General features: G+C 63.2%; 51 protein-coding genes (1 of these 51 only partly in view). 28 read left to right on the forward strand and 23 right to left on the reverse strand.

Annotation, left to right across the window (positions count from 1 at the left end; translation table 11 throughout):
* On the forward strand, positions 1-1,350 hold the full coding sequence (locus C2L66_RS16450) for a replication initiation protein (protein WP_054933219.1): 1,350 nt from the start codon (positions 1-3) through the stop codon (positions 1,348-1,350).
* A 55-nt stretch (positions 1,351-1,405) separates the two neighbouring features.
* Here C2L66_RS16450 and C2L66_RS16455 read toward each other — a convergent pair whose 3' ends face one another.
* Positions 1,406-2,470, reverse strand: a complete 1,065-nt coding sequence (locus C2L66_RS16455) for a ParB/RepB/Spo0J family partition protein (protein WP_060604562.1) — start codon at positions 2,468-2,470, stop codon at positions 1,406-1,408.
* Positions 2,471-2,494: 24 nt separating this feature from the next.
* Entirely contained in the window at positions 2,495-3,157 is a 663-nt protein-coding gene (parA, locus tag C2L66_RS16460) for a ParA family partition ATPase (protein ID WP_035998763.1), read from the reverse strand.
* 651 nt (positions 3,158-3,808) lie between these two features.
* Here parA and arsC point away from each other — a divergent pair.
* Positions 3,809-4,180, forward strand: coding sequence for an arsenate reductase (glutaredoxin) (arsC, locus tag C2L66_RS16465; protein WP_054933260.1), 372 nt, complete (start codon positions 3,809-3,811; stop codon positions 4,178-4,180).
* A 78-nt stretch (positions 4,181-4,258) separates the two neighbouring features.
* On the opposite strand, the gene C2L66_RS16470 is transcribed toward arsC, so the two are convergent.
* On the reverse strand, positions 4,259-5,224 hold the full coding sequence (locus C2L66_RS16470; RefSeq protein WP_054933217.1) for a sulfonate ABC transporter substrate-binding protein: 966 nt from the start codon (positions 5,222-5,224) through the stop codon (positions 4,259-4,261).
* Positions 5,225-5,482: 258 nt separating this feature from the next.
* On the opposite strand from C2L66_RS16470, the gene C2L66_RS16475 reads away from it, so the two are divergent.
* Positions 5,483-5,773, forward strand: a complete 291-nt coding sequence (locus C2L66_RS16475; protein ID WP_060604558.1) for a DUF1272 domain-containing protein — start codon at positions 5,483-5,485, stop codon at positions 5,771-5,773.
* 171 nt (positions 5,774-5,944) lie between these two features.
* Here C2L66_RS16475 and C2L66_RS41660 read toward each other — a convergent pair whose 3' ends face one another.
* A complete protein-coding gene (locus C2L66_RS41660) occupies positions 5,945-6,151 on the reverse strand; it encodes a hypothetical protein (protein WP_054933259.1) in 207 nt (68 codons plus the stop codon).
* Positions 6,152-6,504: 353 nt separating this feature from the next.
* Between C2L66_RS41660 and C2L66_RS16485 the strand changes: the two genes are divergently transcribed.
* Positions 6,505-7,056 (forward strand): NADPH-dependent FMN reductase, encoded by a 552-nt coding sequence (locus C2L66_RS16485; protein WP_054933215.1) that lies wholly within the window; start codon positions 6,505-6,507, stop codon positions 7,054-7,056.
* Between the two features lie 81 nt (positions 7,057-7,137).
* On the opposite strand, the gene C2L66_RS16490 is transcribed toward C2L66_RS16485, so the two are convergent.
* Both C2L66_RS16490 and C2L66_RS16495 read right to left on the reverse strand, forming a co-directional pair.
* Positions 7,138-8,226: a hypothetical protein gene (locus tag C2L66_RS16490; protein WP_054933214.1), complete on the reverse strand. Its 1,089-nt coding sequence runs from the start codon at positions 8,224-8,226 to the stop codon at positions 7,138-7,140.
* 219 nt (positions 8,227-8,445) lie between these two features.
* Positions 8,446-10,728, reverse strand: coding sequence for a hybrid sensor histidine kinase/response regulator (locus C2L66_RS16495; RefSeq protein WP_060604555.1), 2,283 nt, complete (start codon positions 10,726-10,728; stop codon positions 8,446-8,448).
* A 724-nt stretch (positions 10,729-11,452) separates the two neighbouring features.
* Between C2L66_RS16495 and C2L66_RS16505 the strand changes: the two genes are divergently transcribed.
* The 3 genes from C2L66_RS16505 to C2L66_RS16515 are packed head-to-tail and all read left to right on the forward strand — an operon-like array spanning position 11,453 to position 13,372.
* Positions 11,453-11,821, forward strand: coding sequence for a response regulator (locus tag C2L66_RS16505; protein ID WP_054933211.1), 369 nt, complete (start codon positions 11,453-11,455; stop codon positions 11,819-11,821).
* A complete protein-coding gene (locus tag C2L66_RS16510; RefSeq protein WP_035998741.1) occupies positions 11,814-12,437 on the forward strand; it encodes a chemotaxis protein CheC in 624 nt (207 codons plus the stop codon). Before C2L66_RS16505 ends, C2L66_RS16510 begins: the two co-directional genes overlap by 8 nt.
* Positions 12,434-13,372, forward strand: coding sequence for a GGDEF domain-containing protein (locus C2L66_RS16515; RefSeq protein WP_060604549.1), 939 nt, complete (start codon positions 12,434-12,436; stop codon positions 13,370-13,372). The genes C2L66_RS16510 and C2L66_RS16515 overlap by 4 nt, the downstream gene beginning before the upstream one ends.
* A 55-nt stretch (positions 13,373-13,427) precedes the next feature.
* Here C2L66_RS16515 and C2L66_RS16520 read toward each other — a convergent pair whose 3' ends face one another.
* Complete coding sequence (locus tag C2L66_RS16520; protein ID WP_054933209.1) at positions 13,428-13,850, reverse strand: nuclear transport factor 2 family protein; 423 nt, start codon at positions 13,848-13,850, stop codon at positions 13,428-13,430.
* Positions 13,851-14,372: 522 nt separating this feature from the next.
* Between C2L66_RS16520 and hpnD the strand changes: the two genes are divergently transcribed.
* From hpnD to C2L66_RS16545, 5 genes are all read left to right on the forward strand, one after another.
* The gene (hpnD, locus tag C2L66_RS16525; RefSeq protein ID WP_035998735.1) at positions 14,373-15,221 is read left to right on the forward strand and encodes a presqualene diphosphate synthase HpnD; all 849 of its coding nucleotides are present in this window, start codon (positions 14,373-14,375) and stop codon (positions 15,219-15,221) included.
* Complete coding sequence (hpnE, locus tag C2L66_RS16530; protein WP_060604546.1) at positions 15,221-16,519, forward strand: hydroxysqualene dehydroxylase HpnE; 1,299 nt, start codon at positions 15,221-15,223, stop codon at positions 16,517-16,519. The genes hpnD and hpnE overlap by 1 nt, the downstream gene beginning before the upstream one ends.
* Positions 16,516-18,549 carry a squalene--hopene cyclase gene (shc, locus tag C2L66_RS16535; protein ID WP_060604543.1) on the forward strand — a complete coding sequence of 678 codons (2,034 nt, stop codon included), beginning with the start codon at positions 16,516-16,518 and terminating at the stop codon, positions 18,547-18,549. Before hpnE ends, shc begins: the two co-directional genes overlap by 4 nt.
* Positions 18,549-19,262 carry a phosphorylase gene (locus tag C2L66_RS16540; protein WP_060604540.1) on the forward strand — a complete coding sequence of 238 codons (714 nt, stop codon included), beginning with the start codon at positions 18,549-18,551 and terminating at the stop codon, positions 19,260-19,262. The genes shc and C2L66_RS16540 overlap by 1 nt, the downstream gene beginning before the upstream one ends.
* Before the next feature lie 145 nt (positions 19,263-19,407).
* Positions 19,408-19,890, forward strand: a complete 483-nt coding sequence (locus C2L66_RS16545) for an acyl-CoA thioesterase (RefSeq protein ID WP_060604537.1) — start codon at positions 19,408-19,410, stop codon at positions 19,888-19,890.
* A gap of 92 nt (positions 19,891-19,982) precedes the next feature.
* On the opposite strand, the gene C2L66_RS16550 is transcribed toward C2L66_RS16545, so the two are convergent.
* Both C2L66_RS16550 and hpnN read right to left on the reverse strand, forming a co-directional pair.
* Entirely contained in the window at positions 19,983-20,936 is a 954-nt protein-coding gene (locus C2L66_RS16550; RefSeq protein WP_054933163.1) for an MlaA family lipoprotein, read from the reverse strand.
* A gap of 10 nt (positions 20,937-20,946) precedes the next feature.
* Positions 20,947-23,559 carry a hopanoid transporter HpnN gene (hpnN, locus tag C2L66_RS16555; protein ID WP_054933162.1) on the reverse strand — a complete coding sequence of 871 codons (2,613 nt, stop codon included), beginning with the start codon at positions 23,557-23,559 and terminating at the stop codon, positions 20,947-20,949.
* 191 nt (positions 23,560-23,750) lie between these two features.
* Here hpnN and C2L66_RS16560 point away from each other — a divergent pair, with 191 nt between their 5' ends.
* On the forward strand, positions 23,751-24,356 hold the full coding sequence (locus tag C2L66_RS16560; protein ID WP_035998713.1) for an MlaC/ttg2D family ABC transporter substrate-binding protein: 606 nt from the start codon (positions 23,751-23,753) through the stop codon (positions 24,354-24,356).
* 108 nt (positions 24,357-24,464) lie between these two features.
* On the opposite strand, the gene hpnH is transcribed toward C2L66_RS16560, so the two are convergent.
* Together hpnH and ispH are read right to left on the reverse strand one after the other, a co-directional pair.
* On the reverse strand, positions 24,465-25,622 hold the full coding sequence (gene hpnH / locus C2L66_RS16565) for an adenosyl-hopene transferase HpnH (RefSeq protein WP_054933161.1): 1,158 nt from the start codon (positions 25,620-25,622) through the stop codon (positions 24,465-24,467).
* A 10-nt stretch (positions 25,623-25,632) separates the two neighbouring features.
* Complete coding sequence (ispH, locus tag C2L66_RS16570) at positions 25,633-26,577, reverse strand: 4-hydroxy-3-methylbut-2-enyl diphosphate reductase (RefSeq protein WP_035998709.1); 945 nt, start codon at positions 26,575-26,577, stop codon at positions 25,633-25,635.
* A 480-nt stretch (positions 26,578-27,057) separates the two neighbouring features.
* Here ispH and C2L66_RS16575 point away from each other — a divergent pair, with 480 nt between their 5' ends.
* Together C2L66_RS16575 and C2L66_RS16580 are read left to right on the forward strand one after the other, a co-directional pair.
* Entirely contained in the window at positions 27,058-28,236 is a 1,179-nt protein-coding gene (locus C2L66_RS16575; protein ID WP_054933160.1) for a glycosyltransferase, read from the forward strand.
* The gene (locus C2L66_RS16580; RefSeq protein WP_054933159.1) at positions 28,233-28,904 is read left to right on the forward strand and encodes a lytic transglycosylase domain-containing protein; all 672 of its coding nucleotides are present in this window, start codon (positions 28,233-28,235) and stop codon (positions 28,902-28,904) included. The genes C2L66_RS16575 and C2L66_RS16580 overlap by 4 nt, the downstream gene beginning before the upstream one ends.
* Positions 28,905-28,935: 31 nt before the next feature.
* Here the strand turns inward: C2L66_RS16580 and C2L66_RS16585 are convergent, their stop codons facing one another.
* Positions 28,936-29,451, reverse strand: coding sequence for a hypothetical protein (locus C2L66_RS16585; RefSeq protein WP_060604534.1), 516 nt, complete (start codon positions 29,449-29,451; stop codon positions 28,936-28,938).
* A gap of 142 nt (positions 29,452-29,593) precedes the next feature.
* The gene (gene hpnA, locus C2L66_RS16590; RefSeq protein WP_054933157.1) at positions 29,594-30,604 is read right to left on the reverse strand and encodes a hopanoid-associated sugar epimerase; all 1,011 of its coding nucleotides are present in this window, start codon (positions 30,602-30,604) and stop codon (positions 29,594-29,596) included.
* Between the two features lie 166 nt (positions 30,605-30,770).
* Between hpnA and C2L66_RS16595 the strand changes: the two genes are divergently transcribed.
* Positions 30,771-31,067: an acylphosphatase gene (locus tag C2L66_RS16595; RefSeq protein WP_060604531.1), complete on the forward strand. Its 297-nt coding sequence runs from the start codon at positions 30,771-30,773 to the stop codon at positions 31,065-31,067.
* Positions 31,068-31,146: 79 nt separating this feature from the next.
* Here C2L66_RS16595 and egtD read toward each other — a convergent pair whose 3' ends face one another.
* Positions 31,147-32,127, reverse strand: a complete 981-nt coding sequence (gene egtD / locus C2L66_RS16600; RefSeq protein ID WP_060604528.1) for an L-histidine N(alpha)-methyltransferase — start codon at positions 32,125-32,127, stop codon at positions 31,147-31,149.
* A gap of 470 nt (positions 32,128-32,597) precedes the next feature.
* Between egtD and rarD the strand changes: the two genes are divergently transcribed.
* Complete coding sequence (gene rarD / locus C2L66_RS16605; protein ID WP_054933154.1) at positions 32,598-33,488, forward strand: EamA family transporter RarD; 891 nt, start codon at positions 32,598-32,600, stop codon at positions 33,486-33,488.
* A gap of 40 nt (positions 33,489-33,528) precedes the next feature.
* On the opposite strand, the gene C2L66_RS16610 is transcribed toward rarD, so the two are convergent.
* Positions 33,529-34,074 carry an Mpo1 family 2-hydroxy fatty acid dioxygenase gene (locus C2L66_RS16610; RefSeq protein ID WP_060604525.1) on the reverse strand — a complete coding sequence of 182 codons (546 nt, stop codon included), beginning with the start codon at positions 34,072-34,074 and terminating at the stop codon, positions 33,529-33,531.
* 99 nt (positions 34,075-34,173) lie between these two features.
* Between C2L66_RS16610 and C2L66_RS16615 the strand changes: the two genes are divergently transcribed.
* Positions 34,174-34,887 carry a Crp/Fnr family transcriptional regulator gene (locus C2L66_RS16615; RefSeq protein ID WP_060604522.1) on the forward strand — a complete coding sequence of 238 codons (714 nt, stop codon included), beginning with the start codon at positions 34,174-34,176 and terminating at the stop codon, positions 34,885-34,887.
* 183 nt (positions 34,888-35,070) lie between these two features.
* Positions 35,071-36,792, forward strand: a complete 1,722-nt coding sequence (locus C2L66_RS16620; protein WP_060604519.1) for a tetratricopeptide repeat protein — start codon at positions 35,071-35,073, stop codon at positions 36,790-36,792.
* 16 nt (positions 36,793-36,808) lie between these two features.
* Here the strand turns inward: C2L66_RS16620 and C2L66_RS16625 are convergent, their stop codons facing one another.
* From C2L66_RS16625 to C2L66_RS16635, 3 genes are all read right to left on the reverse strand, one after another.
* Positions 36,809-37,066: a hypothetical protein gene (locus C2L66_RS16625; protein ID WP_054933150.1), complete on the reverse strand. Its 258-nt coding sequence runs from the start codon at positions 37,064-37,066 to the stop codon at positions 36,809-36,811.
* Positions 37,059-37,817, reverse strand: a complete 759-nt coding sequence (locus C2L66_RS16630) for a DNA/RNA non-specific endonuclease (RefSeq protein ID WP_060604516.1) — start codon at positions 37,815-37,817, stop codon at positions 37,059-37,061. The genes C2L66_RS16625 and C2L66_RS16630 overlap by 8 nt, the downstream gene beginning before the upstream one ends.
* Positions 37,818-38,045: 228 nt before the next feature.
* Entirely contained in the window at positions 38,046-38,405 is a 360-nt protein-coding gene (locus C2L66_RS16635) for a DUF3564 domain-containing protein (RefSeq protein ID WP_054933148.1), read from the reverse strand.
* 221 nt (positions 38,406-38,626) lie between these two features.
* On the opposite strand from C2L66_RS16635, the gene C2L66_RS16640 reads away from it, so the two are divergent.
* The 3 genes from C2L66_RS16640 to C2L66_RS16650 all read left to right on the forward strand — a co-directional run bounded on the left by C2L66_RS16640 (position 38,627) and on the right by C2L66_RS16650 (position 41,244).
* Positions 38,627-39,049, forward strand: a complete 423-nt coding sequence (locus C2L66_RS16640; RefSeq protein WP_035998670.1) for a rubrerythrin family protein — start codon at positions 38,627-38,629, stop codon at positions 39,047-39,049.
* Positions 39,050-39,302: 253 nt separating this feature from the next.
* On the forward strand, positions 39,303-40,640 hold the full coding sequence (locus C2L66_RS16645) for a heterodisulfide reductase-related iron-sulfur binding cluster (RefSeq protein WP_054933167.1): 1,338 nt from the start codon (positions 39,303-39,305) through the stop codon (positions 40,638-40,640).
* Positions 40,641-40,662: 22 nt separating this feature from the next.
* On the forward strand, positions 40,663-41,244 hold the full coding sequence (locus tag C2L66_RS16650; RefSeq protein ID WP_060607007.1) for a DUF3501 family protein: 582 nt from the start codon (positions 40,663-40,665) through the stop codon (positions 41,242-41,244).
* Here the strand turns inward: C2L66_RS16650 and C2L66_RS16655 are convergent.
* A complete protein-coding gene (locus C2L66_RS16655) occupies positions 41,241-41,705 on the reverse strand; it encodes a GNAT family N-acetyltransferase (protein ID WP_054933147.1) in 465 nt (154 codons plus the stop codon). The genes C2L66_RS16650 and C2L66_RS16655 overlap by 4 nt on opposite strands.
* 102 nt (positions 41,706-41,807) lie before the next feature.
* On the opposite strand from C2L66_RS16655, the gene pdxR reads away from it, so the two are divergent.
* From pdxR to C2L66_RS16685, 6 genes are all read left to right on the forward strand, one after another.
* Entirely contained in the window at positions 41,808-43,277 is a 1,470-nt protein-coding gene (gene pdxR / locus C2L66_RS16660) for a MocR-like pyridoxine biosynthesis transcription factor PdxR (RefSeq protein ID WP_060604513.1), read from the forward strand.
* 51 nt (positions 43,278-43,328) lie between these two features.
* Positions 43,329-43,661 (forward strand): ArsR/SmtB family transcription factor, encoded by a 333-nt coding sequence (locus C2L66_RS16665; RefSeq protein ID WP_054933145.1) that lies wholly within the window; start codon positions 43,329-43,331, stop codon positions 43,659-43,661.
* Entirely contained in the window at positions 43,658-44,194 is a 537-nt protein-coding gene (locus tag C2L66_RS16670; RefSeq protein WP_060604510.1) for an SRPBCC family protein, read from the forward strand. Before C2L66_RS16665 ends, C2L66_RS16670 begins: the two co-directional genes overlap by 4 nt.
* A gap of 83 nt (positions 44,195-44,277) precedes the next feature.
* Positions 44,278-45,366, forward strand: coding sequence for an alpha/beta fold hydrolase (locus C2L66_RS16675; protein ID WP_060604507.1), 1,089 nt, complete (start codon positions 44,278-44,280; stop codon positions 45,364-45,366).
* A gap of 85 nt (positions 45,367-45,451) precedes the next feature.
* A complete protein-coding gene (locus C2L66_RS16680; protein WP_054933142.1) occupies positions 45,452-46,582 on the forward strand; it encodes a 3-deoxy-7-phosphoheptulonate synthase in 1,131 nt (376 codons plus the stop codon).
* 79 nt (positions 46,583-46,661) lie between these two features.
* Positions 46,662-46,985 (forward strand): thioredoxin family protein, encoded by a 324-nt coding sequence (locus C2L66_RS16685; RefSeq protein ID WP_054933141.1) that lies wholly within the window; start codon positions 46,662-46,664, stop codon positions 46,983-46,985.
* Between the two features lie 553 nt (positions 46,986-47,538).
* Here the strand turns inward: C2L66_RS16685 and C2L66_RS16690 are convergent.
* The 4 genes in view from C2L66_RS16690 to C2L66_RS16705 are tightly spaced (at most 53 nt apart) and all read right to left on the reverse strand, a layout consistent with a single transcriptional unit that may run on beyond the window.
* Positions 47,539-48,492, reverse strand: a complete 954-nt coding sequence (locus tag C2L66_RS16690) for a hypothetical protein (RefSeq protein WP_063787011.1) — start codon at positions 48,490-48,492, stop codon at positions 47,539-47,541.
* A 53-nt stretch (positions 48,493-48,545) separates the two neighbouring features.
* Positions 48,546-50,327 carry a ShlB/FhaC/HecB family hemolysin secretion/activation protein gene (locus tag C2L66_RS16695; RefSeq protein ID WP_060604504.1) on the reverse strand — a complete coding sequence of 594 codons (1,782 nt, stop codon included), beginning with the start codon at positions 50,325-50,327 and terminating at the stop codon, positions 48,546-48,548.
* A gap of 18 nt (positions 50,328-50,345) precedes the next feature.
* On the reverse strand, positions 50,346-50,696 hold the full coding sequence (locus C2L66_RS16700) for a hypothetical protein (protein ID WP_060604501.1): 351 nt from the start codon (positions 50,694-50,696) through the stop codon (positions 50,346-50,348).
* Positions 50,693-56,931 carry the 3' portion of a hemagglutinin repeat-containing protein gene (locus tag C2L66_RS16705; RefSeq protein WP_082670411.1) on the reverse strand. 2,908 nt of this gene lie beyond the right edge of the window, so 6,239 of the gene's 9,147 nt are visible here — the last part of the coding sequence; its start codon lies beyond the right edge, outside the window; it ends in the stop codon at positions 50,693-50,695. Before C2L66_RS16705 ends, C2L66_RS16700 begins: the two co-directional genes overlap by 4 nt.

Raw genomic sequence — 56,931 nt, forward strand, 5'->3', positions numbered from 1 at the left:
ATGGCCACGAAGCGCGCGAAAAAAACCGATGTGGTGAGCCCAAGCTCCGCCGAATTGCGCAAAGCCGTCGAGGCGATTGCCATTCAGCCCAAGAGCGGCAAGATCACGCTTCTCACACGCAAACTGTTCAACGTGTTGCTCACGGTTGCTCAGCAAGCGGACGAATCGGGCGACACCTATCGGGCACTGCTGTCGGACATCGTCGCAAACTCGGCTTTTGACTCGAACGACACGGCCCTCGTCAAGGAGCACTTGCGTCGGATGGTCTCCGTGCAGGTCGAATGGAGCCAAGGAACGTCGAGCCAGAAGCCCGGCCGCAAATGGGGCATCTCGACGCTCATCGCCGACGCCGAAATTCTCGAAGATCCGACGACGCGTCGCGTGTGGGTCGAGTTCTCGTTCGCGCCCAAGATCAAAAAGAAACTTCTCGATCCCGTGCAATACGCGCGGTTGAGCTTGCAATTCCAAAGCCAGTTGCGCAGCAGCGCGGGTCTCGCGCTCTATGAAATCTGCGTGCGTTATCTGACCAATCCGAGCCATCTGACGATGCGTGAGGCGTGGGAATGGTGGCGGCCGATCTTGTCGGGCACGCCCGACACCGAAGCGGGCGATGAAGCCAAGCGCGAGTACAAGTATTTCAAGCGCGACTACTTGCGTCCGGCGATCGCGGAAGTGAATGCGGTTACCAATATCTTTGTCGAACTCATCGAGCATCGCGAAGGCCGCCGCGTCGCTGAAATCCAGTTTCGGGTCACCGAGCGCAAGCAGCCGATGCTTGCACTCGACGAACATCCGAATGTTTTCGACAGCACGCTCGTCGATCGGATGGTGAAGATCGGCATTCCGCTCAAAGAGGCGCAAACGCTGTACGCCGATAGCGAGGAGAACCGCATTCGCGCGGCGCTGCAAATGACCGAGCAGCGGATGCGCAGCACCACGCTACCGCCCGTGCGCAGCGCGCCGGCGCTGTTCAAGGACGCGCTGAAGAAGGGCTATGCGCCGCCTGTCGATGCGTTGCCGTCAGGGACGGCTGGCAAAGGTTCGGCGGGCACGCCTGCCGACGATCCGAAGGCAAGGCTGCTGGACGAGTACATGGCCCATCGGCGCAAGGAAGCGCAGGCGCTGTACCAGGAACAGGGTGAAGCGGAACGCGAACTGGCTCGCCGTTCGTTCGAAGAGGATGAATTGCCGGGCCTCGGTGGCCACATGCGTGACGATTGGCGACGACGCGGCCTCGAGTCGAAGCTGACGGAAACCGCATTCTTTGACTGGCTCGCGCGCAAAACCTGGGGTGAGCCGACGGATGGCGATTTGCTCTCGTTCACGTTGAGCCAATCGCGGGCCGCCTGATTCCTGATTGATTCTAAAAAGCGCGCCCTGTTGGCGCGCTATTCCTTTACGTAACTTATTTCTGTTCCGACAGCATCTGTTCGATCTGTCGGAGAATTTCATCGCGCTTATCACGCGTCAAGCCGCGCAACTTCAGTTCGAGCCGGTCTTCTCCATATGACTTCAGGTCGCCGACCGAAACCCCCGCTAATTTGATATCAAGCCGCTGAGCGTAACGCTGGCGTCCTGCCGGCTTCGCGCTTTCCTGTGCCGTCGCCCTTCCCTTCACGATGTCGGCGACCTGGCGCGTGCTGAGATCGTCGGAAAGGATCTTGTTGATCAGTCGCAGCGTCGAATCCGTGCCGCGCGCAGAGTGATACCGACCGACCTGATACGCCATATTCGAGCCGAAGCGATCCGGTCGCGCGACCATCTCCTGCATCACCGTCTCTGGCAATTTCGCAATGGAGAGTGCCACCGCGATCGTCGATTCATCGAGACCAAGATGTTCAGCAAGTTCTTTCTGACTTTGAAAGTGTTTCTCGTCCAGAAAGCGTCGCCATACGATCGCGTTGTCGAACACTGTCTGTGAGTCTCGCTGGACGTTGAGGTCGTAGCCGAGTTTGTAGCTTTGAATGCCGATCGGAAGATCGATGACGATCGCCTTCACCGTCTCCTTGTTCGCTTCTTTCAATGCCCGCACACGTCGGCCGCCATCGCTGACGAAATAGCTTCCGGGATTGTCGTAGTCGGGAATGACGTGAATCGCCTGCTGCTGCCCTTGCTTCGCGAGGTTGACCGCGAGCTCGGCAATCGACGACTTCAGGTAGAAATACCGCGGATTGAATGGACTCGGCTTGATCGCCTTCAGCGGAAGCTCGACGATCTGTCCGGCACGATAGTTATGTTCGGCTCGCCACGCGCGGTACTCGACTGATTCATTCGCAGTGTCACTCGGCTCCGCTTCGCTCGGCGAAGTTGGCGCTACAACGGGGCTCTTGAATGCGGCAACGTTCGTGTTCTTCGCTGCGTTTTGCACCAGCCCGTCGATCGCATTCAGTCGATCGAGCGCGGTGCGCTTTTCGCTGCTGGTCGTATCGGGACGTGCCTGGAAGCCTTTGGCGAATTGGGACGGTTTCATTCAAGTACCTTTATGCGCATAAATTCAGGGGAGCAGGGTGGCGATCTCGTCAGCAAAGGCGCGAACTTCGAGAGCCGCGAGCTTCGCGCCACGATCGTTCATCTGCAAGACTGTCTGACCAAGTGCCATTGCCTGTTTATAGGCTTCGCGCGTGGGGATCTGGGTGCGCAGAAGCGGGAAGCCGAGTTCTTCCAACGCTCGCTTCAACTCACGCGTCAGCATTCGCTTCTCTTCGGTCTTATTGAGTAGAAAGACGGCACGGAGGTCTTCGTTCATGACCTGTGCCTGCTGCACCAGCTTGACGAGACCCACGCTCGACCAGTAATCAGCCGGCGATGAGGACGTCGGCATGACGGCGACCGTTGCTGCGAGAAGGACAACGCCTGAGACCTTTTCCGTAATCGACGGCGGGCAGTCGACGACGATCAGGTCGTAGTCCGCAACGAACTTCTTGATCTCGCGGTGGATCTGCGAGCCGGCCTCGGAGAGATTGACAACGGGGAATGGAATGCCGGACTCGCTATCCGAAGATGCGCTCGCCCAGTGGATGAGGGTGTTTTGACCATCGGCGTCTACGACGAGGACGCGCTTGCCTCTCTCATGGAAGGCGGCGCCCAGGTGCATCGCAATCGTACTTTTACCGACTCCGCCTTTCTGCTGTGTCACTGCGATGATTTCTGCTGCCAATGTTCACCTCCTCTTTTTGGACGCCGCTGAATTTTACCTTGGCGTTTTTCTAATTCAAACATTTTTGGTTACGTGCAACAGTTATAAGCCGTTTGACGTGGCTTTATGCGCATAAACCGAAACACGGGACGGTGAACCCGGAGGCGTTCTGGAAGCTATGTGGCGGCGCTTGCCGATGGAGGGTCCTCGCGGATCCGGCCGGATTCGAAGGAAGCGTCGCGCAGTCGACCGATGATGAGTCTTCTGCAGATCGTGGGCCGCTGGCTACAATGGGCAACAGCGCGCCCGAAACGACTGTGGTTTATGCGCATAAACCTCGTCAGCATTAACACCCCACCGCCTGATATCACGCGCCGTTACCTCGATACGCTGCAGAGGCGTCGACGTTATGCGCATAAACTCGACCGGCCGACACCGATCCGCACGTCCATCGGCATTACCCCCACCGCGGCCATATCCATGAAGGCCGCCAATGGCGAAGATCAAACCCCTTTGACGCATCAACGCACGCAAGCGGCGCAATGCCTCAAATCAGTCCTCAAGCACAAGCCGCGATCATTCTTCGGCCGGCAGTTGAGCGACGACCGCAACGCCAGACAACCGCAGCAGCTAAAATTCTTAGCCTCACCCGCTCACTCTCCGCATAAGCCCATGATTACCGTCTATCACAACCCGCGCTGCTCGAAATCCCGTGGCGCATGCGAACTCATTAGCGACGTCTACAACCCGTCGAACGAACCTGTCGAGGTGGTCGAGTACCTTCGTACGCCACTGTCCGTGGCGCAGTTGAAGGAACTGAATGGAATGCTGGGGTGCCCCGTTCGTGAGATGCTCCGAGACTCAGAAGCCATCTATAAAGAACTGGGTCTGGCTGATGCCTCGTTGACCGACGATCAGTTATACGAAGCGATCGCTGCGAACCCGATCCTGCTTCAACGTCCTATCGTCGTTCGCAATGGACGTGCCGTAATCGGTCGGCCGCCGGAGAACGTCAAAGCGCTGTTTCACGATCTGTCGGAGTAGCGTGACGCGCGCGATGACGGGAGTGCGCATCGCGCGCGGCGATTAGACGTGCACTGAGACGTGCACTGAGACGTGCGCTTACGCCTTCACGCCGAGTACGGCTTCCTTCGTAACGATCTTCGTCGGGATGATGCGAAGCTCAGTGAACGCATCGGCGATTCTCTGCTGCTCGGCGAGCACGCCTGCATCGATCGGCTTATAGACGTGCGCATAGTGTCGCAAGCTCGCTTCGACCACGCTGGCGTCGAGTCCCTGAATCGGTGCGAGTTGTGCAGCCGCTTCGGCGTAGTGATCGCGGACCCAGACGCCCTCTTTGCCAACCTCGGCAACTACGGCATCAATCAGTTCAGCGTTTTGCTGCGCAAACGGGCGCGCGCTGAGGAAGAACTGATGGTGGCTGACGATCCCCGCGCCGTCGGTCAACAGTCTGGCATTCGATTGGCGTTTTGCAGCTTCGAGAAAGGGGTCCCAGACAGCCCACGCATCGATTGCGCCGCGCTCGAATGCGGCGCGCGCGTCAGCGGGCGGCAAGAACACAGTTTGGATATCGGTGTATTTCACACCTGCTTTCTGAAGCGCGGCGACCAGGAACCAGTGCACGTCTGAGCCCTTGTTCAACGCCACCCGCTTTCCCTTCAGATCCGCAACGGATTGGATCGGTGCATCGCGATGGACGAGAATGCCTTCGGCTTGCGGCGTCGGAATCTCATACGCGGTGTACACGAAGTTGGCGCCAGCAGCCTGTGCGATGACAGGCGGCGCCTCTCCGACATAGCCGAAATCGATGGAACCGACATTGAGTCCTTCGAGCAATTGCGGGCCTGCCGGAAATTCTGTCCATTTCACTCCCACACCCAGCGGCGCGAAGCGCTTTTCCAGCGTTCCATGTGCTTTCAGCAACACCAGCGTGCTTGCGGCCTTTTGATAACCGATACGGATTTCTTTTGCGTGCGTCTGCGCAAATGCGGGCAAAGCGGCCGATGCAAGGAGTGCGCCGGCTCCTGCCAGGAATGCGCGGCGTGTGAACGTGGAATGTTGAGACATAGACGGATTCGATGTAGCTAGTACGGTCGCAACAGGGACCGATTGCGCTCAACGATAAGCCGACGACCGATCTTCGCGAACCGATAAATTCGCATAAGCAAATCACACCGGGTCGATGCGTACCCGGGTGCGTCCCGCGTGGCAGCAATTGATGCCGCGCTGACATGTTCGCCCAATCCGGCTTTCATAAACTTCAACCATTGACTGTCCCCGCCGCGGGAACAAAACGCCAAATTTCGTCGATTGTGGAGACCGGGAATGCTCGAACTAAGACCATCATGCGAAGGCTGTGGCAAGGCACTGCCACCCGACTCGAGAGATGCAATGATCTGCAGTTTCGAATGCACGTTTTGTGAAGTCTGCGCGCTGACCGCGTTGCGCAATGTGTGTCCGAACTGTGGGGGAAATTTCCAGCATCGGCCGGTTCGTCCCGCGGCGATGCTGCAGAAGCATCCCGCGTCGTCCGCTTCCCATCCTGTCGGCGTCGACGAGGTCGCACACGGTGCTTACCTGGCGCGTTATCGCGAGATCCCTCCGTCGGAGCGGTAATCGGCCGGAAACGTCATCGGGATGCCGGTGCCACCGGGGTCGTGCACGCGGATAACAACGGACGTGCGAAGGTCTCGCGTCGTATTGCAACGTGTTTTTCGGCAACTAAGTCGTCAGTCACAAAGTAAAGGGCGCTCCAGAGCGCCCTTTCTTATATGCGGCCCGCGCAAATCAGACCTTTCCGCCTCCATCGAGTCCGCTGCCCGTCCGCCAGACCTGCTTTCCGCGCTCGGAAAGTTCGCCGCAGCTGTGCGTTTCATCCGCCTCTGTGCCTTCCACGGCCATTTCGCCGCCCGGCTGTTCGAGCGCGCGAGGCTTGTGCTCCTTTCGTGCAGCGACTGCTTCATCGTGAGATTTGCCAGAGTGATGCAAGGTCATGATCTATCCCTCCCGGTTGATCCTCAAAGGTGTGATAGCGCAAGCACCGCGCCCGCACCCTGAATCGCTGCCCCCGACGCGAAGCTGTAGCGGCAGGTGAGCTTGCACGCCGTTTGTTGCGTATTGCGACAGGCCGACGACGCGCTTGATTGATAAGGCAAACATTCGACCTATCCACAGGGTTATCCAGAAAATCTGTGGATAACTTTTGCGTACCGCGGTTTATCCACTGCGGGTAACAAAAGCGTCATAACAAGGGCGATAAGGCTAGGTTTCGGGATGCCCTATCGACCGTTATGATTGACGGGCTGCATCCCCTTTTGCGCGTTTCGCGCCAACCGAGGAACGAACACATGGCCTATCACATTGCAGTGGTCGTCGGCAGCTTGCGCCGCGACTCGACCAATCGGCAGCTGGCGAAGGCGTTGATCTCCCTTGCGCCTTCAGACTTTTCCTTCGAGTTTCTCGACATCGGTGCTCTACCGCTCTACAGCCAGGACTACGACGATGACTTCCCAGAAGTCGCGCGTCATTTTAAGCAGCAGATCCAGGCTGCCAACGGCCTGCTCTTCGTCACACCTGAATACAACCGCTCGATGCCCGGCGTACTGAAGAACGCGCTCGACTGGGGTTCACGCCCTTGGGGCCATAGCGTCTGGGGCGGCAAGCCGGCCGCCGTGATCGGCACGTCGCCGGGGGCGACGGGCACGGCGCTCGCGCAACAGCATCTGCGCAACGTGCTGGCGTACCTCGACGTGCAGACACTTGCCCAACCGGAGATGTTCATCAAGCATACGGCTGGCCAGATCGACGAGAACGGCAACATCGCCAACGACGACACGCGCAAGTTCCTGCAGAAGTTCGTCGATCGATACGCTGACTGGGTGAAGCGGCACGCGGGTTGAACGCGCCCCGCCTTCACACGACGCGGCGCCCGATCAGGGGCGCCGCGTTATTTTGTTGCTTTGCCAGTCGAAGCAAGAAGACTATCGGTGGTGGTGACCCGTCACGCGATCCCACCCATGCCGCACGGCAGACTTGAAGCGCTCCCAGCTGCCTACCGCTTTGTCGCGCTCCCAATCCTCCCGCACGTCCGGCTCGACCTCGTCCCACGACTTATCCTGATAGCGGATCTCGCGGGCCATCGTCGCGCCGTAGTGATACGCCGGAACATACTCGTCATAGCGCAAGCCTTCGTGCGCGTACTCCGCGTCATAGTGGGTGCGGAAATCCTCTTCATACTCGAGGAATTCATCCGGCACCTGTTGAGGCATGGCTCGCGCCGGCTCGGCGGTGTCGGGCGTCATCACGGCGCCTGAGCCGGCGATGCCCGCCGACGCAATCGCCGCAGCCGCTGGCGTATCGCCCTGAGGCGCGGCCGGCCGGCTGGCGGACGTGGGCACGCCGTAATCGGGATGCTGAACCGGCTCGTCGGGGAACGTCGTCAAGGGTTCCGGCGGCGGCATATCCGGCCGCATCACGGCACCCGCGCCCGGCGCACTCGCGGCCGCGAGGGCCTGGGCGGATGCTTCGTCGGCGGGAGGCACGCCGTGCAGCGCATCCATGCGCGCGCGGTTGCGCGCGTCTTCCTCGGCGCGCAGCACATCGCTCGACGGCTGCGCCGCTGTCGGCGTCGCGGCCAGACTGCCACTACCCCCGATACCCAACTCGTCGAGCACCGAGTGCTCGCGTCTCGCCTCGGGCGTGGGCATCCTGGCATCGGGCGCCCGCTCGCTCACTTCGATCGCCCCGAGCTTGCTCAACGAGTTGCGCGCGAGCTCCGCATGCGATTCGCTCGCGGCGTTCACGGCCACGAGCACTGCGCCGCGCCGCACCGCATCGGTGTAGCGCTCGGCTTCGGGGGCGGTCGGGCCGGAGCTCGAGAACAGGCTCGACAGGAACCGTTCGATATTGGCAATCACGCCGGGAGAGGCATCGGCGGCTGCGTCGGCAGGCGTTTCGGGGTTCGCTTGCAGATCGATGTCGGTGGACGCGAAGCCCGTTTGCACGAGCATGTTGCGCGCACTTTCGGCCTGCGCGTAGGTGGCGAAAAGACCAATCACGGTGTGTCGCATGTCTGTCTCCGTCAGCTTTCTGGGTGGATACGGCAATGCACCACCGCATCCGCTGTGACGGTATACGCGCAACGTTCATGCCGGGCTTCGCGAGCGCGGCGCTACGGGAACTATCGGACAGACAGGCGCCAGCGGGGGCCGTTGCCCACGCAAGCGCGCCCGTCGCATGGCGCGCTTTTTTACAAATGTAGTCGGTAATCCCCGGGGCGAAACGCCCGCTCAACTGGCAGGGTGAGTCGGCGTATGCGCGAGATCGCGCTGTAGCGTCTGCAGGAATTTGTCGAGCAGCGCGATATCGAACGGCTTCGACAGCACGCGCACGTCGACGTGACGCGCGCGCTCCAGCTCCTCCGCATAGCCGGTGACGAGAATCACCGGCAGCTTCGTCTCGAAAGCCTGCACGCGTTCGGCGAGATCGATGCCGTTCAGCGTGCCGGGCATATGGATGTCGGAGATCACGAGGTCGAACGGCAAGGGCTCGCCCGTCTGCTTTTGCCTCGCGTGCGCGGCGTCGAAGCGTTCCATCGCCGCGTCGGCGTTGAACACGCAGGTCACGTCGTGGCCCATCATCTGCAGCAACGCTTCCGTGCCCGCCGCGACTTCGTCGTTGTCCTCGACGAGCAGAATGCGCAGGCCATGCGGCGCACCCATCTCTTCCGCGACGGGCTCGGCAGGCCGCTCGACTTCGGGCGCCTGGGTCGCGCGCGGCAAATACAGGCGCACCGACGTGCCCGCGCCGATCGCGCTGTCGATCGCGGCCAGCCCGCCCGAGCGCTCGCAGAACGCGAACACCTGAGGCAGGCCGAGACCTGTGCCCATGCCTTTCGGCTTGGTGGTGAAAAGCGGCTCGAACGCGCGCGACAGGATCTCCGGCGGCATCCCGACGCCCGTATCTTCCAGCGACAACTGCACGAACGCGCCCGTGATCGGAAAGCCGTCCTCGCGACGGAAGGTCACGTTGTTCGCGCGCACCGTAAAGCGTCCGCCGTTCGGCATCGCATCGCGGGCATTGACGGCGACGTTGATCAGCGCGAGTTCGAGTTCGGCGACGTCGACCTGCATCGGCCACACGCCTGTGCCCACGTCCATTACCAGCGCGACCTTCGCGCCGAGCGAAGCGCGCAGCAGATCGCGGCAGCCCGGCAGCCAGCGTTCGACGTCGAGCGTCTCGCTGCGCAAGGGCTGCTTGCGCGCCACGCCGAGCAATTGCCGCGTAAGCGACTGGCCGCTTTTGAGCGCGCGCTCGACGGCGGACAACTCGCGGTCGAACGCCGCCGCGCCGCGCCGCCGCACGATCTGCACATTGGCCGAGACGATCATCAGCAGGTTGTTGAAGTCGTGCGCGACGCTGCCGACGAGATTGCCGAGCGCTTCCATCTTGCGCGACTGCCGGTAGGCCGATTCGATCGAGCGGCGCATCGACGCTTCCGCCTGCCAGCGCTCCCACGCTTCCTCTTCTGCGCCGAGGCGCCTGAGCGACAGCCAGATCACGCACCACAGCACGACGGACGGCACGAACGTCGACAGGATGAGCACGCTCAGATGGCGATACCAGGCGGCCCAGATCGCCGACGTCCGGTAGCCGACTGTCACATACACGGGATATGAGCCGACGCGGCGAAACGCGACGATCAGCTTGTCGCCGTCGGGCGCCGAGCGTACTCGCACGACGCCCGCGCGCCGCCCTTCGGCGAGCGCGTCGGTGTAGGCGTTGTGGCGGACGGGCTCTTCCGCCTTCGACGGCATGCCGACGGGATAGCGCGCGAGCACGGCTGCGTCGGAGCGCGTCAGCGCCATCGTCATCGGCGAGTCGTTGCCGCCGAGCAACTCGCGGTAGAACGCCGCGAAGTAGCTGGGCCGCAGCGCCACCGACACGACGCCCGCGAACCCGCCGTCCTCGCCGCGCCGCGCGACGCCCGTGTTGAACACGATCTCGCCCGCGACATGCCCGACCATCACCTTCGACACATGTTCGAGCACCTGACCGTCGCGAATGCCGACGAAATCCTCGCGATGATCGATCGATACGGGCGGCGCCGGATAAAAACGGCTGCTCGCGAGCAGCGTGCCGTCACGGCCGAAGATCGAAACGGCCGCGACCTGCGGATAGCCGCCGCCCATGGTCTGCAGCTTCTCGTGGATCGCGCCTTCGCGTTCGCGTATGCCGTCGTCGTCCAGTCCTTGCACCAGATCGACGACGCGCGCGTCCAGCGCCTCGTTCATGTCGAACACTTTCAGCGCGTGTTCTTCCGCGACGCGCACGGTGCGCAGCGTGAGATCGGTGGCGTCGGCCTCGCGGGTGCGCAGGTCGCTGAACGCCATCGCCGCCACGAACACGCACGGCACCACGACGGCCGCCACCAGCAGCGCGATCAGCGTCAGGCGGCGGACCGCAAAGTTCTGCTCGGGTACGGCGGGAAAAAGCGCTTCGTCGGGCCGTGTGCCGATGGCACGTTCGTCGGGGGCATTCGTGTCGGCGGAATCGGGCCGGTCAGCAGTCATGGCGCAAGCCGCGCGCGCGGCCGGTTGAAGAGGTGTGTGTTCTCATCATAGGTTTAGTGGACCATCCGCTCGCGCGCAATGCAACAAAGCAGACGCCGAGGCCGCGCCTGCGGTGGCCGGACGCTTTAGTCATACAAGTTCGTGAATCAGCGACGAATCCGGAAGCGCAAACGTACACAAAAGTATAAAGACGATCTTTTATCTGACAAATGCTTACGTTTCGACTCGAATCCGAGCCAAACGAGTTAAATTCGTTCGTCGAAAGCATTCTGACGAGTTGCCTTTTCGCCAATTTGATTCGAAAATCGCGCTCAGACAAATAATCAGCCCGCCATGATCGGGCGAATTTCGTGCGGGGGACCGGGCATTGCATGCCATGCAAGACCGGACAGACCCTCGCGCCGACCAGCGGGGCACCACGGAGCCATGAACGCCGTCTTGCCGCCGCAGCACTATCTACGGGGTAGGCTTCGAAAATGCCGGTCATTGCCGTTGTCCATTGCGTGCACGCTGCAGCGGCTGCGCGCCGCGCGCGCAGCACCAGCCGCCGGGTGCGCCCGTCGCCGCGCCAGATGGGGTCAGCATTGTTCGTGCCGACCGTTTCGGGTTCCCGCTTCGCCGCTGCTGGAGAGGCTGCGGCGCGCGACCGCGCGAGCGGCGACTCAAGTTCGCGCGCGCAGCGCCGTTAACACGCAAGAACCCACTCCGTTTCCAGCCCGCCGCCATGTCTTTGCCCATTGTGATCGCCGACGATTCGCTGCTTGCCCGCAAGGTGCTCACGAAAGCATTGCCGGAAGGCTGGGATGTCGACATTACCTACGCGTCCAACGGACGCGAAGCGCTCGAGCATTATCGCAAGGGGCGCGCATCGGTGATGTTTCTGGACCTGACGATGCCCGACATGACGGGCTATCAGGTTCTGGAGGCCCTGCAGCACGAGGACCTGAACACCTTCGTGATCGTCGTGTCCGCCGATGTCCAGCCGATGGCAAGGGAACGCGTGCGCACCCTCGGCGCGGTCGCATTCATCCCCAAGCCCGTGACTACCGAGGCGGTGCTTCCCATCCTCAAGGAGTACGGGTTGTATGTCTGAGCCAGTCCTCAACGAAGATCAGCGCGACGCGCTGCAAGAGGTCGCCAATCTGGCGATGGGCCAGGCCGCGACGCGCCTCGCTCTGCTGCTGGATGCGTTCATCGAACTGTCCGTGCCGCGCGTGCGCGTGGTCGCCGTGCGCGAGGCTGCGTCGGCGCTGCGCGAGATGACGGGCATCAACGAGCCCGTGAGCGCCGTGCGACAGGGCTTCCGCTCGGACATCAAGGGCGAGGCGCTGGTGATCTGCCGTAGCGGCAGCATCGAGCAGCTGTGCTCGCTGGTGAGCGATCCGTATGCGAAGTCCGCATATGAGGCGACCACCCAGGAGGAGCTGGTGTTCGACGTCGCGAACATCCTGACGGGCGCGTGCGTGTCGTGCATTCTCGACCAGCTTGGGCGCACCCCCGTGTTCTCGCAGCCGGGCCTGCTCGGAGCGGCGATGTCGCTCGACGACGTGTTCCAGCCGAATGTGCTCGCCTGGGAAGTCGCGCTGCTCGTCGAAGTGAATTTCGCGTTAGAGGATCAGAGTTTCCGCGCCCACCTCGTGATGCTGATGGCGGAAGACTCGATCCGTCATCTCAGTTCCGCGCTGGACGCACTGCTTTCCAGCATATGAATGCCCCGCTTCCCACGTTGAGCGACCTGGTCGTCGAACGGGTCGGCTTCGGCATTTTCGTGCTCGACCGTCAGATGAACGTGCTGATGTGGAATCGCTTCATGCACGATCACAGCGGGCTGTCGGCACAACAGGTGGTCGGCAAGTCGATTTTCGCGAGCTTTCCGGAATTGCCGCGCGTGTGGCTCACACGCAAGCTCGAAAGCGTGTTCCAGCTCGGCAGCTTCGCGTTCAGTTCGTGGGAACAGCGCCCCTATCTGTTCAAGTTCGATCACGACCGGCCGATCACGGGCGGCGTGGATTTCATGCAGCAGGACTGCACGTTCATGCCGATCATGCGCGAGCGCGAGGTCGAGGCCGTTTGCGTGACGGTCTCCGACGTGACGCACGTCAGCATCATGCAGCGGGAGCGCGAGGAGGCCGTGGCGAAGCTGCAGGAATACGCGGACCGCGATGGGCTGACGGGCATCGCGAACCGGCGTTACTTCGAAGCGCGTCTGCGCGACGAATACACGCGCTGGCAGCGGTACGGCGGCGATCTATCGATCCTGCTGTTCGATCTCGACCACTTCAAGAAGATCAACGACCAGTTCGGTCACGTGGTCGGCGATACCGTGCTGCGTGATATGGCGCAGCGCGTGTCGCACGTCGTGCGCGCGCAGGATACGTTCGGGCGATTCGGCGGGGAGGAGTTTGCGCTGCTGCTGCCGTGCACGCCGCTGGAAGACGCGATGCTGGTCGCGGAGAAAATCCGCAATACGATTGGCGACAAGCCGGTCGACGTGCAAGGCGTCGACGTGCCGGTGACGGCGAGTGTCGGCGGCGCGTCCGCGCGAGCGGGCGTGCCTGCCTACGAGGCGCTCATCAACGAGGCGGATGCGGCGCTGTACAGCGCGAAGCGGCAGGGACGCAACCGGTCGGTTGCGTTTATCTGAAGGTCTCTGGGATGTTTGCCGGCCAGCGGGCGCCGGCCCGCTGCCGCGAATCGATCTACTTGCGGCTCATCCACGAGCCGATGACGCGCCACTGGCCGTCGCGGCGCGCGAAATCATCCTTGAAGGCGAACACGGCTTGCTGGCCGTCCGGCGCCATGAAGCGGTTCTCGCCCGTCACCACGGCCTGATCGCCGTCGACGCTAACTTTCATGTACTGCAGCGTTTGCGTCGAACCGGACGGTGCCGGCGATGCATTCAGCACGTCGCTCTTCGAGCGCGCCATACCGGACGGCGTGATTTCGCGATACGAGTCGTCGAGCAGCAGTTTCAGCGTGTCGCGGTCGTGATGCATGCTCGCCTGGACCCAGGCTTCTTCCATCTGGCGAATCACGGCTTCGTCGTTCTCGGCGGCGAAGGTCGGCGTCGCGAGTGCAAAAGCGGCCAAAACGGGAGCGATAAACAGCATATACAGTTTCATCTTTATTCCTTGATGCGATTTAAATCAATAATCCAATTCGGCAGTTTTTAAAACAGCAAATTAAAATCTGATCCGCGTGAATCTAAAATTTGTGTAGTGGATATTTTTATTGCGAAAAGTTAATGTGAATGGTTCAAAAGCATGCTGTGAGCGCCACACGCGGTTATCAGGCGTCCTGGTGCATTGCGTTGCGGGACTAAATGTAGTCTGTAACTAGCCAGAGGACTCTCAGACAACTCTTAATTTGAGATAGTGTTTCGAGATCTTTTGAGTGCCTGCGCGTAGGCAGACCCGCGCATTTTGTCGCCGGTACACTTCGTTCTTCGTCGAGGCAGATCGCGATGGCACGCCCAAGCGGCTTCCCGCTGTTCCTGCGTCCGCTATGAAAGGTTGGTATACTTTTGCCCGTTTTCCGGTCTTTCGGCCGGCGTTTCGCGCGTGTCCGCGCGCGCGGGCGGCTTGCCCTGCGGGTAGGCATGACTTCTTGATCGCCCCCTCGGGGGTGTCTCAGCGGAGATCGTCTTGGCCGTTTCCAATCTCGTCGTGGACGACACACAAACTGACGCAGCTGCTGCAAGCTCGGGCAGCTCGTTTTATCTCGCGATGCGCATCTTGCCGCCTGCGCAGCGCGACGCGATGTACCAGGTCTACGCGTTCTGCCGCGCCGTCGACGATATCGCCGACAGCGACCTGCCGCGCGCCGAGCGCGACGCGGGCCTCGAACGCTGGCGGGCGGACATCGACGCGTGCTACGCCGGTTCGCCGCGCGCGTCGCTGCTCGAGTTGACGCGGCACATCCACACGTTTCATCTGCAGCGGGAAGACTTCCACGCGATGATCGACGGCATGGCCATGGACGCCGCCGCCGACATCTGCGCGCCCGACGAAGCCACGCTCGACCTGTACTGCGACCGTGTCGCGAGCGCAGCCGGCCGGCTATCGGTGAGGATATTCGGGATGCAGGAGCAGCCGGGCATCGAGTTGTCGCACCATCTGGGCCGCGCGCTGCAACTGACGAACATCCTGCGCGACATCGACGAGGACGCGGAGATCAACCGCTGCTATCTGCCGTACGAGCTGCTGGCGCGCGAAGGCATCGCGGCGACGAATCCGCTCACGATCGCCGACGATCCCTCGCTGCCGCGCGTCTGCGCGACGCTTGCGGAGCGCGCGAAGCAGCACTTCGCCGCCGCCGACGCGATCATGGACGCGCAGCCGCGCGCGCAGGTCAAGGCGCCACGCATCATGTCGGGCGTGTATCGACTGCTGCTCGAACGCACGCTGGAACGCGGCTTCGACATTCCGCGCACGAAAGTCAGCAAGCCGAAATTGCGCATGCTGGCGATCGTGGCGCGCTACGCTTTCTTTTGATGCGAAAGCTGGTTCACGTGATCGGTGCGGGGCTGGCCGGTCTTGCCGCCGCCGTGCAGTTGCAACGGCGCGGCGCGCAGGTCGTGCTGTACGAGGCGGACAGGCAGGCGGGCGGCCGCTGCCGCACATACTACGATCGCACGCTGGCCGCGACCGTCGACAGCGGCAATCATCTGGTGCTGTCCGGCCAGCAGGCCACGTTGAACTACGTGCGCGCGATCGGTTCCGCCGACGAGCTCGTCGGGCCGACACAGCCCGAATACCCGTTCGTCGACCTGGCGACGAACCGGCGCTGGACCGTCCGCATGTCGTCGGGACGGTTTCCGGCGTGGATTTTCGAGGCCGGCGCGCGCGTGCCGGACACGCAATGGACGGATTACCTGTCCGTGGTGCCGCTGCTGCTGGCGAAGCCCGGCCGCACTGTCGCGCAGTCGATGCGCAGCAACGGCCCCCTGTGGGACCGCATGCTGCATCCGCTCCTGCTGGCCCTGACGAACATCGAGCCGCGTCAGGCGACGGCCGGCCTCGTGGGCGCGGTGTTGCGCGACACGCTCGCGGCGGGCGGGCCTTCCAGCCGGCCGCTCATTGCGCGCAACGGCCTGGGCTCCGCTTTCGTCGAACCGGCGCTGCGGCTTTTGCAGCATGGCGGCGCAGCGATCAGGCTGGGCGCGCGGATCGACGCGCTGGAGTTTGCCGATAACCCGGCCAGCCGCGTTGCCGCGCTGCGTCTGGACGACGGCGAACGCATCGAAATTGGCGCGAGCGAAGCCGTGGTGCTGGCCGTGACGCCCGACGTCATGCAGGCACTGGTGCCCGGCGTGCAGGCGCCGCGCCGCTTTTCGGCCATCGTGACGGCCAATTTCGCGGTGGAGCCGCCGCTCGGCCATCCGCCGCTGATGGGGCTAATCAACGCGAGCGCGAACTGGCTGATCGCGTCGGACGGACGGCTGTCGCTGACGGTCTACGACGCGGCAAGCCGTACGCCGAACCGCACGGCGAACCTTGCCGAGATGGCGCGCGACGAACTCGCGCGCAAGCTGTGGGCCGACGTCGCGCAAGTGACGGGCTTGTCGGCCGATCTGCCGCTGAAGTGGCAACTGAGCGTCGAGCCGCGCGCGACCTTTGCCGCGCAACCCGACGACGAGATGCGCCGCCCGGCCACGCGCACTCGCTGGAACAACCTGATGCTTGCGGGCGACTGGACGGCAACCGGTCTGCCGCCGGGCATCGAAGGCGCGATTCGCTCCGGCCAGAAGGCCGCCGATACGCTATTGAACGAACCGATGGAACGCCGATGAACGATTTATCCATGACCCAGACGCTGGGCGACGCACTGCCTCGAACGCTGATCGACGACCACGCTCCCGTGGCCGCCGCGCTGGCGACAGGCGCAGCGCCCGTCGACGCGCTCGACGCCGCCGTCACGCGCGCGACGGACGCCATCCTCGCCGCGCAACGGGACGACGGGCACTGGGTCTACGAACTCGAAGCCGACGCGACGATTCCCGCCGAATACGTGCTGCTCGTCCATTACCTGGGCGAGACGCCCAACGTCGAGTTGGAACAGAAGATCGCGCGCTACCTGCGCCGCATCCAGCTGGCCGACGGCGGCTGGCCGCTCTTCACCGACGGCGCGATGGACGTCAGCGCGAGCGTGAAGGCGTATTTCGCGCTGAAGATGATCGGAGACCCCGTCGATGCCGAGCATATGGTCCGCGCGCGCGAATGTATTCTCGCCCACGGCGGCGCGGAAGCGGCGAACGTGTTCACGCGCATCCTGCTCGCGCTGTTCGGCGTCGTGACGTGGTACGCGGTGCCGATGATGCCCGTCGAAATCATGCTGCTGCCGAAGTGGTTCCCGTTCCATCTGTCGAAGGTGTCGTACTGGGCGCGCACGGTGATCGTGCCGCTGCTGGTACTGAACGCGAAGCGGCCTGTCGCGCGTAATCCGCGCGGCGTGCGGATCGACGAACTGTTCCGCGGCGCGCCCGTCACGACGGGCCTGCTGCCGCGCTCGGGCCACCAGAGCAAGAGCTGGTTCGCGTTTTTCCGGGCCGTGGACGGCGTGCTGCGCGTGACGGACGGCCTGTTCCCGAAGCGCTCGCGCGAGCGCGCGATCAAGGCGGCCGTCGATTTCGTCGATGAGCGCCTGAACGGCGAGGACGGTCTCGGCGCGATTTTCCCGGCGATGGCGAACTCCGTGATGATGTACGACGTGCTCGGCTATCCCGCCGATCACCCGAAGCGCGCGATCGCCCGCCAGTCGATCGACAAGCTGCTCGTCATCCACGAAGACGAAGCGTATTGCCAGCCGTGCCTGTCGCCTGTCTGGGACACGTCGCTCGCGGCGCACGCGCTGCTCGAGACGGGCGACAGGCGCGCCGAGGAAGCCGCCGAGCGCGGCCTCGCATGGCTGCGTCCGCTGCAGATTCTCGACGTGCGCGGCGACTGGATTTCGCGCCGTCCCAATGTGCGTCCGGGCGGCTGGGCGTTCCAGTACAACAACGCGCATTACCCCGACGTCGACGATACGGCCGTGGTCGCGCTGGCAATGCATCGCTCGGCGGCGCTGACGCAATCGGACGTCGACGCCGACGCGATTGCGCGCGCCCGCGAATGGGTGGTCGGCATGCAGAGCAGCGACGGCGGCTGGGGCGCATTCGAGCCGGAAAACACCCAGTACTACCTGAACAACATCCCGTTCTCCGATCACGGCGCCTTGCTCGATCCGCCGACGGCCGACGTGTCCGGCCGCTGCCTGTCGATGCTCGCCCAACTTGGCGAAATGCCCGCGACGAGCGAGCCGGCGCGCCGCGCCTACGACTATCTGCTCAAGGAGCAGGAAGACGACGGCAGCTGGTACGGCCGCTGGGGCATGAACTACATCTACGGCACGTGGACGGCACTGTGCGCGCTGAACGCCGCGGGCATTTCGCACGACGACGCGCGCGTCAGGCGCGCCGCGCAGTGGCTCGTGTCGATCCAGAACGCCGACGGCGGCTGGGGCGAAGACGGCACCAGCTACAAGCTCGACTATCGCGGCTACGAGACGGCGCCGAGCATTCCGTCGCAGACGGCATGGGCGCTGCTCGGACTGATGGCGGTGGGCTATGTCGATCATCCCGCCGTTGCGCGCGGCATCGAGTACCTGAAGAGCGAGCAGCGCGATCACGGCCTGTGGGACGAGACGCGCTTTTCGGCAACGGGCTTCCCGCGCGTGTTCTATCTGCGCTATCACGGCTATCGCAAGTTCTTCCCGCTGTGGGCGCTCGCGCGTTACCGCAATCTGATGCGCGCGGGCCAGAAGCGCGTCGCCTTCGGTCTGTGATGGCGGCCCGGCCTGATCTGATGAACACGAAGCTGCCCGTCATCGCCGTGACGGGCATGGCGTTCGAAGCGCGTATCGCGCGTGGCAAGGGCGTCGAAGCGGTGTACGCGGCGCGAGCCGATCTGCTTGAGCGCGCGCTGAACGAGGCGGTCGCGCGGGGTTGTGCGGGGATCATCAGCTTCGGCACGGCTGGCGGACTCGCGCCCGATCTCGCGCCGGGCACCTTGATCGTCGCGAGCAGCGTGCACAGTCCGCTCGGCGTCGTCGAGACCGATCTGCGCTGGGCGGGACGTATCGCCACCGCGCTCGGCGCGGCGCCGCTGGCGTCGAAGCTGCGGCGCGGGCCGATTGCGGGCGTGGCCGCGCCGCTTGTCGGCGCAGCCGACAAGGCGGCGCTGCATGCATCGACAGGTGCGCTCGCCGTCGACATGGAATCTCACCTTGCGGGCGCGATAGCCGAGGCGAACGGCCTGCCGTTCGTCGTCTGCAGGGCAATCGTCGATCCGGCATGGCGTACGCTGCCGTCCGCCGCGACGGCAGGTCTGCGCGACGACGGCACGACAGCTATCGGCCCCATCCTGCGCGAACTGGCGCGCCAGCCGTCGCAGCTCGGCGGACTGCTGCAAGTCGCCGCCGACGCCCGCGCGGCCCGCGCTTCCCTCGTCGCCGCCCGTCAGGTGCTGGAGCGCTCGGGCGCGCTCGTCTCCACTTGAGCCGGACGCCCCGGCAATGCGGATAGCGAAATAGTGTGTTGGTCTTGATGACCTAGGGAAAACCCTTATATCTGGTATAGTGCTAGGTGTTAACCCTAGGCCGCGCGAAGAGGCGCGGCCGCGCTATTTCCAAAGAGGGACCGCAATGAATTTCCACACACGCAAATGGGTCAAGCCCGAAGATCTGAACCCCAATGGCACGCTGTTCGGCGGCAGCCTGCTGCGCTGGATCGATGAAGAAGCCGCGATCTACGCGATCTGCCAGCTCGACAACCAGCGTGTCGTGACCAAGTTCATGTCGGAGATCAACTTCGTCAGCTCGGCGCGTCAGGGCGACATCATCGAGCTGGGCATGACGGCTACGCATTTCGGCACGACGTCGATCACGCTGCGCGCGGAAGTGCGCAACAAGATCACGCGCAAGAGCATTCTGACCGTCGAAAAGATGGTGTTCGTGAATCTCGATGCGAACGGCAATCCGGCGCCGCATGGCCGCACGAAGATCCGTTATTCGGACGAAGCGTTCGAGCGCTACAGCGAGAGCCTGCGTGCGATGCAGCAGCAAACTCCCGTGCTGGCTTCGGAACGCCCGGAAGACGTGGATCAGGAAGCAGACGCAGCGCATTGACGCAACGGCGGCCTGAGAACGCCTAAAGAAAAAAGCCCCGGCTGGTCGGATGACCAGCCGGGGCTTTTGTCTGGTGCGCCGGGAACGACGTCTTACTGCGAAGCGGGAGCGGGCGCCGCCGTCGAAGGCGCGGCTCCCTCGCCTGGATCTTCGTATTTCGGCACGCTGTCGTCGTTGGTTGGCGCACGCTTCGCGCCGCCCGCGCCCGATGCACCTTCCGCCGGCTCGGCCTGGCCCGGGTCCGCGTAGTTCGGCAAGCTGAGCGGCGCCGCACCCGGTACGGTGGTCGGCGCCGTGCCCGATGCACCCGAAGGCGCCTGCGCACCCGAATCCTCGTCGTCGCCATAGTCCGGCAACGCCGAAGCCGGCGCGTTGGCGCCCCGCAACATCGACTTGCGCTGCTGGGTATAGGCGTCGCGCACGAACGAGTACTTGTCGAGGGCAGCTTGCTCCAGCAGCGTCGTCGCGCCGAGCAGATCCGAGCGCACGCTGACGAACTGTACGAAGTACAACGGATACTTGTACTCCCAACCCATGTAGGAAATCGGATTGGCGCGGAAATCGACCAGATAGCCGAGGCCGTCGCGGAACGAGCTCGGGCCGAACAGCGGCAGCACCAGATACGGACCGGACGGCACGCCCCAGCGGCCGAGCGTCAGCCCGAAGTCTTCCTTGTGCTTCGGCAGGCCGGCGGGCGTCGCGAAGTCGAGGAGGCCGCCGAGACCGAACGTCGAGTTCATGGCGAAACGCATCAGGCTTTCGGTTGCGTCCTTGATGTGCAACTGCAGCAGGCTGTTCGCGAAGTTGTCGAGATCCCCGAGGTTCGAGAAGAAGTTGCTGATTGCCTGGCGCAGCGGCTGCGGCGTGACTTTCTGATAGCCCTTCGCAATCGGCACGGCGACCGTGCGGTCGAGCGCGTCGTTGAAACCGAAAATCGCGCGGTTCATCGGTTCGAGCGGGTCTCCGGGCTTCCGGTCGGGTCCCGTTGCACACCCCGTTGCAAGACTCGCGGCGGCCAATGCCAGCGCGGCGGTACGCATCTTCATGCGGCTTTCCTTATTGTTTCTTCGATGCGCGTCGAACGCGCGGTTTGCCCATCAATACCGGTTGAAATACCACAGCGCCAATTAGCGTGCAGAGGAGGGACAGCGCCAGCAGACGCCCCATGCTCGACGTGCCCGGATGATGCGACAGCCACAGGCTGCCGAAGGCCGTAGCCGTGGTCGCCGCGCTGAACAGCACGGCATGCGTGAGGCTGGATTGCAGCAGACCCGTTTGACCTCTGCGCCACGCCATCACGAAATAAATCTTGAACGCGACGCCCACGCCGAGCATCAGCGGCAACGCGATGATATTCGCGAAGTTGAGCGGCATGTTGAAAACGACGCACAACTCCAGCGTGACGACGGCCGACACCAGCAGCGGCACGAGCGTGCGCAGCACGTCGCCGAACCGGCGCAGCGTGAGCCAGAGCAGGGCGCTGATCGACAGAATGGCCCACGCTCCCGCCTGCACGAACGACTTGATGATGACGTTCGCCGAATGGAGGATCGAGATCGGCCCGCCGATGGCACCCGGTTCCGCCGTCTTCACAGCTCGCGCGAAGTTGCGCAGCATCACGTCGTCGCCGGGATCGGTGCCGGGCGGCACCTTCGGCGAAATTTCGACGAGCGCCTGTCCTGTTTTCGATAGCCAACTGTCGGCGATGTCCTTCGGGACGTTTTCGCGGGTGATTTCCGTCGGCTGCAGCAGGGTTGCCAGCTGCTTCAACGAAATCTTCAGCGGGACCGACATCGCACGCTCGGCGCGGTCGCGCGTCGAGACATCCGCGTTCGCGAGCTTGGCCAGCGTTTCGGAGAGATGTTTGGCTTCTGCCGCGCCGGGGCCGGGGTGATCGTCGGCGGCGAGCGACAGCTGGGCCGAGGTGCGCTTGAGCGCGGCCACGCGCACGGCGTCGGAGGCGGGCGGCGCGGGCGTCTGCGTGAGCGCGGGCAGCAATTGCTGCGCCGCGGCGGCAATCAGCGCGAGCTTTTGCGGCTGGTCGGCGGGAATGAACGTGGTGAGGGTCGTCGTGCGGCCCACTTCCGGCAGTTTCGACAAACGCGCGGCGATTTTGTCCGCATCCGCCAGCGACGGCGCGAGCGCTCGCACGTTGTTGACGGCCGCCTCGGGTGCGTCGTTCAGCGAGATCAGCGTCGCCATCGACTCCGTGTTCGGGTCCTTCAGATGCAGCGGATTGAAGTCGAAGCGCAGATGCAGCAGCAACGGCGACGCGCCGATGATCAGCACCGCCGTCGCGATCAGCACCGGCGTGCGGTTGCGGTCGAGGAAATCGTCGACGGGCGCGAGGAACGTAAAGCCCGGCGATTCTTCCTCGCCCGGCGGATTGAAGACCTTGATGAGCGCGGGCAGCAGCGTCATGTTGGTCAGATACGCGACGAACATGCCGACGCCCGCGATCTCGCCCAGCTCCGAGACGCCGCGATACGCGGTAGGCAGGAACGAGAAGAAACTCTCGGCGACGGCCACGGCCGCCAGCGTCAACGGCACGCCGATGCTGTATGCCGTATGGATCAGCGCGGCGGCGAGCCGGTCGTCGCGATTGCGTTCCTCGCGGTACTTCACGCCGAACTGCACGCCGAAGTCGACGCCGAGCCCGACGAACAGCACCATGAACGCGACGGAAATCATGTTGAGCGCATCGACCATCATCAGGCCGAGCGCCGCCGTGATGGCGAGGCCGACAAACAGCGTGATGAACACGGCGACGATCAGGCGCCCCGAGCGCAGCGCGAGCCACAGGATGCCGAGCACGACGAAGAACGTGATGATGCCGTTGATCTCCGCGCCGTCCTGCACCGACGCGAATTCATCGTCCGCGAGCGGCTGCTCGCCCGTCAGACGGATGCGCGCGCCGTATTGCGAGTCGAGATCGAGCGACGCCGCCGTCTTGCGCACCTCTTCCGACGCCCGCGCGCCCGCCTGCAGCGCCGCATAGTCCAGCTTCGGCTGCACGACGATGAACGCGCGCGCGGGCACCTTCGCGGCGTCCTTGTCGACGAGCGCGCGCCACGAGAAGACGGCGGGCTCGTTGGCCAGCACGTGATCGATCACGGTTGCGCTGCGCGACAGCAGGTTGCTCATGTCGCCGAGCTTGACCTGGCCGATCTGCAACGGCAGCAGCAGGCTCGTGGTCAGCGTGCCGGCGAGGCCCGTCAGACTCGGATCATGCGCGAGCGAATTGATGAGCGGGCGCGCCTTGACCAGTTGCGAGGTAGTGGATTGCACGTCGGCGAGCGACGGGAACAGCAAGCCTTCCTTTTCGAAGAACGGCCCGCTGCCCGGCTGCATGACGGAACTGAATTCCTTCGTGTTCTTTTGCAGCTCGGTGGCCAGCGTGTTCGCGGCGGCATCCGCGTATTCGGGCGCGCCGGCCTCGACGACGACCAGCAGCGTCTGCCCGCGATCGGGAAAGGCCTTGTCGATTTGCTGTTCGAGCGCGGTCCATTTCGCATCGTTCTCGACGAGACGACTGATGTCGGTATTGATCTTGAAGTGCTGAACGACATAAATGGCGCTCAGCACGGCGAGCACGAGCGACAGCCCGATGACCTGCAGCGGACGGCGCACCGACCAGACAACGAGGCGAACGATAGATGACTTCAGCATGTACGCGAGCGGGGCCTTGTCACGATTGGCGTTATTGGTAAAGGGCACAAGTATACCGACGCAGCCGCTGCACCGCCGCGTTAGTGAACCCTGTGCAGCCCGTCAAAGTCTTAAGTCGGTATACTGGCCCGTAATCGCGCCGGATGCGGCCTGTCCAGCGCGAGTTCATTCCTAACTGTCCCGATGAGCGTATGAAACGTTATCTCTCTGCTTTTCTGGCAGCCGCCGTGGTGTCCACCGCGGCTTTCGCACAAAGCGCGCCTGATGCGATCGTGAAGAGCGCAGTCGAAGGCACCGTCAATGCAATGAAGGCGGACCCGCAGGCGCGCGGCGGCGACATGAAGAAGATCACGCAGGTGGTCGAGTCGCACTTCGTGCCCGCCACGAACTTCCAGCGCACCACGCGCATCGCCGTTGGCAAGGCTTGGGCCACGGCCACGCCGGAGCAGCAAAAGCAACTGTATGAGCAATTCACGAAGCTGCTCGTGGGCACGTATGCGGCTTCGCTGTCGCAACTTCGCGATCAGGACGTGAAGTTCAAATTCGCGCCGTCGACCGCGTCTGCGGATGCCAAAGACACCGTCGTTCAGTCGCACGTGCTGAGCAACGGCGGCGACGACGCAATCGACTATCGCCTGGAAAAAACGGCGAACGGCTGGAAGATTTACGACATCAACATGATGGGTGCGTGGCTGATTCAGGTCTATCAGACGCAATTCCAGGATCAGCTGAGCAAAGGCGGCGTGGACGGTTTGATCAAGTTCCTCACCGAGCACAACGCGCGCAGCGCGGGCTGATCGCCAACGCCGGCAACGCCGCTTCGTTCAAGCGGCAAGCTGCGGCACAAAACAAAAGAGCGCAACGGCAAAACCGTTGCGCTCTTTTTCATGCGGCTTCGATGCGTCTTAATTCAACGCGGCTGCCGACGTCTGCACCTTCTTGCCCGTGCCCGCGCGCTCGATCTGTTCGAGCTTGATCTCGACGTGGCGCGAGAACACGTATTCGGCGGGGCGCGCCTTGTCGAGCGGGATGTCCTTGACGAACGCGCCCGTCGTGCGCGCACCCTTCAGGCTGACCTTCAGTGCCTTCAGCGGATGTGCGACCGTGTCCATCACGGCCGTCGCTTCGAAGCCGCAGTGGACCATGCAGTCCGCGCACTTCTCATACTTGCCGGTCCCGTACTTGTCCCATTCGGTGGTTTCCATCAGTTCCTTGAAGGTCTTCACGTAACCTTCGCCGACCAGATAGCACGGCTTTTGCCAGCCGAACACCGTGCGCGCCGGGTTGCCCCACGGCGTGCATTCGTAGCTCTGGTTGCCGGCCAGGAAGTCGAGGAACAGGCTCGACTGGCTGAACGACCACTTCTTGCCGTTGTTGCCGCGCTTGAAGATTTCGCGGAACAGGGTCTTGGTCTTGTCGCGGTTCAGGAAGTGCTGCTGGTCCGGGGCACGCTCATACGCATAGCCGGGCGACACCGTGATGCCGTCCACGCCGATCTCGCCGACCGTGTCGAAGAACTTCGCCACGCGCTCGGGCACGGCGTCGTTGAACAGCGTGCAGTTGATGTTCACGCGGAAACCGCGGCGCTTGGCTTCCTTGATGGCCGCGACGGCCTTGTCGTACACGCCTTCCTGCGAGACCGAGTGATCGTGCGCTTCGCGGTCGCCGTCAAGGTGCACCGACCAGACGAAGTACGGGTTCGGCTCGTAATCGTCCATCTTCTTTTCCATCAGCAGCGCGTTCGTGCACAGGTACACGAACTTCTTGCGCGCCATGATGCCCTTGACGATCTCCGGCATTTCCTTGTGCAGCAGCGGCTCGCCGCCCGCGATCGAGACCACGGGCGCGCCGCACTCGTCGACGGCTTCGAGGCATTCCGCCAGCGACAGACGCTGGTTCAGGATGGGATCGGGATAGTCGATCTTGCCGCAGCCATTGCAGGCCAGGTTACAGCGGAACAGCGGCTCGAGCATCAGCGCGAGCGGGTAGCGTTTGTTGCCCTTCAGGTGGTTGCGCATGATGTAGGCGCCCACCCGGACTTTTTGTAGCATCGGAATAGACAAATTGTCCTCCTTAAACTTCGCGTGCAGCGAGTTGTTGCGTCAGTTTCGACGGCAACTTGAATTCGACTTTCTCTTCACGTCCCGCCATCGTCGTAACGTCGACGGGGCCCAGTGCGCGTAGCGCATCGATTACGTTCTCGACCATTTCTTCCGGCGCCGAAGCGCCCGCCGTGATGCCGACCGTCTTCACGTTGGCGAACCACTCCGGCTTGACTTCGGAACCGTCGGCGACCAGAAAGCTCGGCACGCCCGTTTCGCTGCCGATCTCGCGCAGGCGATTCGAGTTCGAGCTGTTCGTTGCGCCCACCACCAGCAGCACGTCGACCTGCGTACTCAGCTCGCGCACGGCCGCCTGGCGGTTTTGCGTTGCGTAGCAGATGTCGCGGGTGTCCGGGCCGACGATGTCGGGGAAGCGGCGCTTCAGCGCGTCGATGATGCCGCGCGTATCGTCCACCGACAGCGTGGTCTGCGTGACATAGGCGAGCGGCGTGTCGATGGGCAGTTCCAGCTTCGCGACTTCCGCTTCGCTCTGCACGAGCAGCACCTTGCCCGGAATCTGGCCGATCGTGCCTTCCACTTCCGGATGGCCCGCATGCCCGATCAGGATCAGCGTGCGGCCCCCGCCCACGTACTGACGACCTTGCACATGAACCTTTGTCACCAGCGGGCAGGTGGCATCGAGCACGTCGAGACCGCGCTGCTCCGCGTCGCGTTCGACGCTTTGCGCGACACCGTGGGCACTGAAAATGGCAACTGCGCCCTGCGGCACCTCGTCGAGTTCCTCGACGAAGCGCGCGCCCTTACGGCGAAGGTTATCGACCACGTGCCTGTTGTGGACGATTTCATGACGCACGTAAACCGGTGCGCCATGTTGCTGCAAAGCGCGATCGACAATCTCGATCGCCCTCACGACTCCCGCACAAAAGCCGCGGGGTTGGGCAAGGATGACTCGCATAGGCTGGCGAACTCCGACTGACGCGGGATTCCGGGCAGATCGGTAAAAACGACCTGTTCGCCGCGTCTGTATATTAGTTGATGTCTTAAATCCGACGGAAGTCGATACTCGAGACCAAACGCGCATTCTAACGCTATCGCTGTCGGTTTGCTTTTCAGGCGTCCCGTACTGTGGCGTTTGCGCGGCGGCGGGCGTGGCAAAAATGACTCGCTGCGCCCGTCGGCGGGAACCCTTAAACTATTGGGCTTTGTTGCGCCGACGCATCGCCTGCGGTTTCCGGCCTGCATCCATGGAATTTTCTGCGGCGTCTTTCGTCGGCGGCGCATTCTTGAACGTATCGAAAACGCGGTCTATCACATATTCGATGGCCGGCTAGTGCTCGATTTCCACGATTGGCGCAGCGTCGCAGGTGTTGCCGGCGCGCCGCGTCCGTCGCCGCGCCCTGGAGACGCAGCGCGCGGCTTTCATAGAGGGCTATGCATGATTGCGGCGGTTCTGTTTCTGGTGGCGTGTCTGTCGCTGTTGATCTGGTGTGTGCTGCTGTTCGCGCGCGGCGGCTTCTGGCGCGCGCAGCCTGCCGCGCCGCTCGCGCCCGAGACGCGCGACGCATGGCCGGGCGTCGCCGCCGTCGTCCCGGCGCGCAATGAAGCGGACGTGATCGCGCGCGCCGTCACGTCGCTGCTCGAGCAGGACTATCCGGGCGAATTTCACGTGATCGTCGTCGACGATCACAGCACCGACGGCACCGCCGACGCCGCCCGCGCCGCCGCGCTCGCGCTGCGGTGCCCGGACCGGCTCACGGTAATCAGCGCGAAGCCGCTGCCTGCGGGCTGGTCGGGCAAGGTCTGGGCGCAGTCGCAGGGTATCGAGGCGGCGCGCTCGCTCGGTTACGCGCCGGAATACCTGCTGCTCACCGACGCCGACATCGGCCATCCGTCCGACGCGCTGACGCAGCTCGTGATGCGCGCCGACGCCGAAAAGCGCGACCTCGTCTCGCTGATGGTGCGGCTGCGCTGCGACTCGTTCTGGGAAAAGGCGCTGATTCCCGCCTTCGTGTTCTTCTTCGCGAAGCTGTATCCGTTCGCGTGGGTCAACAACCCGCGCAATCGCACGGCGGGCGCGGCGGGCGGCTGCATGCTGGTGCGCCGTACCGCGCTGGAAGAAGCGGGCGGCATCGAATCGATCCGCGCCGAACTGATCGACGATTGCAGCCTCGCCGCCCGCATCAAGCATCGCGGCCAGGGGCGTCACCCGATCCGCCTCGATGTGGCGGCGCGCAGCGTCTCGCTGCGCCCGTACGACAGCTGGCGCGAGATCTGGAACATGATCGCGCGCACCGCGTTCACGCAGCTGCGCTACTCGGCGTGGTTGCTGGCGGGCACCTTGCTCGGCATGACCATCATCTACCTCGCGCCGCCCGTCGTCGCCATCGTGCTCGGGCCGAAAGGCTGGCCCGCGTGGCTCGCGTGGGCCGCCATGTGCTGCGCCTACGCACCGATGTTGCGCTACTACCAGCGCTCGCCGCTGTGGGCGCCGTTCCTGCCGCTCATCGCGCTGTTCTATGTCAGCGCGACGTTCGGCTCGGCCGTGCGCTACTGGCGCGGCAAGGGCGGTCAATGGAAGGCGCGCGTGCAGGCGCCCGCCGGGACCAATCAATGAAGCGGCTCGTGTGCCTGAGCGTCGTCGCACTCGGCCTGATGCAGGGCGCGTTGGCCGACGATCAGACCCGCCAGGACCGCACGTCAGACTATCTGCGCCAGAAGTTCGGCCTCGCGAAGGAGAAGGCCGAGCAGATCTCGAACGCTGTGCGCGTCGCCTCCGAGAAGTACGCGCTGCCGCCCGCGCTGATTCTCGCGATCATCTCGATCGAATCGCGCTTCAAGGAAAAGGCCAGGGGCGGCAACGGCGCGACCGGGCTGATGCAGGTCGTGCCCGGCGCGCACAAGCGCATGCTGAAAGACGTGAAGGATCTGACCGATCCGGAGACCAATATCGAGGTCGGTTCCGCGATTCTGTACGGCTACATGAAATCGGCGGGCGGCGATCTGAATGCCGCGTTGAAGAGCTATGGCGGGTCGCAGGCGTATGCGGAGAAGGTCAATGGCCGCGTGAAGACGTTTGCGGAAGTCGTCAATGCGGATGCCGGCGCGGCATCGGGCGCGGACCAGCCGCTGCCGTCGCGCGACGGCGGATGCGACGCGCGCTACACGTCGCTTTGTATCGGGCCCGTCGTCTACGTCAGTCCCATCGAACCAGCTGCGAGCAGCCCAAGCGTGTCGCAGCGCGCGACCAGTCTGCTCAATTCGTTGCTGCCGCTGTCGCATTGAACGGCGCGCGACGGCGGCGCGCCGTCGAAGATCACTTCTGCGTCAGCATCATGTACATCTGGATGACCGTCTCCGGCGAGAACTGGAACGGCACCCAGCCATGCCCCGTATGGCGCATCACGAGCAGACGGTCGCCGTTCGACTGCTTCTGCACCGCCATGGCCGGGTTCTTCGTCGATACGAAACGCCAGCCGGCGGGCAGGTTCGGCGGGACTTCGGGCTGCATCGACGCGCGCGCGTTCGACAGTTCTTCGATCAGCTGACCCAGTTGCAGCGGATGCAGCGTGACCGACTTGCCGCCAATGGTCATCGTGATTTCGTTCTGGCTCGGGCGCTCGATATGCAACGTCGGCTTTTCTGCCGCGGCTTCCTGCGTTTGCGGTTCTGCCGGCGCTGCCTCGGCGGCCGTGTCCTGCGCGGCCTCCTCTGCGCCGTTCACATGCTGATCGGTCGTGGTCGCGGCCTCGGCCTCGCGCGAAGCCGTGACAACCTGAATGAGCCGATCGACGCCCATTTCGAGTGCGCCAATCTGTTCCTTTAGATTCATGCGTAGTTCTCTGGTAAGACCCGCGATTTTACCTTCTGCACGCGGGCGGTAGCCTTCGTGCCAGCATGGCGAGTTGTAACAAAGCGTGTGCAGGTCACGCGCGAGCCGCGATCCAGTGCGCTCGCCGCCATGTGCCCGGACGTCACGCTTTCAGGTAGCCCGCTTCGCGAAACCACTCGAGTGCATCCCGCAAGCCTTCGCGGTACGGCCGAGCGCGGTAGCCGAGTTCGCGCTCCGCTTTCGCCGACGTGAAGTACATCTTGTTCTTCGACATCTTCAGGCCGTCGACGGTGACGAACGGCTCGCGCTTCGTGAACTTCGCGACGGCTTCCGCGCCCATCGCGAGCGGATACAGCGGCCAGCGCGGCAGCGCGATGGTCGGCGCCTTGCGTCCGACGATGCCGGCGATATCCGCGAGCATCTGCTGCAGCGGCAGATTCTCGCCGCCGAGAATGTAGCGCTCGCCGATCTTGCCGCGTTCGAGCGCGAGGAAGTGACCCATCGCGACGTCGTCGACGTGCACCAGGTTCAGCCCCGTATCGACGAACGCGGGAATCTTGCCGAGCGCCGCCTCGACGATGATGCGGCCCGTCGGCGTGGGCTTCACGTCGCGCGGGCCGATGGGCGTCGACGGATTGACGATCACGGCGGGCAGGCCGTCGTTCGCGATCATCCGCTCGACAGCACGCTCCGCGAGCACCTTGCTGCGCTTGTACACGCCGATCGCCTGCTGTGGCGTCATCGGCGAGGTTTCGTCGACCGACGCGCCCGAGCCCGTCACCTTCAGCGTCGCGACGCTGCTCGTGTACACGATGCGCTCGACGCCTTCCTTCAGCGCGGCGCGCATCGTCGCTTCCGTGCCTTCGAGATTCGAACGTTCGATTTCGAGCGGGTCCGGCGCCCACAGCCGGTAATCGGCGGCGACGTGCAGCAGATAGCGCACGCCGCGCAGCGCGGCGCGCATCGACGCCTCGTCGCGCATATCGCCGACCGCGATCTCGGCATCGAGCGATTCGACGTTGCGGCGCGGGCTGGTCGGACGCACGAGCACGCGCACGGCGAAGCCCTTTTGCTGCGCGATGCGCGCGACGGCCGAGCCGACGAAGCCGGATGCGCCGGTGACGAGTACGAGATCGCGAGTCTGATCGGTCATTGCTTGGCGTGCGTGGTTGAAGGGTTGCAGAGGTCGGATTGTACGTGCTGCCGATCGGGCGCGCCGTGCTCGCGGGCTTCGCGTGTCGAGGCGTGCGCGAGCAAAGCGCGCGCGGCGCGACTAGAATGCCCGCGTAAACTCATGAAGGCATAAAGGAGGGAAGAGCATGTCCGGCACGGATCTCGATTCGCGGATCGAAACGTATTACGTGCGGGTGCGCGGCATGGTGCAGGGCGTTGGCTTTCGTCACGCGACGGTCCGCCAGGCGCATGCGCTGGGAATCCGGGGATGGGTGGCGAATCTGGAAGACGGCACCGTCGAAGCGATGTTGCAAGGTCCGGCGAACCAGCTCGACCGGATGCTGTCCTGGCTGCGTCACGGTCCGCCAATGGCGCGCGTGACCGAGGTTACCCACGAAGAGCGCGCCAGCGACAAACGTTTCGAGCGCTTCGAACAGCACTGAAACAAGCGGCTTGTAAAAAGCGCGCGGGCGTGAGCCTCGCGCGCTGCTTGTTGCTCACATCGACATCACGCGACGCCCGTCAACGCGCCACCAGCAGGCTTTCGGCAAAGCCCCAGTCGCGCTCGATCCATTGATGACTGCACGTGAAGCCCGCGTCGCCGGCGATCGCATGCAGCTCTTCCGGACGATACTTGTGGCTGCTCTCCGTCCAGATCGTCTCGCCTTCCTGTAGCTCCGCGCTCAGCCTCGCCGCACGCACCTGCGCGCTGACGCGCCGCTTCGCGCGCAGATGCATTTCGACGCTGCGCACGTCCGGATTGAAGCGCGCGACGTGTTCGAACGCGTCGAGCGGAAAATCGCCGTCCAGCTCACGGTTGATCCGTGCGAGCAGATTCAGATTGAACGCAGCCGTCACGCCGATGGGATCGTCGTACGCGGCGATCAGCACGGGCACGGGCTTTTCGAGGTCGGTGCCGAGCAACAGCGCATCGCCGGGCGCCAGCATGTTGCGGATGTCGCGTAGAAAACGCGTGGCCGCGAGCCGCCCGAAATTGCCGATGGTGCTGCCGAGAAACAGCACGAGCAGTGGCTCGTCCTTCGCGCGACGCTTGCTCACTTCAGCAAGCCCCGCGAGATAGTCGCGCTCATAGCCGACGATCGAAATGCGCTCGATATCGCCCAGTTCGCGGCGACACAATTGCAATGCGGTGCGCGAAATTTCAATCGGACTGTAAGTAGTGGGGCGCTTTTTACAGAGCGCTTCGAGGATGCGGCGCGTCTTGCGGCCGCTGCCGCTGCCCAGTTCCGCGACGATCGCGTCGTGCGGCAACTGCGCGACGATATCGCCCGCGTGCCTCGCGAGCAGACGTTCTTCGGCGCGCGTGACGCCGTACTCGGGCAGCGCGGTGATCACTTCGAACAGCGCCGAACCCACTTCGTCGTAAAGATACTTCGACGGCAATTCCTTCTGTGGCTGTTTGCTGAGGCCAGCGCGAACGGCGGCGGCGAACTCCGGCGATACGTCATGCGACAGATGTTGCGATACGGCTGGCTGAGTCATGTTGGCTCCGTGTTGTCTCGTTCCAGTGATGACTTGCGGACTGCGGAAGAGCGAATGCGTTGGAGTGAGTGGACCGGCAAGCGTTCAAGCGTGAGCGCGTTCGATGACGGGCGCATGTCTGCGTACGGACGCGTGATCGCGGCAGCTGACGGAAAGCCGGGCGGGCGCGGACATGAACGGAAGCAAGAAGCAGGCTAAAAACGGCAGTCTCGTGTTTCCGCCGATAAATCGCCGACGGCATGCGGCGTGGATATGAAACTAGTTTTTATAGTGCATCGGGCGTGAATATGCACGGACGCAATGTGGCGGAAAAGGACGGACCCTTCCCGCACTACCGCTAGAATGCGCGCTTCGCGCGATGAAGCGGGCTTCATATCGGGCAACGCTTGCGGCGCGCTGTTAAAACAAGATTTAACAATGGACGACACATCTCGCGGCATCGCGCCCGCCCTCCCGCAGCGGACCGGCCGATGAACGCCTATCAACCGGGACGCGGCATCGCGTTGTCCGTGAGCGCATCGACGCTTTTTGCCTTGATGTCGGTGTACGCAAAGCTGCTCACGCCATTGACGGGGCTCGATATCTTCGCGTGGCGCGTGATCTGGACCGTGCCGGGCGCTTTCGCGCTGATCGCGCTGCGTTCGCGGCTGCCGGAACTCAAGGCGCTGTCGATGCGCGTGATCCGCGAGCCGCGCACGGCGCTGCTGCTGGCCGTCAGCGCGGCGTTGCTCGGCGCGCAACTATGGGTGTTCCTGTGGGCGCCGCTGCATGGGCGGATGCTGGAAGTATCGCTTGGCTATTTCCTGTTGCCACTGACGATGGTGCTGCTCGGCCGCTTCTACTATCACGAGCGGCTGGAGCCGTTGCAGTGGCTCGCGGTCGGGTGCGCGGCGCTCGGCGTGCTGCACGAGCTGTGGTTGACGCGCGCGTTCTCGTGGCCGACGCTGCTGGTGGCGATCGGTTATCCGCCGTATTTTGTGTTGCGCCGCAAGATCAACGCCGATTCGCTGACGGCATTCGCGCTCGAAATGTCGCTGCTGCTGCCGTTCGCGCTCGCGATGGTGCTCCATGGCGGCTCGCTGGCGCTGCTGTCGGGCCGTCTCGACATGTGGCTGCTGTTGCTGCCGGGACTCGGCGCGCTGAGCACGATCGCGCTCGCGACCTATCTGAAAGCAAGCCGTTTGCTGCCGATGGCGCTATTCGGCATTCTCGGCTACGTCGAGCCGGTGTTGCTGGTGATCGTGTCGGTGACGCTGCTCGGCGAGTCGTTGACGGCGCAGCAGCTTGGCACGTACGTGCCGATCTGGATCGCGGTGGCGCTGACCGGTTTGCACAGCGCAAGGCTGCTCGCGCCGCGTTGAAAGCCGGTGAAGCCGTCGTGCGGTGTGGACGGCAGCGGCTTCAGGACCGATGACGCGTGACCGCATGCGCCGCATCGACCCGCGTTGGGCCCGCCTCGGCTTCGATTGCCGCGCGCAGCGCAGGCCGCCAGCCGAAAACAAATAGCGCTTCGGCGAGCACGAAAAGCGGCCCGATCAGCAGGCCGATCACGTCGTCGATGAAGGCGGGCTTGCGATGCTCGTACGCGACGTGTCCCACGAACTGGAACACCCAGCCGACCACGAACAGGCCGGCGCCCGACGCAAGCCACGTCGAGGTGGGCTGCTGCGCAAGCCACGCGCCGCACGCGAGGCACAGTACCGAGACGACGGCCATCATCAAACCGAGCGGCACATCGAGCACGAAGTAGTAGATCACGCTCAGTCCGAACAGCAGCCACGCCGGCGACACCGCGAACGGCAGCGCGGCAACCGTCCACGCGGGCCGGCTCAGCAGAATGGCGAGCGCGAGCACGATCATCGGAATGCCGATGAAGTGCGTCGCGATGTTGCGGCGGTCGCGATGATAGGCGGCGTATTGCGCAAGCTGGTCAGTGAGCGTTCTCATGGATGCCGTTCCTAGTAGAAAGTCATCATAATCGCGGGCGGCGCGCCGCGACACTTTCGGCTAGCCGACAATTCAAACCGCCAAAGCGCGCTTCGAACCATGACATCGACTGAGCTTTTCAAGCTGCTCGACGGCAGCGCCTGGTTTCGCGCCGCGCCCGAAGCATTGCGCGCCCAATTGATCGGGCTCGGCCGCACGCGACGGCTGTCGGCAGGCCAGCGCCTCTTCAGCCGCGGCGATGCCGACGACGGCTTCTATTGCGTGCTCGACGGATTGATGCGGATCGGCTCGATCGCCGCGAGCGGCAGGGAAGCGCTGCTCGCAGTGATCGAGCCCGTCAACTGGTTCGGCGAGATCGCACTGTTCGATGGCCAGACGCGCACGCACGATGCCTATGCGGAGCGCGACACGCTGCTGTTTCATGTTCCACGCGCGGCGCTCGCGGCGCTGCTCGAACGCACGCCCGCGTTCTGGCATGCGTTCGGCTTGTTGCTCACGCACAAGCTGCGCCTCGCGTTCGACGCGATCGAAGAGGCCGCGCTGCTGCCCGCTGCGCAGCGCCTCGCGCGGCGCCTCCTGCTGATGGCGGGCGGATACGGCGGCGGCGCCGGCACGCTGCGGCGCGTCATCAAGGTGCCGCAGGAAGACCTCGCAATGATGCTCGCGCTGTCGCGTCAAACCACGAACCAGATTCTGCGGCAATTCGAAACGCAAGGCGCGCTCGCGCTGCGCTACGCGGAGATCGAGATCGTCGATGCAGAGAAATTGCGCGGCTTCGCGGCGTCGACGAACGACGACGCCGGGCGCGCCTGATCCCGCATAGTGCGACGTTTATCCGACGGACTTTAGAGATAGGTCATCGGCTGGCCAAGGTACCATCGCCTATACTTTTTTTGCCGCTGTAGCCCTGCATCTTCTCATTCCCGCTCGCCCGCCAGGCCAGGCCGATGCTGCGCGGCGCATCTCCAGAACTATTAAGAATTCCAAAGGATTGAAATGAATCCGTCAGTTCCCGCGCTGTCGCCCGCCGAGCGTTATCAGGCGTCGGTGTCGCTGTATTCGTCGGGGCGTCTCGCGGAGGCGCTCGCGCTGCTCGACGAGATGCTGCAGCACGATCCCGCCCATGCGGAAGCCATGGACCTCGCAGCCGTTTGCCTGAACGACCTGTATGTCGATGCAGACGCAAAAGATCTCAAGGCCATCGTCGACGACGCGCTCGATCTGGCCGAAGCGCACAACGATCTGGGCGGCTGGTTCTACGGACGCAGGCAGCTGACGCAGGCCGAGCACGCGTACCGCCGCGCACTGTCGATCAAACCCGATTTCACGAAGGCCATGAACAATCTCGGTCTCGTGCTGCGCGATCTCGGGCGAGAGGCGGAAGCCGAAGCCTCATTCCTGCACGCGCTCGCCATCGCGCCAGACTACGTGACGGCACGCAACAACCTCGGCGTGCTGCTGTGGCAGCTCAAGCGTCTGCCGGAGGCGGAGGCCGCGTATCGGGACGTCGTCAGCCGTCAGCCGGGCGACGTCAGCGCGCACAACAATCTGGGCTTGCTGCTGCTCGAACTCAACCGTGCGCCGGAAGCGGAGCAGGCCTGCCGCCAGGCGCTGGCGCTCAATGCCGATGTGCCCGAAGCGCATAACAATCTCGGCAACGTGCTGTGGCAGCAGGGCCGCATCGTGGAAGCGATTGCCGCATACCGTCAGGCGTTGGCGCTGCGGCCCGACTACGTCGGCGCGAAAGCGAACCTCGCGTTGCCGCTGCTGTGCATCGGCGATTACGTGCAAGGCTGGGCGCTTTACGAGTCGCGCTATCACGAAGCGATCGGCACGCGCAGCGTGTTTCCGCCGCCCGTGCCGTATCCGCAATGGCGGGGCGAGCCGCTGCACGGCAAATCGCTGCTCGTGTGGCCGGAGCAGGGCTTCGGCGACGGGCTGCAATTCTGCCGGTATCTGTCGATGCTGAAGGCCCGCGGCGCGGCGAAAGTGAGTGTCGCTTGCCAGCCGCCGTTGCGGCGGCTTTTCGACAGCCTCGAAGGCGTGGACGCGGTGTATCCGCTCGACGGCGAGACGACGATTCCCGCCCACGACACCTGGTGCTTCATGCTGAGCCTGCCGATGCTGTTCGGCACGACTGTCGACACGATTCCCACGCCGATGCCCTATCTGCGCGCGCCCGCCGCGCTCGCGCAGCACTGGCGCAGCAGGTTGCCGGAAGGCGGGTTCAAGGTCGGCCTGGTGTGGGCGGGCGATCCGCGCCCGCACGATCCCAGTTCAAATGCGATCGACCAGCGCCGCTCGCTGACGGCACTGTCGTACCTGCCGTTGCTGCGCGTGCCTGGCGTGACGTTCGTGAGTTTGCAGAAAGGCGCGGCGACCCGCCCGCAGATCGATGATCTGCCCGCCGCGTTCCGCCCGTTCGATCCGATGGACGACGTGCAGGACTTCGCCGACACGGCCGGCATCGTCGAAAACCTGGATCTGGTGATCACCGTCGATACGTCGATGGCGCATCTGGCGGGCGCGCTCAACACGCCCGTCTGGATTCTGTCGCGCTACGACGCGTGCTGGCGCTGGTTCCGCGACCGCGACGATTCGCCGTGGTATCCGACTGCGCGGCTTTTCCGGCAGACCTCACCCGGCGACTGGGATAGCGTGGTCGAGCGGGTCGCGCAGGCGCTGGCGAGCCTGCGCCTGCGCGCCGTGTCGCACTGACGGCCCGCGCCGGACGCTAGAACGGATTGTCGATCACGCCCGGCTTCGCGTCGGGCGCTTCCTTCACCTGCTCCGGCAGATGCGATTCCGCCTGAAGCGCGGCGACGATGCCGTCGAGCGCTTCTTTCAGCGCCAGCGCCGCTTTCAGACCGCGCTTGTCCTTCGTGATATCGAGCGTGCCGTTCAGCACGACGCGCGTGGTGCCGTTCGACACCGTCAGCGCGTCGCCCTGGATGTTGAGCACGTCGTCGTCGTTCGAATACGCTTTAAACACCTTTCAGCCCTCCCGGACGCTGGTCTTTCAGATTTTCCGGAATGCCCGGAAAGCGGATGCCGCTCATCGTTTCGAGTTCATGCACCGACTTCACCTCGTAGCGGTCGGTCGCGACGTTGTCCGCGACGATCGCAAACGCGAGTTTCGTCGATGGCACGTAGACGACCTTGAACAGCTGCGTCGGCACGAACACGCGCGTCGGCCCGATGGTCTGCAACTGTCCGCCGATGAACATCGGGCCGGTGACCACGTAGATGTCGTCGTATTTCATCGACAGCTTGCGCACGGCCGTTTCGATGCGCGACCACATGCGCTGGTTGTTCTCGCGGTTCTGCGGCACGACGTTGGCGAGCGAGAACGACTGCGCCATCGCCTCCGCGTTCCATCGATTGCCAGCCGGGCTCATATGGCCGCGATCGAAACCGCTGCGCTTGTAGTCGGCGAGCGTCGCGCCTTCGCCGTCGGGCAGGCGCGCGTCCTCGAAGAACTTGTTGGTGCGCACCATATCTTTCGCGGCTTCGATATGGCCGCGCGTCAAATGCTCGGCGGACCATAGCGGACCATGCGTAATGCCAGAGTGCAGAACGGCGAAATCCGAGTAGCACAGCATGCGCGACTTCGGCGTCATTTTCGCGTTCGTCAGCACGGGCCATTGTGCGTTGGGCGTGAAATCCGTGCATGACGTTGCCGCCCACGTGTGCGTCGCGTGACTCGCGGCCACGATAAGCAGGCTGACTAACCACTTCTTCATAGATCGGAAAAGCGAATTGAGGGGGCCGCAAGTATAGCCGCGCCACCTATGCACGACGCAAGGGCTTACATGACGTTACGCGTGGTCGCGTCGACGTATCGGCAAAACCGTCACGACGCATTGCCGCACCGCAATTTCTGCGTGCCCGATTGACAAGGATAGGCGTGAGAGAGGAAGAGCCCGCGCCGGTTAGGGGATGCGCGGCGCGGGCGTGAATACGAAGCAGGCTTAACGTCCGAATACGCTGTGCTCGGCGTGGACCGGCAAGCGGTCAACGGCCTGCAAGCGCCAGTAGCCATTCATCGGCGCGTGCGTGCGGTCCGACGACCACGCCGCGCTGCCTTGTGCCGAGCTGACCCGCTGCCGTCCGTCCACGTGCAGGCCATTCAATGTGCATAACGGCGCTTCTGCGCTCGGCGCGCAGAGTTTAGTGACGCCGTTCTCGTCATGGAGTTCGCCCCAAGGGGGCAGGTCGATCCCATCGTGTGCTTCTCTCGACCAGCGACGTTCGTCGGTATCGAGCCAAAGCACGGCGTAGTCGTGATTGACGGTGGGGTCCGAACCGTTGATCAATATGGTCAGCCGCATGCAGAAATCCCCCGGGTGAAAGATTGAGTATGTGCGCTTCCTCAGTCTACTTCGGGCCAACGGTTATGCAAGGCAAACAGCTATCGGTCGGATTGAAAAACCCAATTGGGAACGCATCACCGAACTCCTAGATTTAAGGCACGGCTCAGGTGCGCGCGTCTGGCCGGTCGTTGCCATCAGAAACGCGCGCTCCCACATACAGGCTTTGGATGGAGGCTCAGATGGCGCAACTCAAGGGTTCGAAGACGGAGGAGAATCTGAAGGCCGCATTTGCGGGTGAATCACAGGCCAATCGCCGCTACCTGTATTTCGCAGCGAAGGCCGATGTGGAGGGACAGAACGACGTCGCGGCGCTATTCCGTTCGACGGCGGAAGGTGAGACGGGTCACGCGCATGGCCACCTCGAATATCTGGAAGTCTCGGGCGATCCGGCGACGGGGTTGCCGTTCGGTTCATCGCGTCAGAATCTGCAAGCGGCGATAGCGGGCGAGACGCACGAATACACCGATATGTATCCCGGCATGGCAAAGGCTGCGCGCGAAGAAGGCTTCGACGAAATCGCGAACTGGTTCGAAACGCTGGCAAAGGCGGAACGCAGCCATGCGAATCGCTATACGAAGGCATTGGAGGCGCTGGTCGATTGAGTTGCACGCGCCGGCTGCACGGCTGGCGCGTGTTGTCGCTTCCGTCTGGTGCGGGCTTGGCATGCGGACGGACGCGATAGTGCGGTACAAACGCGGTGCAAACGCGAGACGTACTGAGACGATCACGATTTCGCGCACCGTACGCGAAAAAAAAGTTCGAACGCGCTGACGAGAAAGAAGCGCATAAAACAACCCCACAGCCTTGCATGGGATGGGAGTAAGCAGGCCCGCCATGCCATCGGAGACGCACGCCATGCCTCACAAGGAAGGCAGTCTCGAAGCGCCCATTCGCCATCCGCTCGACTGGCAATCGGACGCGTTCTACGATCCCGAAGCGATCGATCAGGAATTGACGCGCGTGTTCGACATCTGCGCCGGCTGTCGCCGATGCGTGTCGCTATGCGGCGCATTTCCCGCCCTGTTCGATCTCGTCGACGAAACGGACACGGGCGAGGCGCACGACGTCGACAAGAAGAAGTTCGGCGCCGTCGTCGATCAATGCTATCTGTGCGACCTGTGCTACATGACGAAATGTCCGTATGTGCCGCCGCATCAATGGAACGTCGATTTTCCGCACCTGATGCTGCGCGCGAAGGCGGCCGCCTTCAGGCGCGGCGACGTGCCGTTGCGCGACAAGTTCCTGTCGAACACCGACGCGCTCGGCACGTTCGCCGGCATTCCCATCGTTACGCAGACGGTCAATGCCGTGAATCACACGCACGCGGCGCGCGGCATGATGGAAAAGGCGCTCGGCGTCGACAAGGATGCCTGGCTGCCCGACTTCGCCGCGCGCAAATTTCGCAGCGCCGCGAAGAAGTCGCCGCAGGTGCAGACCCGGGACGGCGAGCGCACGCCCGGCAAGGTCGCGATCTACTCGACCTGCTACGTGAATTTCAACGAGCCGGGCATCGGTCACGATCTGCTGGCCGTGCTCGCGCACAACGACATTCCCTACGAACTGGTATCGAGCGAGGCATGCTGCGGCATGCCCTTGCTCGAGCAAGGCAACCTGCAGGGTGTCGCGGCGAAGAAAGAGAAGAACATGCCCGTGCTCGCGCGTTATGCGCGCGACGGCTACGCGATCATCGGCGCGATCCCGAGTTGCGTGCTGATGTACAAGCACGAGCTGCCGCTGATGTTCCCCGACGACCCGGACGTGCGCGCCGTCAGCGAAGCATTCTGGGACCCGTTCGAATACTTCATGGCGCGCCATCGCGATGGTTTGCTGAAGACCGACTTCAACACGCCGCTTGGCAAGGTGTCGTATCACGTGCCGTGTCATGCGCGCGTGCAGAACATCGGACGCAAGACGTCGGAGACATTCGCGCTCGTGCCGGATACGCAGGTGACGGTCGTCGAGCGATGTTCCGGTCACGCGGGCACGTTCGGCGTGAAGAAGGAATTTCACGCCATGGCGATGAAGATCGGCACGCCCGTCTTCAAGGCGATGGCGCAGCCGCAGCCCGATTACATCTCGTCCGATTGCCAGCTTGCCGGTCATCACATCGAACAGGGTTTCGACGAAAACAGCTTGCCGAAGACGCCGCTCGCGCATCCGTTGACGCTGCTGCGCAAGGCGTACGGCCTTTGATCTTCAATTTGCGAGGATGACGATGAGCATTGCGAGGAACTCCCTGTTGTCGCTCGAACACTATGCGAAGCAGCGCAAGACGATGCGCGAGCGGATCATCGAGCACAAGAAAAGCCGCATGGTCCGGTTGGGCAACCACCTGACGTTCCTGTTCGAAGACGAACTGACCATTCGCTACCAGATTCAGGAGATGCTGCACATCGAAAAGATCTTCGACGAAGACGGCATTCAGGGCGAACTCGAAGCGTATCTGCCACTCGTGCCCAACGGCAGCAACTTCAAGGCGACGCTACAGATCGAATACGAAAACGAGGTCGAGCGACGCGCGGCGCTCGCGCGGCTGATCGGCATCGAAGACAGCGTATTCATTCGGGTGGACGGCGAAGAGCCCGTCTACGCGATCTCCGACGAAGACCTCGAACGCGAGAACAACGAAAAGACCTCGGCCGTGCACTTCGTTCGTTTCGAACTTACGCCTTCGATGAAAGCGCGCCTGCGAGACGGCGCGGCGTTGCTGATCGGCTGCGATCACCCCGGCTATCCCGTCGACCTGCAACCCGTCACGGACGACGTGCGCCGCTCGCTGGTCAAGGACCTCGCCTAAAGCGGCTTTCGATACACGACGAAGCCCGAACGGTCGGCGATCTTGTCGTAGAGCTGCATGGCCGTTTGATTCGTCTCGTGCGTGAGCCAGTACACGCGTTCGGCGCGCGCGGCCTTCGCCGCGGCGTAGACAGCTTCGATCAACGCGCGGCCCACGCCCTTGCCGCGCTCCGATTCGAGCGTGAACAGATCGTGCAGATAGCACGTCGGTCCCGCCATCAGCGTGCTGCGGTGATACAGATAATGCACGAGGCCCGTCAGCGTGCCGTCGGCACGTTCGGCCACCATCGCATGCATGGGCTCCAGCCCGTCGAAGAAGCGCGCCCACGTCAGTTGCGTGATTTCGCGCGGCAGCGCCGTTTCGTCGAAGCGGCCATAGAAACGGTTATAGCCGTCCCACAGCGGCAGCCATGCCTCGTAGTCGGCGGGAACGACGGGGCGGATCTTCACAGCTTGCGTCACGGGCGGCGCTCCTTTCCTGTATCGATGGATATCGACGAAGCATAGGGTTTCTGTGGCACCATTGTTAGCTCCACATCGAATACAAAATCTGGAGCCACGCACTTGGACTACGGGCTGTTGATGTCGCGCTTCGCGAGCCAGGCGGCGGGCCGCAGGCTCACGCAGCAAACGCTGCTTTACGAAAGCCTGCGTCACGCCATCCTGAATGGCGACATTCGTCACGGCAGCCAGCTCGTGCCGACACGCGCGCTCGCCGAGCAGCTCGGCATCGCGCGCAACTCGGTGCTGTACGCGTACGAACGGCTCGCTGAAGAAGGCTTTATCGCGGCGAGCCGTCACGGGTCGATCGTCAGTTGCGTTGCGCTGCCTTCGGCGAATGCGGAAGACGCCGACGTCGCGCCTGTCAGCGGGCTGTCGCGGCGCGTCGCCAGTCTGCCACGCGATCGCGCCGCTCGCGGCATGCGTTCGCCATTTCAGGCGGGCGTGCCCGCGCTCGACGAATTCCCCGTCGCGCAATGGCGAGCGTCGATGGAGCGCGCATGGCGAGCCGTCGATGCACGCGATCTCGGCTACGGCTATCACGCGGGTCATCCGTCGCTGCGGCGCGCGGTGGCCGAGTATGTGCGCGTGTCGCGCGGTGTGCGTTGCACGGCCGAGCAGGTGTTCATCACGTCGGGCACGCATACGAGCCTCGATCTGTGCGCGCGCATCCTCGCCGATCCCGGCGATACGGCATGGCTCGAAAACCCCGGCTATCAGGGCGCGCGGATTGCGTTCCAGGCGGCGGGCCTGAACATCGTGCCGATTCCCGTCGACGCCGCCGGACTCGCGCCCACGGAGGCACACTGGCAGCGCACGCCGCCGCGCCTCGTCTACATCACGCCGTCGCATCAATATCCGCTTGGCAGCGTGCTGAGCCTGGAGCGGCGCTGGTCGATCATCGACAACGTCGTGGAGCGCGGCGCGTGGATCATCGAGGACGACTACGACAGCGAGCTGCGCCACAGCGGTCCGCCGCTGCCGTCGGTTCAGGGCCTGCGCGACGCCGCGCCCGTCGTCTATCTCGGCACCTTCAGCAAGACGATGTTTCCGGCGCTGCGCATCGGTTTCATGATCGTGCCGGCCAGCCTCGCGCCGGAGATCGGCGGCGTGATCGGCGAGATGTCGCGGCAAGGACGCGTCGCGGATCAGCTCGCGCTGGCGGATTTCATCGAAAGCGGCAAGTACGCGCGCCATTTGCGCCGCATGCGCCGCATCTATCTGCAGCGGCGCGATGCGATGGTCAGCGCGATCCATACGCACATGCGCGATCTCGTCACGGTTTCATCCGATGGCAGCGGCATGCATCTGACGATGCGGCTCGATACGCCCCTGCAAGATCGCGATGTGAGCGCAGCGTTGCGCAAGCAAGGCATGTTGGTGTCGCCGTTGAGCACGTATTGCCATCAAGGCGAAGACGCCGGACGCTACAACGGTTTCATGCTCGGCTACGCGGGCGTGCGTCCCGAGAAGGCCGACCGGCTCGTTGCCGAACTCGGCGCGGCGATTCGCGGGTTGATGCCGGACACCTAATATTCAACTAAATGGTTGAATAAGGCCGAAACCTTGCCTATACTCGGACCGATGAACGAGTCCGCTCTCGACGGCGTGTTCCGCGCGCTGTCCGATCCCACCCGGCGCGCGATGCTCGCGCAGCTTGCCGCCGGCGAACGCAGCATCGGCGAACTGGCCGCGCCGTTCGCGATGTCGTTCGCGGCGGCGTCGAAGCACGTCAAGGTGCTCGAAGGCGCAGGGCTGATCCAGCGCCGGGTGCAAGGGCGCTCGCATATCTGCCGGATCGACCCGGCCCCGCTCGCCGCCGCCGACGCGTGGCTGCGTCTCTACGAACACTTCTGGAGCAGCCGGCTCGACGCGCTCGAAGACCTGCTGCGCAATTCCAAGGGGGATACACGATGAACCAGAACGAACCGCTCGGCGTTCTCGACGGCACGCAGGCCGTGCGCTTCGAACGGCTGCTGCCCGGCCCGATCGAGCGTGTGTGGGCGTATCTGACCGAGTCAGACAAACGCAGCCAGTGGCTCGCATCGGGCGCGATGCCACCGCAACCCGGCGGCGACTTCATGATGCATTTCGATCATTCGCTGTTGTCTGCGTCGCCTGAGGTTCCGCCCGAGCCGTATCGTCAGTACGCGGGCGGACATGATTCGCTGCACCGGCTATTGCGCTTCGAGCCGCCGCATCTGCTCGCGTTCACATGGGGCAGCATTCAGGACAATCTGTCGGAAGTGACCTTCGAGTTATCGGAGGCGGGCGATCACGTGAAGCTCGTGCTCACGCATCGCAACCTGTCGGGCCGCGACGAGCAACGGGATGTCGGTCCGGGCTGGCATAGTCATCTCGACGTGCTGCGCGAGCGCCTGAAGGGCACTGCGCCTGCGTCGTTCTGGACACTGTTCGAGAGCATCAAGGCGCGCTACGACGCGCTCTGAGGTTCGCGCGGCGCGTCCGCACGCCCATTTCCGTCATCGTGTACGATCGCAGGCCATCGCGTACACGATGACGGAGACCAACCGTGTTTCGTTCGACCCTCGCTCGCGTTGCATTACTGACGGCTTTCGCATTGGCGCAGACCCTGCCTGCTGCCCACGCCGCGGACGCTTCCGCCGATCCCACCGAACATGCCGCCGACTTCATCGCGCATGACTTCCATTTCTCCGACGGCACGATCTTTCCCGACCTGCGCATCCATTACGTGACGCTCGGCACGCCGCAGCGCGACGCGCACGGCGAGATCACGAACGCCGTGCTGTTGCTGCATGGCACGACGGGCACGGGCAAGGCGTTCCTCACGCCGCTGATGCGCAAGGAGCTGTTCGCCGCCGGCGAGCCGCTCGATACCCAGCGCTACTTCATCGTGATGCCCGACGGCCTCGGGCGCGGCGGCTCGTCCAAACCGAGCGACGGCTTACGCACGAAGTTTCCGCACTACGGCTATGGCGACGTCGTCGAAGCGAATCACAGGCTGCTGGTCGAAGGGCTGAAGGTGCGGCATCTGAAACTCGTGCTGGGCACGTCGATGGGCGGCATGCAGACGTGGATGTGGGGCGAGCGCTATCCGGGCATGGCCGACGCGCTGATGCCGATCGCCAGCCAGCCGATCGCGATGGCGGGGCGCAACTGGCTGTGGCGGCAGATGATCGTCGGCGCGATCCGCAACGATCCAGGCTGGCAGGACGGCAGCTACACCACGCCGCCGACGCAATGGGCGCGCGTGATGCCCGTCTTCACGCTGATCACGGGCGACGCGGCGCGCATGCAGGAACAGGCGCCCGACCGCGCGGCGGCGACGCGCATGACGGAATCGATCGTCGCGGATGCGGCGAAGAACGATCCCAACGACGTGCTGTACTGGTTCGAGTCGTCGTGGGATTACAACCCGGAGCCGGATCTCGGTGCGATTCGCGGCCGCCTTTTCGCCGTCAATTTCGCCGACGACCTGATCAATGCCACGGATCTGAACGTGATGCAGCGGCTGATCGGCAAGGTGCCGCAGGGGCGATATGTGGAAATGCCGGAGACGGCGCAATCGTACGGACATCAGACGCTTGCGCATCCTGAAGTGTGGAAGCCGTATCTGATCCAGCTGATGAACGGTGCCTGAAACCCGCGCGGGAGGCCGGCTGCGTCTCCCGCACGGCGAGTGCGATAATCCACAATTGCCCCGAAATGCAGAGCTGGAGAACAAAGTGAGCCGCATCGACAACCCCACACGCGACCAGGAAGCCGGCGTCGCCGATTCCACCCAGGACATCACGCGCATCGACGACACGCGCATCGGCGCGGTGCGTCCGCTGATCTCGCCGGCGCTGCTGCTCGACGAACTGCCGTGCCCGCCCGACGTGCAGACGCTGGTTGAACAGAGCCGCGTCGAGATCGCCGATATCCTGCACGATCGTGACGACCGGCTGGTCGTCGTCGTCGGTCCGTGCTCGATTCACGACCACGATCAGGCGATGGAATACGCGCACAAGCTGAAAGCAGCCGCCGATTCGCTGCGCGACGATCTGATGATCGTCATGCGCGTGTACTTCGAGAAGCCGCGTACGACGGTCGGCTGGAAAGGCTATATCAACGATCCGCGTCTGGACGGCAGCTTCCGGATCAACGAAGGGCTTCGGCGCGCGCGTGAGTTGCTGCTCGAAATCAGCGGGCTCGGCTTGCCGACGGCTACGGAATTTCTCGATCTGCTGAGCCCGCAGTACATTGCCGACCTGATCGCCTGGGGCGCGATCGGCGCGCGTACGACTGAAAGTCAGAGCCATCGGCAGTTGGCGTCGGGGTTGTCGTGTCCCATCGGGTTCAAGAACGGCACCGACGGCGGCGTGCAGATCGCCGCTGATGCGATTGTCGCTGCGGCCGCGAGCCATGCGTTCATGGGCATGACGAAGATGGGCATGGCCGCGATCTTCGAAACGCGTGGCAATGACGACGCGCATGTGATCCTGCGTGGCGGCAAGAAGGGGCCGAATTATGATGCTGCGGGTGTCGAGGAGGCTTGCAGCGCGCTGCGCAAGTTGGGGTTGCGGGAACAGGTGATGGTCGATTGCTCGCATGCCAATTCGAACAAGTCGCATGAGCGGCAGATCGAAGTCGCTCAAGACCTGGCGAATCAGTTGACGGGTGGGGATAAGCGGATCGTCGGGGTGATGATCGAAAGCCATCTCGAAGCGGGGCGGCAGGATCTGAAGCCGGGCGTGCCGCTTGCTCGTGGGGTGTCGATTACTGACGCCTGTATCGGTTGGGGGCAGACCGAACCTGTGCTGCATACGCTTGCGCAAGCTGTGCGGGCGCGGCGGCAGGCTGCTGCCGGGAAGTGACGGCAGGCCGTCGGCAGGGTTCTTCGACTACGGGCAACATGGCGTTTGACGCGCCGCGTTGTCCGGCGCATGGAGGCTTATGACTAACGCGAATCAATACTCGAAGGTCGCGCCAACGCGCGCGGATGTTGATGCGATGGCGGGTCTGACTGTCGTCGAATTTGGCACCGATTGGTGCGGGTACTGTCAGGGTGCGCAGCCTGTGATCGGTAAGGCTTTTGGCCAGCATCCAGGGACTCGGCATCTCAAGATCGAAGATGGGCCGGGAAGGCCGCTCGGGCGTTCGTTCAAGGTCAAGTTGTGGCCTACGCTGGTCTTTGTGCGCGATGGGGTCGAGGTGGCACGGGTGGTGCGGCCTACTGATGCTGCGCAGATCGAGGAGGCTTTTGCTAGTGTGGCGTGATGGGTGATTGGTTTTGCCTTTGCGCTGGCATTTGCGATTTGTTAGCTGCTTCAGGCGTCGCGGTTTGGTGTTTTTGGCCTTTGCGCGGGCATCCGCGTTTTGTTTGTGGTTCGCATGCGTTGCCCCTGTGCGGGGCGGCACCTACTTTTCTTTGCCGCCGCAAAGAAAAGTAGGCAAAAGAAAGCGGCTCACACCGCCAGTGCTTGACGTTTGCCCACGGGCCCCCAGCGTCCCCACCCTTCACACGCCAACGCTCCGGTTGCTACCCGTTGCCGACGCTTCGAACAGGCGTCTCACCCGCTTCCCTTACCCGTAAGCGCACGGCAGAAGCCGTGACGGCAAAGTAAGCCATTCGACCGTGCCTTTCGGCACGGTTGTGTTATGTCTGGAGCGAACATGGCTTCCAGGCTTCAACCTGTCGCCTGCTTTACCGAAGCTGCGCGTGTGCTATTCAACCTCGTTATCGTGACCTTCCTGCCTTCGCTGGTTGTGGTCGCTATCAAGCGGTAGGCCGACAGGTGAAAGGCGAGCGTGCCCGCCTTTCACACAAATGTTAGAGGCCCACTTTCTTTTCTTCCGCTGCGAGAAAGTCGGCAGCGATCTTGTTATAGCCCGATGGCATTGCGTCGCGCACGTCGCCCGCGTTGTACAGCCAGCCATCGTGAAGTGTGCCGTTGTATTCGACATAGACCGACTGGCTGCCGTTGCCGATCAGGTAGCGATAACCGCCCAAGGTCTGGATTGTGCCGCCGACGCTCGCCTGCATCTGCTCCAGCGAGCCGGAACTGGGGCCAGTGACGGAATTGGTTTCGTCGAAAGTAATGTGCTGAACGAGTACCTTTCCACTCTGCACGTAGGTCTGCGAACCCGCTGGCATGATTGCGCCGTCCGATGACAGCAGACTCCGCAGTCCATTACCGACTGCTTCTTCCCGACGTACCACGTCACTGACCGGTTGGCCAGCCACGTCCTGGACCGTCAGCGTCACTTCATACAGCGCGGTCGACGTTCCTCGCATGCCCAACTGGTAGCCTTGGGCCAGCCGCTGAAAGATTTTCGAGTACGTGCCGATATCGCTCGGATTCGGATTGCGCGAAGTGAACAGACCTTCCGCCGTGATGTAGCCATAGTCCAGATCCGACCCGTAAGCGCCGAGAATGATGTCAATCGACCGGCTGAAATTCAGGTCCGATTCGCCCGTCACGAAGAAGCGGGTCCGGCCTGTGGCAAGCGGCGTCGAACTGCCAGGCCGCAGATTCGCACCGAACTGGTAGTAGCCCGCGCCGCTGCCGTCGAGAAATATGCTGTCGAAGAAGCTCGCGTTAGCCGATGGCGTCGGCGTCGAAGCGTCCGATGCGCCCGAGGGCGTCGCGGCCGAATTGGTCACGGACGACGGATTGCCGCTGCTACCGCCGCCGCATGCGGCGAGCGTGATTGCGAGCAATAGTGTTGCTGCTTTCACGCCCTTGTGTGTGACAAAGCGTTTCAGAGTACTAACTTTATACATGGCTATCTCCCTGATAAAGTGGGCCGTTTTGTGCCCGTTGGATTAACTTGTAATCAGAACTGCATCGTTGCCTGCGCGCCGACCGTCACCCGCGAAGTGGGAAATCCGGCCGGCTTATAGATGGGCGTGCCCGCGAACAGGTCATACGAGAATCCCGCATACTTCGCCGGTATGCCGCCGCGAATGCCAATTACAGCGCCTGCGAGCTGGGTGCCCGCCAGAATCGCCGTGTTCGGCCCGAACACTCGTCCGTAGTCGACTCCCGCATACAGCGTTTGTCCCGTCTGAAACACGGGCCATTGCAGTTCGTTGCGGCAGTAAAACCCTTTCTCTGCCGCGAGCATCGTTTCGCCGTCGAAGCCGCGCACTGTGTACCGGCTGCCGATGGTCAGGTCGTCGATGTAGAACAGCAGATCGTTGGTGTACTGGCCGTGGAATGTCGTCACATAGCGAAAATTCTGTGACGCAATGGCAAACGGTATCGACAGGTTTGCGTCGAGCGCCGCCATCTTGTAGAGGTAGGTCGGGTGTTGCGTCGCCTGGTCGCCTGGGTTGTACAGGTTAGGGTTCGGGTCGCCTGTTGCGCCGAGGCCGTGAATGCCCTGGCGATAGGCAAGTGTCCCATCAAACTGTGCGCCGCCGAAGTAATGGCGGTCAGTTGCGCCTAACTCGATAAACGTGTTGTTGCGGTCCTGAATAGGGATGGTTGTGCCTTCAATAAAGCTCTCGCCGAAGCGCTTCGAAAGCTGGACGTATGCGCCGAGCACGTCGCTCTGGCTGCGCGAGAGCACGCGCGCGAGCCTGAACGCAGCCGTCTGCGAGTTGCCGCTGGAGACAAACGTCTGGTTCACGGCGGCAATGTTCTGGTAATAGGTATTCGTGTTGCCAGACAGCGTCGCTGTCCAGTAGCCCCACGGCACCGAATACGAGCCGTTGAAGCCGTGCGAGCCGAGTGTCTTGTTGCCGAACGACAGGTCCTGGTTCGCGCCGACCATGAACACGTCGTTCAGGCCGAGTAGGTTGTCGATGCCGAGACTTACGTTGCCTTGCCATTTGCCCGTCGCGTCCGTGCCGGAGTTGTCGGCCGACACGACAAACGTCCAGGGCTTTGAGTGCTTGACGTTCAGAACTATGTCGCTTTCGCCCGGCGTGTCGGTCGGTTCGATCTTCATGTCCACGTCCTGCGACGCGACGCGCTTCATCTGCTCCAGTCCCTGCTCAAGGTCGCGCAGGTTCAGCAGGTCGCCGTCGCGTGCGGGAAACGCAGATTTCCATGTGCCGCGCGTGTCGGGATCGGCAAAGCGCACATGACGCACGACACCCGGGACTAGGGCGACTTTCAGCGTGCCCGTTGATAAATCCTGTTCAGGCAACAGCACGCGCGTCGTCACGTAGCCGCGTGACAGGATCGTCTGTTGCAGTCCCTTTGTGAGTATGTCGAGTCCGGCCTTGCCGATGCACTCGCCCTTGTAATGGTCGAGCCATTCGCGCGCGAACCAGAAAGGATCGAGCGGGAGATTGGACGCGCCATGCTTACGCGCCACATCGGGCAGTGTGGCGGGCACGTCGAGCGCGAACGTGTCGATGCGAAAGCACGGCGATTCGTGTGGAAGGTCGGGATACACCCCGGCCGTTGGTACGGTCGAGCGCACGGCGGGTGCGTTCACGGTCTGCTCGCGCTGCTGTGCGTCGCGTTGCTGCTGTAGTTGCTGGTTCTGTTCGGCGTTCGCGCGTGCTGCCGCCGCCGCATCTGTCGGCGACGGCGCGCGTTGTGCGGACGCGAGTGTGACCAGGGCTGTGAGCGGCAAAGCCGCCAGCCTCTTTCTGATTTTCATAGATTCAATTTGCCCCAACTACTTCCGCGTGCGTGAACGCTCGACTCGATCGGCGAACGCCGCCCCCAAAAGACACAGCCCAACTCCCGGAGCCAAGATTGTCAGATCCGGTTCCTGGGTTCCGAACGTGCCAAATCCCAATACGACAATTGACATCAGTGCCACGGCAGGACGGGCCAGCCATTTGAATAGCGCGTGCGGCATGAACGGACGGCCTATCAAGCAAGCACACGAAACAAAAAAAAGCGCCAGGCCAGCCTGGAAAGTCGCCTTCGAGGTGTCCACAAAGTAGACAAAGCAAAAAGCAAGCGCGTAAGCGGTCGCAAGTTCACCAAGATAAGCGGCTATGTGGACGATCCGTGGTTTCATTGTTTGCGTCCAAGAATGTCGTTTATTGATGGGATAACGAATGTCGACGACGTGGATTTACCCGCGCCTATGCCAGCGCCAAAGCCCGCACCTGGGAAGACTTTCAAAGGTGCAGCGCCCCCAATGCCCCCGATAGTGCCATCGTCGTTGATGGCGAAATTGGCACCGCCGGATGCTCCAAATCCGGCATCGAGTTCCGCATACCCATTCGTAGTGCTACCAGTAGTCATTGGCCCGTTACTGTGACCGATCCCAACGCCACCTCCTACACCTGCGTAGGCACCTGCGCTTGCCATGCCATTCGCTTGAACTTGGATGAACGGCGAAGTTCCTCCCAACGTCCCATCGGTTTGCAGGCCAACGCTAACTCCACCACCAGCACCGACGAAGGGAAGCATCACAGTTCCTGAGACTCCAGCAGAGTATTGTGTGTAAGCCTTGGTTGTCGAATCGTATTTGAGACCAGACGCATTCTTTGTGATGTAGCTTTGTAGATCGGCATCGCCAGAAGGCAACGACTGCGTCCACACCTGTTGTCCAGCCTGATTGATGCCGTACGGAACCCATGTTGTTCCATCGTTCGGCTGGTCACCCACTGCAACACGGACGCTGCCTAGCTCAGTCTGACTTCCTGTAGTCAAATTCATTTGACCCATTTGCTGCTCAATCTGCTGTTCCGTGTATCTTCCACCACTCTTGTCTGCAAGTTGTTTGGCGACTGTTTTTTCTTCCGGGTGCAGCTGCCGGTTGTATCGGTCTACGTTGTAGCCCGAGAATGCGCCCGCATTGCCGCCGACCGCCGCGCCCGCGCCAGTAGCAACCGCGTTCGCCACGATGTTGCCGAGCGCTTCGTTCATGCCTGCATTGCCGGTCGGGTTCGAACCGGCAATCGCGCCGCTCAGTTCGTTCAACTTGCCCGCCGCAATCGACGCGATGCCCGCACCGGCCGCGCCGCCGAGCGCGTTGCCGCCTGCCAGCCCCGTCACGAGTGCCGCGCCCGCCGCCTGCATTTCCGCCCGCGCCGTGCCGCCTTCCTTCCACGCGTCGACGCCAGCCTGGTCGCCAGCTGCCTGTGCTTCCTTGAGTTTCGAATCGGCGAAGTCGCCCACGCGCCGCGACACCGCTTCGCCTGCCGCGCTCGCCGCCGCCATCATGTCAGCCTGGTTGTTCAGTATGTTGTTCACGTCCGGCAGTTTTGCGACAGTGCCGTTCGTGTTCGACGTATCGCGGTTCAGGCTCGCCACGTCCTGCGTCTGATGCGCGCTGTCCGTGACGTTGATCGTACCCGCGCTAATCGCGCTACGCGTAGTAGCGCTATCGCTGCCACTGTCGTTCTGGCTCAACATCGGCGCACCGCCGCCCGCATTCTTGCCAGAAGTGGGGCCGTGCGTGCTGTAGTTCGAGCCGCCGTCGCCCGTCGTCGCGCCTGCACTGAACCCGCTGGAATGTGCGTTGTAGCTGGACTGGTTCTGTATGTCGGAATACGTGAGCGTCCCCGTCGTCAGGTTGTTTTTCGACGCTTCCGCATCGCTCGCGATGATCGCGCCTTTCAAGTCGGTGTTGCCCTTGACGTTGATGTTGAATCCGCCGTCGCCCGCCTGGATACCTGCCTGCTCGTTCACGCCCACATAGCTGCCGTTAGCATTTGCGTTGGTGTGACTGAAACTCGCGCTGCCGCCGCCCTGACTGATGCTGAACCCGCCACCCATACTTTCCTGATGCGCGTTGCTCGCCATCGTGTCCTGCACGCTCGCGATGTTCAGGTTGCCGCCGACATCGGCATTCACCTGACGGCCGTTCACGTTCGCGCCGATGATGTTCGTATCGCCGCCCGAGATGATCGTCGCGATATTCGCCGCCGTCACATGCGTATTGTTCTGCATCGCGGCGTCGCTGTTCGCGTTACCCTTTGCTTTCGACGCCGACGCGTCGACGCCAAAGCCGCCTGAGCCCTGGCCGAAGCCATACGACACGCCTACGCTCGCGCTGCTCGACTGGTTCGTGCTGCGCGTCGAATCCGTATCGGTCGTGTTGACGAGATTGACCTGGTTCATTGCAGCAAGAATCACATCGTTCGCGTTGACGTTCGAACCGGCAATGGTGATGTTGCCGCTTCCGGCCTGTCCATTGCCTGTCGCGACGAATGCGGCCGTACCACCAGCCGTCACACTCGAACCCCGGTTCGTCGTACTGTTCTCCGTGTACGTGCTCTTGCTGTGGCTGCTGCCGTAGCTGAGTTCGATCTTCGCTGACGGCGTCTGACCGTTGGCGAGTTGACCCAACGCCGCACCTGCTGCGCCAAGCGAATCGACTGCGCCGCTTGCTGCTGCCATACCGTGCAGCGCTGCCGCGCGATCATCCTGGCTGCGACTTGCCGCGCGCGCCTGGTCAACCGTGTTCGAAACGGCGTCGATCACAGGAGCCTTGATTGCGAGCGTGAACCCGCTTTGCTTGACCTCGTGCGTCTCGTCGTGGTGCACCGTGTCGAGTGCCGAATCAATCGTCACGTTCGCGCCCGTGCCCGTCACGTCTTTTGCCGCGACCAGGTCGCTGCCCGTGACGTGCAGATCGTTGCCCGCGACGATGTTCAGGCTGCCATTGAGCGAGCCGACCGTGCTGCCGTTGTTCGTCACCGTCGCGTCATGGGTCGTATCCGTCTGCGTCTTGCTACCGACCGATATGCCAATGCCGCCGCCTGTGCCGAGGCCAGACTCGTGTTTCTGGTAGTAGCTGGACGCGTTCTGCGTATCCTGCGACGTGGTGATGTTCACGCTTCCGGCCGCATTCAGCGTCACGTCGTTCGTTCCCGCGACAGTCGAGCCTTTGACGGTCAGATCCTTACCCGCGCTGACGTTCACCGTATTGCCCGACACCGTACTGCCGACTCCGATATTGGCCTGCGTGTCCTGCATCTGGTCCGTCGTCGAGCCATGTACGAAGCTGCCACGTTTGAACTCGACGGCCGAATAGCTGTCGTGTTCCTCGCGTGCCTCGTTGATATCGACGTTGCCCGTGGCCGCGATGGTCGCCGCGCCCGTGCCCGTCGAGAGAGACGAACCTGTGAGCGTCACGTTACCTTTCGACGTATCCGCACTGAGCGCAGCGAGTGTGCCGTTGCCGCCCGCGCTGAACGACGTTCCCACCGCCTGCTCGTCGTAGCTGCGATCTTCGCCACTACGGGTCTTGTCGCCGCGCGTGACATCGTCTCGGTGGACCGTGTTCGTCACCGTTGTCGCCGTCAGGTTGCCGCCTGCCACAACCGCCATATCGCCTCCGGCGCTGACCGACGCGCCCTTGAACGTCATGTCGTTGCCGCTTTGCATCGCCAGACTGCCGCCTGCACTGATGCCGCTCGTCTGGTTCAGCGTCGTATCGGCGTGCATGAAGTTGTCGGCGTTCTTCGTGATCCGCTGCGACGTGTGCGACTCGACGGTGTCGATGTTGATATCGTGGCCCGCTGCAATCTGCGCATTGCCTCCCGCCGCGATGTTCGCGCCATGCACGTTCAGGTCGTGACCCGCCGCGATCACCATGTCGCCCGTCGAGACAATCGTGCCCTGTGCGTCGATCAGCGTTTGCGTGACCTTGCTGTTGCCTACCGTGGAACTCACGCCGACCGTATCGACCAGTGTCGTGTTGACGATATCGTGACCCGCAAGCACCGCAACCCGGTTGCCCGTGATGCGCCCCGATGCGTTGACGACATCGTTGGTCGCCGAAACCACCGTCGTCCCGTTATCGGTGCTGCTGCCAATCGAACCGCCGCGATTGACGATGTTCGTCGCGCTGATGACCGTCTGCGTGCCCCCTTTGATGACGCCCGAATTGGTCGCGCTGCCCGTCGCGTGAATCTCGACATCGTCGGCCGTAATCAGCGCGCCCGTCGGTTGCAGGTCGTTCGCATGCGTATGGGCGAGATAGACGACGGGTGCGAGCACGGTTTGCGTGCTGCCATCCGGCAACGTCACGGTCTGGTTCACCATCCAGACGATATCGCTCGTCAGCGCATCCATCTGCGCGGCCGTGAGCGCAATGCCGGGTTCCAGGCTGAATTCCTTCGCGACGTTCGCGCCGTTGTCCATCAGCGCGCGATACTCGTCCTCGTTGTTCGTATAGCCTTGCAGGTACACGCGGCCCGTCAGTTGCGTGACCTGATTGCGGATTAACTGTGCTTCATACAGCCCGTCGCCCAGGCGCTTTTCGACCGTCGACGGGTCGTAGCCGAGTTGCTTGAGCAGGTAGTCGCTCGAAATGAAGCTCGTGTAGCTGGTCAGGCGTGGATCGGTTGCGATCAGATACGCCGCGCCGGGTGCCATATTGAACGTGTACAGGCCGCTTTTCGGCAACGCGATATTCAGCGAACCTGTCGGGCCCGTGACCGATTGCGGCGCGTTGATGGTCTGCGTCTGTCCCGTTGAAAGATTCACAGTCTGCGCGCCGCCGCCCGTGATGCCGCCCACCGTTCCGTTCGCGCCGAGCGTGCCGCCCGTTGCGCCCGTGGCCGAGTTCGCCGCCGTGACATTCGTGTTGTTGATGTCGGTTGCGTTGATCTGCACCGCGTTGTTCGCGATGATCGTGCCGCCCAGGCCACCGATGGCAACCGGCGCCAGGATCACAGTGGGCTGGACCACCTGACCGACGTCGCGCGAAATGTCCTCGTTCCACGCATAGGTCGATACGATGTCCTGCTTCTGATACTGGTACAGCGTCTGTCCGGTATTGTTGACGGTCGTGCCGCCGTAGCTGCCGCTCGCCGCGCCGCCGTCCGCCTGGCTGCTGCCGATCTGGATCGCACCACCCGCGCCGATGGCGCTAAAGCTGTTGTTCAGCGTGCCGACGTTGGCAAGGACCAGGTTGCCGCCCGCCATGACCTGCGCCTGCTGCGCCTGTGGCCCTGTAACCTGGTCCTGCTGTGTCGTGGTCGTCGTATCGCGTGCCGACTCGATGCGCTGGTAGTGGTGGTGCGCCTGGTTGTCGCCGGGGAACTCGGTTGCGGGGTCGTAGTTGACGTGCGGGTCGTAGTCGTCCCAGTAGGCGACCGTGACCGTGCCGTCACCGTTGGTCGTGAGCGAGTTGTAGTAGATGGTTTGTTGCTGACCATTCACGTTGACGACAAGCACGCGGTCTACTGCGTTGGGGCCACTAGCGGTCGACACGACATCGGCATTGCTGAACGTGGCGTTGAGCGGATTCTTGTAGCCGTTGTCCCACATGTCCTGGGTGCAATAGCCCTTGTCGCCGTTGGTCAGCGTACAGGCCATGTATTTGTCGCGCTTGGTCTGGTGAACCGTCTCGACATCGGTGGTTACCGTCTCGACGGCAGGCGCGGGGCGCGTGTTGGTCAGGGTCTGTGTCGCGATTTCGATGTTGCCCTGGGCGTCGATGGTCGACTGGTCGTTCGTCACCGAGTTCGCGCGGTTCGCAAGCAGCCCGTTGCCGTCGCGCGTGCCGTCCGCCGCGATGTTGATGCCGCCGAGGCTGAAGATGTTCGCGCCATCCGTGTTAGAGATATCGGAGCCGTACAGGTTGACGGCCGACGCTGCGGCAATAGCTGCTGCCGCGCCCGTGTTCGCAATCGAACCCGCGTTCAATGTGACCGTGTTACCAACGATCGTCGCGACGTTCGAGAGCGACGCGCTGCGTGTCGTGACGCTGTCGCCTTCGATGCGGCCCGCGTTCGTGATCGCGTTGGTGGCGTTGACCGTCGTGTTCGCAGAGTTGATATCCGCGCCCGCCTGGTTATCGACGATCGCAGCATTGACCGTCAATGCATTCACCGCGCCAAGCGTGCCCTGGTTTGTGAAACTGCCCGCTGTCGTGAAGGTGAGGTTGTTGTTTGCCTGAATCCGGTTTGCGCCCGTCAGCGTAAAGTCGCTACCGATGGTCACGGCTCCGTCATTGCCCGCTACGATTCGGCCGTCGCCCGTAAGCGTGCCTGCCGTGACGTTCAGGTTCTCGTCGCTGCCGATTGCGCCGTTCTCGTTCGCAAGTGCGCCCGTAGCAATACCGATACTGCCGCCGCTGCCCGTATCGTTGCCGATACGTCCATTCGTGTTGTCCAGCGTTGAGACGTTGAGCGTGAGCGCGCCGTTACCGTGGATCGAGCCGCCCGCGTTGATGACGGCTGCGTTCGGGCCGTTGAGCGTGACCTTGTTCGCGCCCGAGAGCGTCGCGTTCGTATTGTCGGCAAGCTGCGCGATGTTCAGCGTCAGGTCATGACCCGCGACGAGTTGCG

This window comes from Paraburkholderia caribensis (assembly GCF_002902945.1).
Taxonomy (GTDB): Bacteria; Pseudomonadota; Gammaproteobacteria; order Burkholderiales; family Burkholderiaceae; genus Paraburkholderia; species Paraburkholderia caribensis.

Excerpts from the sequence above, each read along its gene's own strand:
- C2L66_RS16690 (WP_063787011.1), bottom strand. The coding sequence starts at position 48,492 with ATGTATAAAGTTAGTACTCTGAAACGCTTTGTCACACACAAGGGCGTG.
- C2L66_RS41660 (WP_054933259.1), bottom strand. The coding sequence starts at position 6,151 with ATGACCTTGCATCACTCTGGCAAATCTCACGATGAAGCAGTCGCTGCA.
- C2L66_RS16550 (WP_054933163.1), bottom strand. The coding sequence starts at position 20,936 with ATGAAGATGCGTACCGCCGCGCTGGCATTGGCCGCCGCGAGTCTTGCA.
- C2L66_RS16505 (WP_054933211.1), top strand. The coding sequence starts at position 11,453 with ATGTCTTTGCCCATTGTGATCGCCGACGATTCGCTGCTTGCCCGCAAG.
- C2L66_RS16610 (WP_060604525.1), bottom strand. The coding sequence starts at position 34,074 with ATGAGAACGCTCACTGACCAGCTTGCGCAATACGCCGCCTATCATCGC.
- C2L66_RS16640 (WP_035998670.1), top strand. The coding sequence starts at position 38,627 with ATGGCGCAACTCAAGGGTTCGAAGACGGAGGAGAATCTGAAGGCCGCA.
- C2L66_RS16630 (WP_060604516.1), bottom strand. The coding sequence starts at position 37,817 with ATGAAGAAGTGGTTAGTCAGCCTGCTTATCGTGGCCGCGAGTCACGCG.
- C2L66_RS16580 (WP_054933159.1), top strand. The coding sequence starts at position 28,233 with ATGAAGCGGCTCGTGTGCCTGAGCGTCGTCGCACTCGGCCTGATGCAG.
- C2L66_RS16700 (WP_060604501.1), bottom strand. The coding sequence starts at position 50,696 with ATGAAACCACGGATCGTCCACATAGCCGCTTATCTTGGTGAACTTGCG.
- arsC (WP_054933260.1), top strand. The coding sequence starts at position 3,809 with ATGATTACCGTCTATCACAACCCGCGCTGCTCGAAATCCCGTGGCGCA.
- C2L66_RS16485 (WP_054933215.1), top strand. The coding sequence starts at position 6,505 with ATGGCCTATCACATTGCAGTGGTCGTCGGCAGCTTGCGCCGCGACTCG.
- C2L66_RS16615 (WP_060604522.1), top strand. The coding sequence starts at position 34,174 with ATGACATCGACTGAGCTTTTCAAGCTGCTCGACGGCAGCGCCTGGTTT.
- C2L66_RS16635 (WP_054933148.1), bottom strand. The coding sequence starts at position 38,405 with ATGCGGCTGACCATATTGATCAACGGTTCGGACCCCACCGTCAATCAC.
- C2L66_RS16620 (WP_060604519.1), top strand. The coding sequence starts at position 35,071 with ATGAATCCGTCAGTTCCCGCGCTGTCGCCCGCCGAGCGTTATCAGGCG.
- C2L66_RS16665 (WP_054933145.1), top strand. The coding sequence starts at position 43,329 with ATGAACGAGTCCGCTCTCGACGGCGTGTTCCGCGCGCTGTCCGATCCC.
- C2L66_RS16470 (WP_054933217.1), bottom strand. The coding sequence starts at position 5,224 with ATGTCTCAACATTCCACGTTCACACGCCGCGCATTCCTGGCAGGAGCC.
- C2L66_RS16540 (WP_060604540.1), top strand. The coding sequence starts at position 18,549 with ATGGCGGCCCGGCCTGATCTGATGAACACGAAGCTGCCCGTCATCGCC.
- shc (WP_060604543.1), top strand. The coding sequence starts at position 16,516 with ATGAACGATTTATCCATGACCCAGACGCTGGGCGACGCACTGCCTCGA.
- C2L66_RS16650 (WP_060607007.1), top strand. The coding sequence starts at position 40,663 with ATGAGCATTGCGAGGAACTCCCTGTTGTCGCTCGAACACTATGCGAAG.
- C2L66_RS16670 (WP_060604510.1), top strand. The coding sequence starts at position 43,658 with ATGAACCAGAACGAACCGCTCGGCGTTCTCGACGGCACGCAGGCCGTG.
- egtD (WP_060604528.1), bottom strand. The coding sequence starts at position 32,127 with ATGACTCAGCCAGCCGTATCGCAACATCTGTCGCATGACGTATCGCCG.
- C2L66_RS16545 (WP_060604537.1), top strand. The coding sequence starts at position 19,408 with ATGAATTTCCACACACGCAAATGGGTCAAGCCCGAAGATCTGAACCCC.
- hpnN (WP_054933162.1), bottom strand. The coding sequence starts at position 23,559 with ATGCTGAAGTCATCTATCGTTCGCCTCGTTGTCTGGTCGGTGCGCCGT.
- C2L66_RS16490 (WP_054933214.1), bottom strand. The coding sequence starts at position 8,226 with ATGCGACACACCGTGATTGGTCTTTTCGCCACCTACGCGCAGGCCGAA.
- C2L66_RS16515 (WP_060604549.1), top strand. The coding sequence starts at position 12,434 with ATGAATGCCCCGCTTCCCACGTTGAGCGACCTGGTCGTCGAACGGGTC.
- C2L66_RS16585 (WP_060604534.1), bottom strand. The coding sequence starts at position 29,451 with ATGAATCTAAAGGAACAGATTGGCGCACTCGAAATGGGCGTCGATCGG.
- C2L66_RS16510 (WP_035998741.1), top strand. The coding sequence starts at position 11,814 with ATGTCTGAGCCAGTCCTCAACGAAGATCAGCGCGACGCGCTGCAAGAG.
- C2L66_RS16685 (WP_054933141.1), top strand. The coding sequence starts at position 46,662 with ATGACTAACGCGAATCAATACTCGAAGGTCGCGCCAACGCGCGCGGAT.
- C2L66_RS16455 (WP_060604562.1), bottom strand. The coding sequence starts at position 2,470 with ATGAAACCGTCCCAATTCGCCAAAGGCTTCCAGGCACGTCCCGATACG.
- C2L66_RS16475 (WP_060604558.1), top strand. The coding sequence starts at position 5,483 with ATGCTCGAACTAAGACCATCATGCGAAGGCTGTGGCAAGGCACTGCCA.
- C2L66_RS16645 (WP_054933167.1), top strand. The coding sequence starts at position 39,303 with ATGCCTCACAAGGAAGGCAGTCTCGAAGCGCCCATTCGCCATCCGCTC.
- C2L66_RS16595 (WP_060604531.1), top strand. The coding sequence starts at position 30,771 with ATGTCCGGCACGGATCTCGATTCGCGGATCGAAACGTATTACGTGCGG.
- rarD (WP_054933154.1), top strand. The coding sequence starts at position 32,598 with ATGAACGCCTATCAACCGGGACGCGGCATCGCGTTGTCCGTGAGCGCA.
- ispH (WP_035998709.1), bottom strand. The coding sequence starts at position 26,577 with ATGCGAGTCATCCTTGCCCAACCCCGCGGCTTTTGTGCGGGAGTCGTG.
- C2L66_RS16520 (WP_054933209.1), bottom strand. The coding sequence starts at position 13,850 with ATGAAACTGTATATGCTGTTTATCGCTCCCGTTTTGGCCGCTTTTGCA.
- C2L66_RS16495 (WP_060604555.1), bottom strand. The coding sequence starts at position 10,728 with ATGACTGCTGACCGGCCCGATTCCGCCGACACGAATGCCCCCGACGAA.
- C2L66_RS16450 (WP_054933219.1), top strand. The coding sequence starts at position 1 with ATGGCCACGAAGCGCGCGAAAAAAACCGATGTGGTGAGCCCAAGCTCC.
- C2L66_RS16695 (WP_060604504.1), bottom strand. The coding sequence starts at position 50,327 with ATGAAAATCAGAAAGAGGCTGGCGGCTTTGCCGCTCACAGCCCTGGTC.
- C2L66_RS16560 (WP_035998713.1), top strand. The coding sequence starts at position 23,751 with ATGAAACGTTATCTCTCTGCTTTTCTGGCAGCCGCCGTGGTGTCCACC.
- hpnA (WP_054933157.1), bottom strand. The coding sequence starts at position 30,604 with ATGACCGATCAGACTCGCGATCTCGTACTCGTCACCGGCGCATCCGGC.
- hpnE (WP_060604546.1), top strand. The coding sequence starts at position 15,221 with ATGCGAAAGCTGGTTCACGTGATCGGTGCGGGGCTGGCCGGTCTTGCC.
- C2L66_RS16575 (WP_054933160.1), top strand. The coding sequence starts at position 27,058 with ATGATTGCGGCGGTTCTGTTTCTGGTGGCGTGTCTGTCGCTGTTGATC.